Origin of the sequence: Chryseobacterium sp. SIMBA_028 (assembly GCF_046535285.1) — a bacterium.
Lineage (GTDB): Bacteria > Bacteroidota > Bacteroidia > Flavobacteriales > Weeksellaceae > Chryseobacterium.
Genome location: NZ_JAWRWZ010000014.1, coordinates 1 through 57,671, shown reverse-complemented (window position 1 = coordinate 57,671; position 57,671 = coordinate 1). Strand labels below are relative to the sequence as shown.

The following is a 57,671-nucleotide window of genomic DNA, read 5'->3' as shown; positions in this document are numbered from 1 at the left end:
TTTAAATAATGATGATGTACTCATAATTTAAAATTGTATTTTATAATTGTTACACAAAGTAACTAATAATAGTTCGTTTTTGTATCTTTCATTGAAAAAATAGTGGTAACTTCGCAGTAACTTACATTAGTAACATTAAAGTAACGTATGAGATTTCGGTTTTATATGACTAAAAAAAAAATGTATTCCTATGAAAAAGAATGAATTAATGCAGTACAGCTGTCCTCTGGGCAAGGCAATGGCCGCGCTGGGAAGCAAATGGAAACCCATCATTGTTCTGGTTATTAAGGACAGAAAATTACGTTTTGGAGAGCTTGCTGTGCGCATTAACGTAATCTCCAGAAAGGTATTGACGGATCAATTAAGGGAAATGGAAAGTGACGGATTGATTATCCGTGAAGAATTTAAGGAACTTCCTCCAAGAGTTGAATATTCTCTTACCGAAAAAGGATTGGCATTGCTTCCAATCTTATATCTTTTGGAAGAATGGGAGGCAAAATATCAAGTGAAAGGATTATATGATAAGGATTGTAGTCTGGTAGAGAAAAAAACGAAAAAGGCTGTCAATGTTTGACAGCCTTTTTATTAGTTCAAATTCAAGTATTTATAAGATAATTTACATCAATTCTTAGGCTTACTTTTTAAACATAATGATATTCATTTTTAGTCTTTCCTTATAATCAGCATATTGGCAAAAGGAGTAATCTTTTTATTCTCTGTTATTTTCAATCCGGAGGGTGCGATGGCATTTTTCCATTGTTTCCAGCTTAAAAAATGAAATGCTCCGATATTAAAGAAGATAAAGTTAGTGGTATCTCTACATTGCTCTGAAACAACAATCAGTCCTCCTTTCTTCAAAACTCTTTTAGCCTCCTTAAAGAATAAAACTCTTTTCTGATGGTCTAAAACCTCATGAAGAGCGGTCACGGCAAGAATCACATCCTGAGATTCGTCTTCAAATGGTAATGTTTCTACAGCAATTTTTATTTCTTTAGGATTTGGAGGAAATGTTTTTTTAGAAACTTCAATACCGCTTTCATGTTCATGCCTGTTTCCATAAATATCACAAACCGTCAATCTCAAATTGGGATATTTCTCTTCCAATCGTCTGGATAAAGGATCGAAACTAGCATGAATAAGGACTGCGTTTTCAATTTTGTTCCAATGGATGGTCTCTTCCAAATTGTGCAGTTCATACAGATCAGAATGATCATAAAGCCAATAAGACGCAGCTAGGGATGCTAAAATATTTAAAATAATAAGACCACTCAATCCCCATAGCAACAAGCTAAAAACACCTGAATAAAGCTGAAATGACAATATCAAAAGTAGAATGGAGACGACCACTCCAAGCAGGATTTTTTTATAGTTGAACAGAATAACTAATTTGGTAATTTTCATGGTAGTCTTTGATATCTCTTGATTTCAAATTTACAAACTTATTCTGCAATAAAATTCACTTTATTTTAAAAAGCACTTTCAAAAAAGTAAGTATAGAACCTAAAAGTAAGTATCTAGTTTTGGGATAATTTATACTGCAACTTTGTGGAAATATTTACATTATGAATTACAAAGAAATTGCTAAAGAAACCATTGGTCACCTATATAAAGCCCACACAAGCATTAGAAAGTCTGGTATTGATGAAAAACTTGTTGCCTTGACAGAACTTCGGGTGTCTCAAATCAACGGGTGTGCTTATTGCTGTAGCTATCATGCAAAAGAATTGTCCAATTTTGGTTTTGAGCAGGACATTATTAACAGGCTTCCGGGTTGGAAACACACCAAAGTATTCAATGATCAACAAAAGCTTGTTTTAAGCTGGGCTGAGGCTTTAACCAACAATACTGATGATTGGCATGAGGTCAAGGAAAAGCTTATAAAACATTTTTCTGAACAGGAAATTGTAGAACTAACAGCTAGTATTACCTTAATGAATACTTTGAATAAACTGAGGATTACTTTAGCCAAAGAGGATTAACAAACAAAAGCTGTCATGTTTTGACGGCTTTATTATTTGTTAACTAGTAATTTATTAAGTTTGATGTGAACACTTTCAGGATAGGCACCATTAATATAATTTACTGAACCATCCTTTATCAAGGCTTTTGAGCCTGCTTTTGGAATGGAATCCCTATATTTAAAATAAAGAGTGTCATTATTTAATTCATAACTTCCTTTGTAAATATCTTTATCCATCAGCATCCCTTGAGAAATAAATTCAAAGCTTTTATCATCATACATTTTCAAGTAAATCCAACCTAAAGGAGCTTCTCTATCTGCTAATAAAACTTCTTTTTTATCGTCTTTACAGCTGATAATGATTAATATTAAATATAAAATTCTTAGTTTCATGGTTGATCGTTAAATAATTTTAATAAATATAAATTAAAAACCGCTTCCCAAAGAAAGCGGTTCAAAATTTATATGTAATCCTAATTAGAATATCGCAGGATATTTCTGAGGATTTGTTTCATTAAACATTGCGTAGATCTTTTCTACCATATCGTCTGTAGATGGCTTACTGAAATAATCACCATCACTTGCATAGGCAGGTCTGTGATCATTCGCAGAGATTGTCAACGGATCTGAATCCAGGTATCTGAAAGCTTTTTGCTTTTCAAGAATCTGCTGTAGGATAAATCCTGTTGTTCCTCCTTCTACATCTTCGTCAATCACTACTAATCTGTTTGTTTTCTTAACGCTTTCAGCAATTTCGTGAGATAAATCGAAAGGAATTAATGACTGGATATCGATAACTTCTGCAGAAATCCCTAGTTTTTCTAGTTCATTAGCAGCTTCAGTTACCACTCTCCATGTAGAACCGTAAGTTACCAGGGTCACATCTTTTCCTTCTTTTGTAACTTCAATTTTACCTACAGGAACAGTGAATTCACCTAGGTTATCTGGTTGTTTTTCCTTTAATCTGTAACCGTTTAGGCATTCTACAATGATTGCCGGTTCGTCAGCCTGAAGCATTGTGTTGTAGAAACCAGCTGCTTTAGTTAAACTTCTTGGAACCAATACTAAAATACCTTTTGAAAGGTTAAGAATTCCTGCCATTGGAGATCCAGAGTGCCAGATTCCTTCCAATCTGTGACCTCTTGTTCTGATAATCAACGGAGCTTTCTGCCCTCCTTTAGTTCTGTAATGTACAGTTGCCAGATCATCACTCATCCCCTGTAAACAATAAAGAACGTAGTCCAGATATTGGATTTCAGCGATTGGCTTTAATCCTCTCATTGCCATACCAATCCCTTGTCCAAGAATCGTAGCTTCACGAATTCCTGTGTCAGCGATACGCAAAGCACCATATTTTTCCTGCATTCCTTCTAATCCTTGGTTTACGTCGCCGATGTTTCCGGTATCTTCACCAAAGATTAATGTTTCAGGATATTTTTCAAAGATTTTATCAAAGTTATTTCTGATGACTACTCTTCCGTCTACATCTTCAGAATTGTCTGAGTAAACCGGCTTGATTTCCTTGATGTTTTCAGCTTTCCACTCAGATTGAGAATATAAGTGAGATGAGTAGTTGTCTTTTTCAACTTCTGCTACTTCATGGTACTTCTGCATCAATTGGTTTCTCTCTGCAGAGTTTGTTCCTCTTGTAGCCAGTAAAGCTTTTCTTGCCAAATGGAATACATCTTTCTTAGCTTTTGAAACTAATTTATTGAAATGAGTAATATAAGTTTCTACTTCGGCATTCTGTCCTTTAAGGTTTTCTACTAAAGGTAAAACTGACTGAATTAAATCCTTAATCGCGTTCTGGTAATTATCCCAAGCTGCTTTCTGTCCTGTCTTAGCTTTCTTTTTTGCTTCTTCATCAATTGCATCTAATTCTTCAACAGTAGCAATAACTTCTTCCTTTCCTTCAATTTCGATAGAATAGTTAAGAATCCATTCTCTGAATTTTACTAATCCGTCAAACTCAGCTTCCCAAGCAAGACGTGCTTCATTTTTATATCTTTCGTGTGATCCTGATGTAGAGTGTCCTTGAGGTTGAGTAACATCTATCACATGAACAACTACAGGAACGCTTTCTGTTCTTGCAAAATGTTCTGCTCTTGCATAGGCATCTAATAATGCAGGATAATCCCAAGCTTTCACCTGGATAATCTCACATCCTTGGTTTTCTCCTTCTTTTCTCTGGAAACCGCTTAGCATTTCGCTGATATCGGCTTTTGCTCTCTGGTTTTTTGTAGGAACTGAAATTCCATATCCATCATCCCAGATCGATACGATCATAGGAACCTGAAGTGCACACGCTGCGTTTAATGTTTCCCAGAAGTGACCTTCTGCTGTAGAAGCATCTCCAATGGTTCCGAAAGCAATTTCGTTACCTTCTTTTGAGAATTTTTCTGAACCGTCAAATTTTACACTTTTATAAATGGTAGATGCCTGAGCTAATCCTAATAACCTTGGCATTTGACCTGCTGTAGGCGAAATATCTGAAGAGATATTCTTCTGTGCTGTAAGATCTTTCCAGCTTCCATCTTCATTTAAACTTCTTGTTGCAAAGTGTCCGTTCATCTGTCTTCCAGCTGAAGCAGGTTCTCTTTCCACGCTTGTATCTGCATACATCTGCGCAAAGAAACTTTCTACTGTTAAGGCATCTATTGCTAATGCAAAAGTCTGGTCTCTGTAATACCCTGAACGGAAGTCCCCATTTCTGAAAACTTTCGCCATTGCCAGCTGAGGAAGCTCTTTACCATCCCCAAAAATTCCGAATTTAGCTTTTCCGGTAAGTACTTCTCTCCTTCCGAGATAAGACATTTCACGAGAAATCCTTCCTAACTTGTAATCTTCAAGTATCTGATTTTTAAAATCTTGAAAGGATATTTGCTGTGTTTCAATATAGGTTGTTTGCATAGCTAAGTAAAAAAGTTTTTAAATCTTCAAGTATTTTGCTAATATACACTTTTTAAATTAATTTTAATTTTTAATAATCTTTTTTAAAAATTTGATAATAAAAAAAATTGTGCTTTATTTTGAAAAAAATTGTAAAGATGGAAAAAAAATCGCCTCATATACTGAACGCATCGAGTAATCTTTTAGGGTTTTCACTGATTATTATTACCTCTCTGAAAATCACTAAAATCAGCCGCAGTACATATTTAGACGAATTTGCAGGCATTGCCTGTCTTCTTTTTGCATGTAGCTGCTTTTTTTCGTTCCTGGCTATCAGAACGAGAAATAAAAAGCGGGAATACACGTTTGAGACTATTGCGGATTATTTATTTTTAATCGTTTTATTTTGTATAGTCCTAGCTGTTATTATTGTAACCCTAAAAATTATTTAATTTAAAATTTTCGCTCAATTACATAATCTAGCATACTATGTAAAGACTTTCTTGCTTCAGAATCTGGGAATTCATTAAGAAGATCCTTTGCTTTCTGCTGAAAATCTTTCATAATGGCAATCGCATACTCCAGACCACCGGAATTTTTAACAAATTCTATCAGTTCCTTTACTCTTTTGGGATTGTTATTATAACGCTTGATGGTATCAAAATAGTATTTTCTATCTTTTTCGCCGGCTATTTTCAAGGTATGAATTAGAGGCAGTGTCATTTTCTGTTCCTTAATATCAATTCCTACAGGTTTTCCGATCACGTTTGAACTTAAATAATCGAAAAGGTCATCCTTAATCTGGAAAGCCATTCCTGTATAGGTTCCGAAATCCAGCATTTTTTTGGCAAGAACTTCATCTGTACTGTTGGAAAGAACTCCAATTTCACAGCACGCAGCAATTAAGGTCGCTGTTTTCTGACGAATAATTTCATAGTAAACATCTTCCGTTATGTCCAGTTTTCTGGCTTTCTCCAATTGAAGAAGTTCTCCCTCGGACATTTCACGGATCGTTCTTGAAATGACTCCAAGCAAGTCATAATCTTTATGGTCTGTTGATAATAAAACAGATTTTGATAAAAGATAATCTCCTACCAAAACGGCAATCTTATTCTTCCATAATGCATTAATAGAGAAAAAATTACGACGCTTAAAACTTTCATCTACCACATCATCATGTACTAATGTAGCGGTATGAATTAATTCTATCATGGAAGCTCCACGATAAGTCTTTTCAGTAACATCCCCTACCAGCTTAGCACAAAGAAATACAAACATAGGACGCATCTGTTTTCCTTTGGTGGTAACTATAAAACGAGTTACCTTGTCTAGCAAAGGGACTTTACTCTGCATCGATTCATAAAACTTTTGCTCGAAAAGCTTCATTTCCTCATTGATCGGTTGCTTGATTTCTTCTACGATATTTGCCACAATCTGCGAATGCTGGGTGAATAATTATTAATTCTCACAAAGATAATTTTTTTCGCTCAATTTTAAGAAAAATTAATCCCTGAGTTGTTCTTTTGGAACAAAATAAAGTGCCGGCTTTGTACTACCCAATGGAGATTTGAACTTTTCTCCGGATAGATATATTCCGGTTTGGTCTACAGCAACTCCCTCAATCTGACCAATTGATAAGGAACTTCCCAAGTAATAATGCTTTGGTCTTTCTTTAAAGAATATTCCAGGTTCTGTTTCAGTAAAAACATCTAAAAAGACTTCAGTCTTCTTGGTATATCCTACCAAATAAAGCTTTTTCTCAAAAAAGGCAGCATCGGTCACCATAAAATTCGTTTTATAGGTTTCTGCTTTTACAGCATCCTGTTTTTCATTTAATTCAGGATCTATTACATAATGCGCTGTTGCTTTTGAAGCCCATTCTTTTGTAAAGAGATGAAGTTTTCCGTTGGTGTAAACCATGGCCTCAGCATCATAATCTGTATTAAAATAAGTGGATTTATAATCAGTCTGTTCCGGATAATGAAATTTAATTTCTTTTAGCTGCCCGTTTTGTAGACTATCTCCCTGAAAAGGGACCTTATAAACGGTAAGATGTCTTCTGCTTCCGTCATTGTTTCCAAAGTCACCAATGTAAAAATGGGTACCGTCATTCGTCAAAGCTTCCCAATCAGTATTTCTTGCGTTCACTTTTAAGGTCTTTATGACTTCTCCTGAGGCTTTATTGATTTCAAACAGCTCGGGAGCATTTCCACTATCATTAAAGGTGTATAATTTTCCATTAAAGAAATTCAATCCGGAAGTTTCCTGAATTTTATTATCCAAATGGTTGATTCTATATTTTTTTATTTTCAGGAAATCTGTCTGTTGAGAAAATGCAGTTTGAAAGGCAAGAAAAGCCAATAGCAGAAATGTTCTTTTCATAGAGCAAAAATAAGATTTTATGTTTAAACACGGAGAATTCTGTTGGAAGTTTCAAGGTAAATTGTGTTTGGAGACATTAGATTTGGATCAAAGCAGATGTACAATTTTTACAATTTCACTCGATTATGTTCTGGGCTTTATTGCTTTCTATCACTCTACATTCCCTTACAACAGAAAAACGAGCTAAAAAGCCCGTCTCTCCTAATATAGATTTTTATTGAATTTACTTTTCGATTAAGCAGTCTTTTGCTTTTTCTGATTTTTTTCTTCTTCTTTTCTTGCCTGTTTTGCAAAGTATTCTTTCTGGTATTGCCTCACTGTTTTTCCGGTTCCGTCATGTCTCCATCCCGGAGAATTGAAAATATAGTTAATTCTATCCGTAAATTTTAATCCCGGCTGCTTAATATCTTTCCAGATTTTTCTCCATTCGTAAAAGAGCACTGTATCAGGTCTATTATCAGGCATTTTTGGATAGATCCCATATTTCACAGGAATATTGGGGTCTTCTTTTTGGAAAGTTCCAAATATCTTATCCCAGATAATCAAACACATCCCCATATTTTTATCCAAATACTTAATGTTGCAAGCATGATGTACACGGTGGTGAGAGGGTGTTACTAAAACATATTCTAAAAATCCCATGCTCTTCACAGTTTGCGTATGCACCCATGTTCCATATACCTGCCCTATGGCATAAGCAACCATAATATGCCAAGGACTAAATCCTAAAAATGCCAATGGAGAAAAGTAGAGATATCTGTAAAGCGGCTGTAGTACCGGACTTCTGAATCCTGTTGTAATGTTAAAGTATTCTGAGCTATGGTGGGTAATATGAACCGCCCAAAATGCTCTGGAACGGTGATCAACATAATGCAAAACATAGTAGGCAAAATCTGTAATAACAAAACAAGCCAGCAGGTACCAAATACTAAGATCCCATGAAAAAAGTTTGTGATTGTAAAAGAAAAACATCACCCCCATGGCAAACGTCTTCATGATAAGGTCAAGACCAAAGTTCATCAACGCCAGATAAACGTTTGTTGCAAGATCTTTTCCACTATATAATTTCGCCTCTGAAACGTGGCTGTAAATCATTTCAGCTAAAATAACAGCAGCAAATAATGGAACTGACCATGCATATACATGTTCTAAACCATTCTCGCTCATTAAACTCTCCATCATCACAAAAAAATTTGTACAAAGGTAGGTTTTTCGGCTATGTCCTAAGGAAAGCCTAAGGTCTTTTTAAGGAAATTTTAATCTGTGGCTTTGTTTGCTAATTGCCCGCAAGCAGCATCAATATCTCCTCCTCGGCTTCTTCTTACCATTACTGTAATTCCTGCATTTTCAAGCTGTCGGATATAATTCTCTTCTGCCTGTTTGTTGCATTGGTCATACTTTCCATCCCCAATCGGGTTGTATTGAATAAGGTTTACCTTGGAAGGAACCTGTTTGCAGTATTTTATTAAAGCCTTGATATCTTCATCCCCATCATTAATTCCTTTCCATACACAGTATTCAAAAGTAATCACTGAACCGGTTTTCTGATACCAGTACTGAAGTGATTCCATGATATCCGTTAACGGGAATTTATCTGAGAAAGGCATGATTTCATTACGCTTAACTTCGATGGCAGAGTGAAGGGACAATGCCAGTTTTACACGCAGTTCATCATCAGCAAGCATTTTAATCATTTTTGGAATTCCGGATGTAGAAACGGTAATTCTTCTTGGAGACATTCCCAAGCCCTCAGGTTGGGTAATTTTCCTAATCGCTTCCACTACATTTTTGTAGTTCATCATGGGTTCTCCCATTCCCATGAATACGATATTGGAAAGCGGTCTGTCAAAATACATTCTGCTCTGGCTGTCAATAAGGGCTACCTGGTCTACAATTTCAGCAACCTCAAGGTTTCTCATCCTTTTCAGTCTTGCTGTAGCACAGAATTCGCAGTTTAATGAGCAGCCTACCTGTGAAGATACACAAGCAGTAGTTCTTGTTTCTGTTGGGATAAGAACTGATTCTACTAGCAGTCCGTCGTGAAGCTTCACCCCATTTTTAATGGTTCCGTCAGAACTTTTTTGAAGAAGATCTACAGAAACGGGGTTAATGGTATACTCTTCAGCAATTCTTTCACGAAGAGTTTTCGAAAGATTCGTCATTTCATCAATCGAATGGAGGTTTTTACTCCATAGCCAGTCATAGACCTGTTTCGCACGAAACGGCTTTTCTCCTAAAGATACAAAGTATTCTTTAAGCTGATCTAGAGATAATATACGGATATCTTTCATTTCAGGTGTTAGGTTGCAGGCTGCAGAAATTCATTATCTGCAGCCTATTACCTACTATCTTTTTTTATAGAATTAACATTGCGTCACCGTAAGAATAGAATTTATACTTTTCTTTTACGGCTTCTTCATAAGCTTGCATGATAAAGTCTCTTCCTGCAAATGCAGCAATCATCATGATTAATGTAGACTTCGGTGTATGGAAGTTTGTGATCATTGTGTTTGCCACTCCGAAATCGTGAGGTGGATAAATAAATTTATTTGTCCAGCCATTGAAAGCAGAGATTTTTTTGTTTGAAGAAACAGAAGTTTCCAAAGCTCTCATTGTTGTAGTACCTACAGCACAAACTCTTCTGTGAGATTCTACTGCATTGTTGATGATAGCAGCATTTTTCTCATCAATGATGATTTCTTCCGATTCCATTTTGTGCTTAGAAAGATCTTCTACCTCAATTGGATTGAAAGTTCCTAATCCTACATGAAGTGTAACCTCAGCAAAATCGATTCCTTTTATCTCTAATTTCTTCATTAAGTGTCTAGAGAAGTGAAGACCTGCTGTAGGTGCAGCAACTGCTCCTTCTACTTTAGCATAGATCGTCTGGTATCTTTCTGCATCTTCCGGTTCTACTGCTCTTTTAATATATTTTGGAAGTGGAGTTTCTCCCAGTTCCTTTAATTTCGTTCTGAATTCATCATAAGAACCGTCGAATAAGAATCTTAACGTTCTTCCTCTTGAAGTTGTATTATCAATAACCTCAGCTACCAAAGATTCATCTTCAGTGAAGAATAATTTGTTACCAATTCTGATTTTTCTTGCCGGATCTACCAAAACATCCCAAACTCTGGTTTCCTTATCAAGCTCTCTTAAAAGGAAAACCTCAATTTTAGCACCTGTTTTTTCTTTATTTCCATAAAGACGTGCAGGGAAAACCTTAGTATTGTTGAAGATAAACAAATCTTTCTCATCAAAATAGTCTACTACATCCTTGAATAATTTGTGCTCAATAGTTTGTGTCTTTCTATCAAGAACCATTAATCTAGCTTCGTCTCTGTGCTCTGATGGATGTTCTGCTAATAATTCCGCAGGAAGATCAAAATTAAAATCTGATGTTTTCATTTTTTAAATTACGGTTTAAAAATTATTGTAATTACATGGTGTAATTTTCGGAGTGCAAATATACGACATTGAATACCCCTTTGTCAAGTATTATTTACAATCAAATCTAAAACACTGACTACGCGGGAGTTTTTTAGACAAAAAAAGATTATTTTAGTCCCAAATTAAAAATAGGTTGGTTGAATCTGTAAAGAAAATTTACTTTATAGATCATCTCCACACCAACAGATATAAAATTATAACTATGAGCAAATATTCAATTGAAGCATTTATTAACGAGACAAAAGAGAATCCACAGCAAAGAGATTATTTTGAACTGGAAACGAAACATCTTTTAGAAATCAACCTGAATAATCAGTCTGTATGGACCAAAAGAGGAAGCATGGTAAGCTATGTTGGAAATATTAATTTTGAAAGACAAGGCATGCTGTCTGGTGGTATCGGGAACCTCTTGAAAAAGGCAATCAGTGGAGAAGGAAGTAAGCTGATGAAAGCCGAGGGAACCGGAAAACTATATGTTGCAGACTCTGGGAAGAAAGTACGTATTCTTTACTTGAACAATGAATCTGTCTGCGTAAATGGCAATGATGTTTTAGCCCATGAGCAAAGTGTAAAAAGTGATATCACGATGCTTAAAAGCATTGCAGGAATGATGTCCGGAGGTCTTTTTCAGGTAAAACTTTCGGGAACCGGTCACATCGCCATTACCACTCACGGAGACCCTCTAACCTTGCTGGTAACTCCAGACACTCCCGTTTTTACAGATCCTAATGCCACTGTTGCGTGGTCCGGAAACCTCAGCCCAGAACTTAAAACCAACGTTTCCTTTAAAAGCCTGATCGGAAGAGGAAGTGGTGAAGAGTTTCAAATGAAGTTTTCAGGACACGGATGGGTTCTGATCCAGCCTTATGAAGAAGTTTATCTTATGGAGAAATAAGGGTAAATAGCTACAATATAAAAATGGCTGTCTTGGATTATTCTGAGACAGCTTTTTTTCTAAGAACTTAGAGAATATAAGGTCTAAAAATTACCACATCCAAAGCACAATGACTCTTCAACACCCTCTTCCTCTATAAATCTCTCCCACTCAACAGCTCCCATTCCATCGTTGTTTGCAAAAGTTTTAATATATTTAGAAAAAAAATAGATGGACAATAGCACTTCGCGCAGAAACTTTCTTAAGACAGCAGCTTTAGCAAGTTTTGGGGCATTAGTTTTACCTAATTCTTTATTTGCCTATTCAAATGATTTTAAAACAGATAAAAAGGTCCGTGTTGGCTTCATTGGAGTAGGTCTTCGCGGGCAGGAGCATGTCAAATTACTAGCAAAACGTAATGATGTAGAGATTGTAGCGTTTGCAGATCCAGAGAAAAGAATGCTTGCTGCTTCTCAAAAAATATTAAAGGACAATAATAAACCGGCTGCTCAGGAGTTTTCCAACGGGGAATATGACTATCGGAATCTTTTAAAATTAAAAACAATAGATGCTGTGGTCATTGCTACTCCATGGGAGTGGCACCTTACCCAAGGGGTGGAAGCTATGCGTGCTAAAAAGATAGTGGGTATGGAGGTTTCCGGAGCTATAAAGCTTGAGGACTGCTGGGAATTTGTAAAGGTATATGAAGAAACTAAGGTTCCTATTTTCATGATGGAAAATGTGTGCTATCGAAGAGATATCATGGCTATTCTGAATATGGTTCGTAAAGGAATGTTTGGAGAATTGGTTCATGGAAGAGGCGGTTACCAGCATGATTTGAGAGGAGTACTTTTCAATGACGGGGTAAACCCTTACAATTCCGGAGCTGAATTTGGTGAAAAAGGATTCAGTGAAGCTAAGTGGAGAACCGATCATTATGTAAAACGCAATGGTGAACTTTATCCTACTCACGGGCTGGGTCCGGTTGCCATGATGATGGATATCAACCGTGGAAACCGTTTAACAAGGCTTTCCTCGTTCTCGTCCAAGTCTGTAGGATTGCATAAATATGTTGTAGAACATGCTAAGGGTGGAGAAAATCATCCGAGTGCCAAAGTAAAATTCAATCAGGGAGACATTGTTACCACACAAATTGCCTGTGAAAATGGCGAAACCATACTTTTAACGCATGACACCAGCTTGCAGAGACCTTATGATTTAGGATTCCGTGTGCAGGGAACTGAGGGATTATGGCAGGATTTCGGTTGGGGCGATTTCAACCAGGGGAATATTTACTTCGAAAAAACAATGAATCACAGCCATCGTTGGGATAATACGGAAAAATGGATGAAAGAATATGACCATCCTATGTGGAAGAGATTTGAAAGTACGGCTGCCGGAGCAGGACATGGCGGAATGGATTTCTTTGTGATGAATACCTTTATTGAATGTATCAAGCGAAATATAGAATTCCCGATGGATGTTTATGATCTTGCCTTATGGTACTCCATTACTCCACTAAGTGAAGAGTCTATTGCCAAGGGAGGACAGGTTGTTGATATTCCTGATTTTACCAACGGAAAATGGAAAACCCGTAAACCTGTATTTGGAATGACCGATGAATTCTAAAAAAACATTACTCATATTAGCAGGTGGATTGGGAAGCCGCTACAAAGGTCTTAAGCAAGTGGATGGAATACTCGATAATGGTTCGCCCATTTTGGAGTATTCTATCTATGATGCACTGGAGGCCGGTTTCTCTAAAGTGGTTATTATTGTCAATCAATTAATTCCTAAAAGTTATATTAATCGGCTCAATGCAATATCCGAAGCAAAAGGTTTCGAGCTCCATTGGGTTTATCAGGAAATGAACAGCATTCCGATACAGGATTTTGATTACTCAGAACGCCGGAAACCCTGGGGTACAGGACACGCTGTTCTTTGTGCTAAAGAAATGGTACAAGAGCCTTTTGTAATGATTAATGCGGATGATTTTTATGGTAAAGAGGCTTATGAACTGGCTTCACAAGAAATAGATCTTCAGCATATTTCAGACTCTCAATTGGGGATGGCAGCTTATCCGGTAAGTACTACTTTGAGTGGTAACGGAACTGTGGCAAGAGGAATATGCACACGGGATGCCGAAAATTATCTGGTCAAAGTAGAGGAGCAAACTTCTATTCAAAGAATCAATAATTCTATCATTTATATTGAAAATGGAGAAAATATAAAACTGGATCCTGAGACATTGGTATCTATGAACTTTTTTATTTTCCATCCTCATATTTTCTGTTATCTGGAAGCCTATTTCTATGATTTCATCGAATCTGACCCACTGGCGAATCAGGAGTTTTATATTCCTTCTGCTGTACAAAGAATGATGAACGAAAACAGAGTAAAAGTAAAGGTAAAGACCTCTCCCTCCCGATGGATGGGAGTTACCTATGCTGATGACAAAAAGGAAATTATAGATTTTCTTACTTCAGAAATTAAAAATAACAGATACCCGGCAGATTTATGGAGCTAAATGATATTGTTTTTGAATTTATCGGTACAGATCATTATGACCTCACACCTATTACTGATGGGTTGATCAATACAACTTATCTTTTGGAAGATAAGAATCAGGGAAAAAAGTTTATCCTGCAAAAAATTAACAATCATGTTTTCAAACAGCCGGAGGTGATTGTCAATAATCATTTAATGATTAATGGAATTCTTAGATCCAATAACTATCAGCTTCAAATTATCGAACCTATCCCATCCCTTACCCATAAACTTCTGGTAGAGGATGCAAATGGCCAGCCGTGGCGTATGCTGAGCTTCATAGAAAACAGTACGACCTTTCTTACAACTCCGTCTTTACAAACTGCATTTGAAGCAGCCAAGGCCTTCAGTTACTTTCTAAGTACGATAAATACTGAAAAGCTGCCTGCTATTGAAGATGGCATTCCCAATTTCCTCAATTTTGAGAAAAGAGTTGCTGATTATAAAAACTCAGTAAAAAATGCTGATCCTCATTTGATAGAAAATGCAAAAGTGGAAATAGAACTCACCAATCATCTTCTATCCTTGCCTGATCTGTGGATTGAAATGGAGAAAAACAGTCGGATTCCCAAAAGAATTATTCATGCAGATGTAAAAATCAGTAATATTCTATTTGATCACAATCATCAACCATTGGCTGTGATTGATCTGGATACCATGATGATTTCTACTCTTTTGTATGATTTTGGAACAATGATACAATCTTATACCAATATGACAAAGGAAGATGATGGAAGTGCCAGAAAGAATTTCAATCCAGAAATGTATAAGGTTGTAAAAGAAGGGTTTTTATTTTATTTAAAGGATAAACTTACACCGAAAGAATCTGAGAATCTTGATTATGCAGCACAAGTCGCCATTTATATACAAGAACTTCGTTTTTTAACGGATTACCTGAATGGAAGTGTCTATTATTCTACAAAATATCCTGAACATAATTTAGACAGAACAAAAAATCAGCTGGAGTTATTGAAAGGATTAAGAGAATATCTAGGATGTAAATAATTTACTAAGTTACATACGATATTTAGATTCCTACGGAATGACAAAGTGTGCGAATAGAATAAAACCCCTATTTGTCATTCTGTAGAAATCTAGCTTTATCCTCTCACTCTCAAACCCTAGAACTCTCAAACCCCATACACTCCAACTCAATATTTCAACCTAGAAACTCCAGAATCCGTTTCCATTCTTCCAGTTTCTTTTCAAAAGAGACCGTATGAAGCGGGCTTGTAGAAGGCAATAAAAAAATGGGCAGTTTATAATTTTTCCCAAGCAGCTTTTGTAAATTTTTGTAAGACTTTCCACCGTTACAAAAAATAGCTTTAACATTTGGATGTTCTTCCAGCAGCTCAGCAATCTGATTGGCTTCTTCATTCTTTATTTCGGAATCCAGGCTTCCTTTTCTCTCACAGGAATCGATCACATCCCAAAGGGCAATGTGATGTTTCTTTACTATTTCAAGCCTTTTGTTATAATCTTCGGTAAATTCTTCATTCAGTAACTCTAAGATGATTTTCCAGAATTTGTTTTGCGGATGGGCATAATATTGTTGTTTTTCCAATGATTTCACTCCGGGAATGGAGCCTAAAATTAAAATTTCAGACTGATCATCAATATGCGGAGGAAATGAAGAAATACGATTTTGCATATTCAAATATATTGATTTTATTTCTCGTTGATTATGCAGATTAAACAGATTTCAAAATATATTGCTGTTTGGATTTGGCTAAAGCCATTGGAACTTTTGTAATAAAAAAGCGGGCTAAAGCCCGCTTCTATTGATATTTAGAATTAAAACCTATTATTTAATTCCTATAAAGTTTCTTTCAACCAGTCGAAGAATTCTCTTTGCCATACCAATCCGTTTTGTGGATGAAGTACCCAGTGATTTTCATTCGGGAAGTAAACCAACTTAGATTTTAATCCTCTTAGTTTCGCTGCCTGGAAAGCTTCTTGTCCTTGCTCGTAAGGTACACGGAAATCTATTCCTCCCTGAACAATCATGATAGGCTTATTCCACTTTTCTACGAAGTTGCTTGGGTTAAATTCTGTGTAAGCTTTTGGTTGTGGCTTTTCCCATGGTGAACCAATATCCCAATTAGCAAACCAAAGCTCTTCAGTAGTCAGATACCAGGATTTCATATCAAACAATCCATCATGTGCAATGAATGTTTTGAATCTGTTTTCGTGGATTCCGGCTAGCATAAATACGCTGTATCCTCCGTAGCTTGCTCCCACAGCCGCTACTCTATCTCCGTCTACATAAGGTAATGTCTTTGCATAATCTGTTGCTGCAAGATAGTCTCTCATGGGTTGTCCGCCCCAGTCTTTTGAAATCTCCTCATTCCATTTTGTACCCCATCCCGGCATACCTCTTCTGTTTGGAGCCACTACGATATAATCGTTTGCAGTCATTAGGGCAAAATTCCATCTTACGCTGAAATATTGTGTTAATGCAGACTGTGGGCCTCCCTGGCAGTATACCAATGTTGGATATTTTTTATTCGGATCAAAGTTGGGTGGATAATGGAACCATACTCCCATTTCTTTACCATCCGAAGTTTTTACCATTTTAAGTTCAGATTTTCCTTGAGCCAGCTTAGCATAAGCATCTTTATTGGCTTCGGTAACCTGTTTCATTTCTCCATTTTTAAGGTTTACAGAGAAAAGTTCCGTAGCATGGTTTACATCTGTTCGTCCTACTAAAAGTGAAGTTTTATTATCTGTAAAGATCTCATTAACATCAAAGTCACCTTTTGTGATTTGCTGTACTTTTGCAGATTTAGAATCTAATGAGAAAAGCTGTTTTGTTCCTCTATATGCTGCTGTAAAATAGATCGTTTTGGAATCTGCTCCCCAAAGCACATCTCCTGAAACGCTGTCATCCCAAGCTGCCGTAAGATTAGTAGTCTTTCCAGACTTCCAGTCCATAATCTTCACATCATTTTTGTCAGCTTCATAACCATCTCTGGCCATACTTTGCCAAATCAATGATTTACCATCCGGACTGAACTTAGGATTAACGTCGTAACCTTTGTTAGCTTCCGTTAGATTTTTAGTGGTACCCGTTGCCATATCATAGGCAAAAATATCAGTATTGGTACTTGTAGCATATTCCTTACCGCTTTTAGGTTTTGTAACATATAAAAGCTGTGCAGAATCCGGACTCCAGATAAAATCCTCAGCACCTCCGAAAGGTCTTTGTGGGGAATCCCATGTTTTCCCCTCTAACAGGTCTTTAGCTGCATCTACTTTATCAGAAGTATTCACTACAAATACGTGGTTGTATTTTCCTTCATTAAAATAATCCCAGTGTCTGTGGTTCAGGTCTGTATATACCTGAGCTGTAGTTTTAGGAGTATCACTGTATTTGTCCTTACCCATTAGCTTCTCTACCAAAACCTGCTTACTGAAAGCTATTCTCTTCCCGTCAGGAGAAATAACTACATTGTCAGCTTCACCAATGGTGTAGAATTCAGTCCACGTTTTTCCGGCATCTTTTGAAAGATAGATTTTATCTCCTTCCTGTGCATAGATTCCGTTTTTATCCCACTGAATAAGCGCTTTTTTACCAAAATCAATTTTGGAAGACTGATTATTAAGAACATTCAAAAAGTAGTTCTCGTTTTTTGTTTTTTCTGTTTTCAGATCTACTTGTCCTACTTTATAGATAAGAGAAGCCTGATCCGGAGAAACTGCCTGCACTCCTACTTTTTTCAAAGTCCAAAGAATTTCAGGCGTCATTACTTGTTGTGCATTCATTAAAAGCGGAGCTGCCAGAGCCAGCAGACTGTACTTGAGTTTCATATGTTGATATTCATTTTTTAGCGGAATTATGAATTCTACAGATTTCAACAATTCCTTTTATTAAATTCAAAGATTGCCAAAGTTAATATTTAAAATAAAAATTACCGAAAGAATTAACACTAAAGTTGATATTGTAAGGTAAAATAGTAAAGAAGACAAATAAAGTGGAGAAAATTGATATGAGAAATTGAAAAAAAGCACATAAAGTAAACTTGTAAATTTATCTGTACTTAAACTAACCTCTTCTAGTCTCACAAATTTCAATATATTTTATACTTTCCTCAAACTTTCTTGTTTTGCAACAAAAAAGCCCGTCAGTACAATACCAACGGGCTTTTTATTTTTATTTTCAAATCAATTACTCTCCATCTGAGAACATTGAGTTCGCCAGAGAGGTAACAATTGACAGAAGAATACTAAAGATAAATGCCCACCAAAAGCCGTCTACTACCATACTATCTATGAAATAATCGGCAATCAGAATAATCCCTGCGTTAATTACCAAAGCAAAGAATCCTAATGTGATAATGGTAAGCGGAAGCCCGAACAAACTTAGGATAGGTTTTACAAATATGTTTAAAACTCCAAGTACAATAGCAAAGATAATTGCTGTTGAAAATCCTTCAAAATGTACTCCCGGTAAAATTTTAGTTAAAAGATAGGCAACTATTGCAGTTACAAACAATCGGATAATTAAATTCATTTCTTTATTTTTTTAATAGTTATGGGGTGTATGGAGCAAAAGCCATTCCATTTCGTATAAAAATATTTCATTAAAATTCTTTATTTTAAAGAATATTTTACTAAGTCTCTTTGGTTATCTTATTTTCATCATGGTCACCAATGATGTTGCCACATGGCTCTCCGAATCTGAATTTTCATTCCGAACATAGATCTCTGTTCTTATTACACTGATTTTCGTTCCCCCTTTGATGACATAGGACTTTGAAACCAGGGCGTCTCCCATCGCGGGACGCAGATAGTTTACCTTTAGCTCTACAGTTACCACATAACAATCCTCTGCATAATGGCTTACGGCTGCATATCCTGAGGAAACGTCTACCAGAGAAGCAATCATTGCTCCATTAAACATTCCCGCCTTTCTGGTCATCATTTCCATCTTAGGAATTTTGATGGACACGAAATCAGTTTCTATTTCTAATAGTTCTGCCTTGTAGAATTTCAGAGTTTCTGAACGGTTGAAGCTGTCTGTAACGAGTTTTCTTTTCTCTGGGGTCATGAATTTTATTTTTAAACAAAGGTAAGCGCTACGGTTTTTTATCTCAATTATATTTAGAAATTTAAGCAAAATATTTCAAAAAGCGCCGTTGACAACTGGTGAAAACGGCACTTTATCTGCGTTTTTACACGCTCTCTCAAACTAACGATAACTTTTCAGGTATATTTGAAGTTTTCAGATGATGATCTTCCTTGATCATATCAGCCGCTTTTTCACCAATCATAATTGCGGGTGCATTGGTATTCCCGGAAACTACATCCGGCATAATGGAAGCATCAGCTACGCGAAGTCCTTTCACACCATATACTTTCAACCTCGGATCAACAACTGAACGGCTGTCTATTCCCATTTTACAGGTTCCGGTCATGTGATGATAAGTAGAACATGATTTTTTGATATAATCGATCACTTCTTCTTTGGTTTTACCTTCTCCAGGGTAGATTTCACCATCATTCCACTCTTTCATCGCTTCTGTTCTTCCCATTTCACGACAGATTTCGACACAACGGTAAAGAGCTTCCAGATCAGATTCCTCAGAAAGATACATCGGATTGATTTCCGGTGATGAAGCCGGATCAGAAGATGTTAATTTAATATACCCTTTACTTGCAGGTCTGATAAATCCTGCGCAGAATGTGAATGCATTTTCCGGCCCTGCAAACCCAGGACTGTAGTAAGGAAGTCCCATAAATAAAGGTTGCAGATCAGGGAAAACCATTTCTTCTTTACTCTTCCAGAAGAGCTGGGCTTCCAGTAAATTGGCTTCCGGAGAAGGAATTTCTTTTTTAGCTTTAAAAATAACACTCGTCAAAAGATGGTCCTGAAGGTTTTTACCAACTCCTTTCAAGTCTTTTATTACTGAAATTCCTACCGATTCCAGTTCTTCTTTATCCCCAATTCCGGAAATCATCAAAAGTTTTGCAGATTCTATGGTTCCACAGGATACAATGACTTCTCTCTCTGCTCTTGCTTCCAGTACTTCTCCATTTTTGATGTACTGAACTCCTACACATTGGTCGCCCTCAAAAATTAATTTTTGGGCCATAGCACTTGTTTGAATATTCAAATTCGTTCGGGATTTCACAGGATCTAAAAATGCTTTTGCCGTAGAGCATCTTTTACCGTCTTTTCCTACACTAAGGTGATTAAGTCCTGCTCCCCAGATGTCTTTATTAAAATCATCGGTTAAGGGATATCCTAATTCTTTGCACGCATCAATTGCACTTATTGAGATTGTATTTGGACGCTTAATCCTGCTTACAAAAAGAGGTCCTTCTCCTCCATGAATGTTGTCTTCACCATCTTCGTGAGTTTCTGATTTTTTAAAATAAGGCAAAACACTTTCCCAGTCCCAGCCCACGCATCCATTATAGGCCCAGTGGTCATAATCCTGCTGATGTCCTCTGATGTAGATCATTCCGTTGATGGAGCTTGAACCACCCAATGTTTTACCACGGGGCCAATATCTGGTATTTCCTCCTGCATTTTCCTGAGCAACGGTATGATATGCCCAATCTCTTTCTGTATTCCATAGGGCAGGCCAACCCGACTGCTCCTGAACTTCAGAAACCTGATCATCCGGCCCTGCTTCTAGCAGTAGTACATTTATATTTTCATTTTCACTTAATCTATTGGCTACTACAGCGCCTGCCGAACCGGATCCGACAACTATAAAATCGTATTTCATGAGTTTTAATTTGATTTGTTACTTTTTGATACTGATCACTTTAGGAACTGTTACGGCTTTCAACCCTTCAATTCCGAATTCTACGCCGTAACCGGACTGTTTTGCTCCTCCAAATGGTACAAAAGGGTGAATGGCACCATGCTGATTGATCCAAACGGTTCCCGCTTCCAGTTGTTCGGCAACTTTCTGAGCCTGCTCAGGATCATCGCTCCATACCGATGCTCCCAATCCGTTTTCCGAATCATTGGCTTTGATGATGGCTTCTTCCAAGGTTTTGTATTTAATGATAGGCAGAACCGGCCCAAATTGCTCTTCATCTACAATTCTATCTCCATTATCCACATTTCCAACAAGGGTTATCGGAATAAAATATCCTTCCAGATCTGGTTTTTGCCCTTTGTATCTAAAGTCTGCACCAATATTTTCAGAATCACGGATGAGATCCTGAATTTTATCATACTGCATTTTATTCTGTATCGGTCCCAAAACATTGGTTTCCTCGGCTCCATTCCCCATCGGAATATGAGAAGAATACTCAGCCAGAGCATTCATTACTTTTTCGTAATCGTCCTCATGTACGTACAGTCTTTTTAAGCAGGCACAGGTCTGGCCCATATTCAAAAAAGCACCCCAGAAAAGATTCTCCACATGTTTTACCACATCAAGTTCTGGTACAATAATCCCGGCATCATTACCACCACACTCTAGTGTCAGGCGTGCCATATTTTTAACGGAAGCTTCAATGACTTTTTTCCCTGTAGCAATAGAGCCTGTAAACATAATTTTACCAATTTCCGGATGTCCCGTAAGATAAGCCCCTACTTCACCTCTGCCTGTAACCACCTGCAAAATATCTTCAGGAAGTACGGTATTGATTACTTTTATCATCTCCAGACTGCAAAACGTTGTGTATTCTGAAGGTTTTATAATAACCGCATTTCCCATTCTGAGGGAGGGAATAATCTGCCAGATCGCAATCATCAATGGCCAGTTCCAAGGGGCTATTGCAGCAACAATTCCAATTGGATTTCTATATAAAATATCTTTTCGGGTTTCATCTTCAAAAACAATTTCTTCAGGTAAATCAAGGGATGCCGGAACCTGAGTCCAGCCTACACAGGCTTGCATTTCAAAGTTGGCTCCTGGACCACTAAGAGGTTTCCCCTGCTCTCGTGTAATCCATTCTGCCAGATATTTTGAATTGTTTTGCAGAGCTTCTGCTACTTTTAATAAAATCTCTTTTCTTTCTTCATCCGGTCTTGCTGACCATAGCTTTTGGGCTTTTTTTGCTTTTTCAATTTTAGCCTCTATTTCTTCAACTGAAGTATTGGTTACTTTACCAATAACCTCTAAAGTAGATGGGTTTAATGATAAAAAAGCAGTATCTACAGTATGGGATTTTTCTACGAATGATGTATTTTCCATTGTTCTAAATTATTTTGTATTTTACATAGCTCGAAAATGACAAAAACATGATATAAATCATTTGCTTATTCTCTATATTTTTTAACCTAAACTCTATGCTATAATGGAAAAGATCGAAGAAAGAACTGTTTTCAGTATTCCTTTCGGAGAATTGAATGTATTCGAAACGAATGTAGTATGCCATGATTTCCCTTTCTTTTTTGAAAAGCCTGTCATCACTCTTATGCTGAGTGGCAATAAGATTATTCGGAGTGAGGAAGAAACTTTTGAGTTTAACGAAAGAAGTGTATTCATTCCCCCTTGTAATAAAGAACTGAGTATAGACATTCATCCAGCTTTCCGCGAGCCTACAAAATGTCTGGTATTAAATATAGAGCAAGAATATATTGATAGTGTTTTTTCCGAAGTTATCGAGAACTGGCATCCTGATTGGGACAGAACAGGTATTATGATGAAAGAGAATGCCGTAAAAAAATTTGTAAGCTCTGATGAGTCTTTATGGAGAAGTCTTACGAATCTTTATAACAGAAGAATAGACAACAGCATGTACGGAACATCGGATTTTTTGTTGAGTCTAAGTCTTAAAGAGCTGATTTATGAACTGATGAAAACCAATGCAAAACAGATCCTGCTGCATACCCATAAAGCAGAGCATATGCAGAATGGCCTTCAGGAAGTGGTTTACTTTATCAAACAAAATTACAGGGAACCGATAACTATAAAAAAACTGGCACTAATAGCAGGCATGAGTGAAGCAAATCTGTTCAAAAAATTTAAACATTCTTACAACTGTACCCCGGTAGAATATATCATTCAACTCAGGATAGAACATGCTAAACAGCTACTGATCACCAATCCGGAAATTGGTATTAAAAATATATGCTTTGAATCCGGATTCAATACTTTGGAATATTTTTACAGAAAATTCACTCAGATCACCGGAAAATCTCCGAAGAAATTTAAAATAAATTAAAGGAATCCTCTATGAACTTAAAAAAAGTTGTCACGATTGTAAGCTTTCTGATCTGTTCTATCTTTCAGGCACAGACCCTGCATTTGTATGGAGTACAAATCAGGATCAATATCTTGGATGTTTAAACTGTGATACTTTTGATAAAAACTCGATTTGGAACAGGTATAGTGACTATGGAAATGTATACAGTTCAAAATCGATATGGAATACCTATGGAAATTATGGAAGTTCATACAGTACCTATTCTCCCTGGAACAGCTATGCATCCTATCCCCCGGTTATTATTGACCAAGATGGAAATTTTTTTGGATTTCTTACCCTAAATACCTATAAATCCGAAAGGTCAGAACTGGAACTGGCACAAATTTTATGCAAATATCATGAAGATATTAAAGCAGATATCAATGGCTGGTATGAAAAGTTGTTTAGATAAGTACATTTTTTCATTCAAGAATCTTAATTTTTCAAATAAACCTGCAAAATTGGTGGTGAAATGGAGCTAATTTTTAAATAGAAAAAATATAATTAACTCATTTATCATTTATTCTAAACAATTCTTGCCGATCTTATTTCTTTCATGTAACAAACTGTAAATGATAAATTTGAAATAATTTAACATAATTTAAAAAATAAGTAACAATGCCGGTTCGCATTCTTCATGAAATCCCTTAATGAAGATTTAATACGCTATTAAGAAATAAATATCCATCTTTGCAGCCTTAAAATCAAACACGCTAGTTTATTTCATGAGCATTATTTTTAAAAAGCGACTACTTATAGCGCTTGTATTACCTACTGCCGCATTATATTACGGCCAGAGTACAAAGGATTCTTTAGAAAAATCCAAATCTATTGATGAGGTGATGTTGGTGGGTAGAAACCTTTCCCAAACAGCCAAAGAAAGAAAGACACCTGTTGCAGTTTCTACTATTAAGGCAGCTGAAATTCAGGAGAAATTAGGGAATAGAGAATTTCCTGAAATTATGAAGTCTACCCCATCTGTATACGTTACCAAAGTAGGTGGTGGATTTGGAGACAGTAGAATTAACATGAGAGGCTTTGATGGCGCCAACATTGCGGTAATCATCAACGGGCAACCTGTTAACGATATGCAAGGAGGTACTGTTTACTGGTCTAACTGGACCGGATTAGCAGACATTGCAAGTACTATTCAGATTCAAAGAGGTCTGGGAGCTTCTAAATTTGTAGTTCCATCTGTGGGAGGAACCATCAATATTGTAACCAAGGCTACCGATTCTGAGCAAAAAGCAATGATAAAGGGAGAAGTGGGTAATGATAACTATTCCAGATTATCAGCAATGTACTCTTCGGGTTTAAAAAATAAATGGGCAACAACGGTATTGCTTTCTCGTTGGCAAGGTGATGGTTACATCAACGGAACGAAAGGAGAAGGGTACTCTTGGTTTTTCTCTACTGGATTTAAGCCGAATGAAAAACATGCATTCAATTTAATTGCAACCGGAGCACCACAGGTACACGACACGAGAAGATCTTCTGCAACGGGAGCCAATGTGGCAACGCTACAACAGTTTGAAACGTACGGAAGAAGGTACAATCCACAAACAGGAATGCTGAATGGTTCTCAATTCAATTTAGCACCTAACTTCTACCATAAGCCGATTGCATCTCTTAACTGGGACTGGAATATTAATGATGCCTTGAAATTATCTACCGTAGTGTATGGTTCTTGGGGACGTGGCGGAGGTGGTACCGGACTTAACGGTTCCATTAAAAATGCCGGCGGACAAACCATGAACTTTATGAATTACGGTCCTGCTGGAGATGGTACCATCAACTGGGATATGATTTACCGTTATAACCAAGGAGGTCTGGTAACAGATTATAATGGAAATAATTTCCAGAAAGAAACTTTTACAGCTCCTGCAGGTTCTCCAGCTGATTATAACGGACGATATGTAAGTACATTAAACGGAACCAGCGGTATTGTAAGAAAGCAGAGTATTAATTCTCATGACTGGTATGGTGTAATTGCAGATCTTAATTACAAAAAAAATAACTGGACCTTTAACGGAGGTCTTGACCTTAAAACTTACAAGGGATCCCTTTATGACATTGTTACCGATATGTTGGGATCAGATGCCTTATTTGTTCCTAATACAGCGAATGCTCCAAAAGGATATTATATTAACCAAACAGTAAAACCGGAACCGCTTTCAAAGCTAAATAATGCTCAGAAGATCTCAATCTACAACGAAGGTTTGGTAAAATGGGCTGGTGTATATGGAATGGTTGAATATAGCTCTGAGAAGCTAAGTGCATCTATTCAGGGGTCAGTTTCTGAACAGTACTACAAGAGAAAAGATTATATGCTGTATACTCCCGGAAATCAGGAAACAAAATGGTATCACAAAACGGGTTATATTGTAAAAGGAGGTGCCAACTATAACATAGATCAGCATCATAACGTATTTTTCAATACAGGAGTTATTTCAAGACAGCCATTATTCAATGCCTTATTCCCATCCAATCAAAACATATACAACGACGCAAAGAATGAAAGAATCTTCTCTATAGAATTAGGCTATGGTTTCAAATCGCGTTATATCGATGTTAATATCAATGCGTACAGAACGCAATGGGATGACAGATTCATTTCAAGAACATTCAATGCAGGTGCTGCAGATGTTGCCAACTTCTCTCAATTAAAGCTCGGAAACGCTTATTTCTACAATGCCCTGAATGTTGGACAAGTTCACCAGGGAATTGAATTGGAAACGAAGGCAAGACCTTTTGCTAACCTTAGGCTTAGAGGAATGTTATCATTAGGTAACTGGAAGTACAAAGGAAATGCAAACTTCAACATCATTGATGTACAAAACAATCAGGAGGTAGCAGGCGCAACAGGAATGATCAACATCAAGGATCTTAAAGTTGGAGACGCTGCGCAAACAACAGCAAGCATCGGGGCTGACTATAATATTACCAAAGCTTTCAGTATTGATGCCAACTGGGAATATTATGACAAGTTATATGCACAGTTCAACCCTATCAACTTCCTTACTGAAGCAGCAAGAGAGAAAGGAGTGGTAAAATTACCAAGCTATCATTTATTTGATGTAGGGGCTACGTACAAATTCATCATTGATCAGAAGAAGTCTTTAACGTTACGCGCTAATGTATACAACTTATTCAATAAATATTATATTTCTGAATTAAGCTCCAATATTTTTGCAGGTGATAAAATTGCCAATGGTCCGGATGCAGGAAAAACGTATCAGGAAGCTGGTAGAGTGTATCAGGGTGTTGCTGATGGAAATACAGGATTCCTAGGTTTCGGAAGAACCTGGTCTGTTGCAGCCACTTTCAAATTCTAATACCATATCATCTCAATATGATTCTATTAAACCCGCCATAGTTGGCGGGTTTTCTGATATTTATATAAATTATTTTTGTATAATAAATGTAGTCTCTGTAGACAGACAGATCATGCAGATTTTTATAACTCAGACGATTTAAGAAAGTCCAACCTGAAAATCGTCTGTTAAAGTAAGAATTCCCTCTGTCAATCCTTCAGAATGCGTACTAAAGCCTTTTAACTTTGAAGTTTTCCCCTTTAAAACAAGATCCAAGAGTTGTTTATCTGAAAGTTTTTTTCCGAAAATATCAAAGGTAATTTTAAACCCACAATTTTTGAAATCTGAGCATCCAACAGCTGTTTTACCCTTGATCAGATTGTGTTCCTTACATTTCGGACATTTCATTTCTTCCCAGGTCTGAAGTTCTTTTTTCTGAGCCGGTTCCCTTTTTTTCTTTTCCTTAACCACTTCTTTTTCTTCTTCCTGCAGGGTAATTACTTTACCCTTGCCATCCACTACTTTCTTGGTAAGCTCTGTCACCATCTGGATCAGTTCTTCCTTAAAAAGATTGGCTTCATATTCACCTTTTTCAATTTTACGAAGTTTTGATTCCCATTCACCCGTTAATTCCGGACTTTTTAAAAGTTCATCTTCAATGGTATCAATCAATTGAATTCCCGTTTGGGTAGCAATCAGATTTTTCCTTTTCTTTTCGATATACTTTCTTTTGAAAAGGGTTTCAATGATGTTTGCACGGGTAGATGGTCTTCCGATACCGTTATTCTTTAATAATTCACGCAGTTCCTCATCTTCTACCTGTTTTCCAGCGGTTTCCATTGCTCTAAGCAGTGTTGCTTCCGTATAAGGCTTTGGTGGTGAAGTTTTTCCCTGGTGAATCATCGGATCGTGTGGTCCTGACTCCCCTACAATGAATTCAGGAATAGTCTGTTCTTCTTCTTTATCTTTTTCCTTATCGGTAGGCTCTTCTTTAGGTTCTTTCGCATAAACGGCTCTCCATCCCGGTTCCAGGATCTGCTTACCGCTTGTTTTAAAAGGAATGATTCCTACCTTGGCTTCTACCAATGTATTGGAAATCTTACATTCCGGATAAAACACAGAAATAAAACGCTTAGCAATCAAATCGTAGATCAGTTTTTCTTCTCTGCTCAGGTTTTGAGAGGGTGGAACTTCTGTTGGGATAATAGCATGGTGATCGGTCACTTTTGCATCATCAAAAACTGCTTTTGATTTAGGAATTGGTGCTGCCAGTAATGGAGAAATCAGGTCCTGATAGAAATTCATTTTTCTAAGAATCCCCTCAATCTTCGGATAAAGGCTTTCTGATAAGTAAGTGGTATCAACACGTGGATAGGTTACGTGCTTTTTTTCGTAAAGACTTTGGATATAATTCAACGTGTTTTCTGCCGAATATCCGTATTTTTTGTTGGCCTCTACCTGAAGTCCCGTTAAGTCAAAAAGTCTAGGATTTTTCTCTTTTCCTTCTTTAATTTCAAAGGAAACAATCTCAAAAATATTTTCTTTAAGATATTCCAGTCCTTTTTCTGCCCGTTCCAATGTTTTCAGCCTGTCAATAGCAGCATTGAAAATAACGTCACGGTATTTCGTTTTAAGTTCCCAATATTCTTCTGTGGTAAAGGCATCAATTTCTTTCTGACGCTGCACCAACATTGCCAAGGTTGGGGTTTGTACCCTTCCAATGGAAAGAACGGCTTTATTTCCTCCAAATTTCTTTGTAAAAAGCCTTGTTGCATTAATTCCCAATAGCCAATCTCCTATTGCTCTTGCATTTCCTGCCAGATAAAGGTTCTTATAATCTTCTGCAGGCTTTAAACTTGCAAAACCTTCTTTGATCGCCTCTTCCGTTAATGAGGAAATCCATAGGCGCTGAATAGGCTTATTGCATTTTGCCTTTTGCAAAACCCAACGCTGGATAAGCTCTCCCTCCTGCCCGGCATCCCCGCAGTTGATGACCTCATCACATTCTTCGACTAGCCTTTCAATCACTTTAAACTGATTTTCAACACCTTTATTCGGGATCAGCTTTATTCCAAAGCTGCTGGGAATAATAGGAAGCAAAAACAGGTTCCAGGATTTGTACTGGGGACCATAGTCATGAGGTTCTTTAAGGGTACAGAGATGTCCAAATGTCCATGTCACACAGTATCCGTTTCCCTCCATATAGCCCTGCTTGGATGTGGTAGCCCCTAATACTTTAGCGATATCTCTGGCAACACTGGGTTTTTCGGCAATACATAATTTCATGAACTCGGGATTATTGAAAGACTGCAAAAATCGGGATTTTTTTTGACTCTGCAAACTTCGTGGTAGGATGAGGACCTACAATTTGAAGACTTACAATCGCATTTCACATAATACAGGAGTTTTATGGCACTTATTTCATTAATAATTGCAATCTGTTTTGTATAAAAACCTCAATATTTAAATTTAATCATCATAAAAATATTGTATTAAATTTAATTCTAAGCTAATTTTTTGAATATTAATAAAAATTAAAACGCATATAAATAATTGAAATACTGATAATTAAACCTATTAAATAAAAAAAATAATAAAAAGTCTATAATTTTAATAGACTAATAAAAATATATGTTTTATATTTGCAACAGAATTTAGGGAAAACAAAAAAAATGAAACCAAATACTAAGAATAATACAATAAAGAAACATACCATCAAAATAATGATGATGTGTACTTGTATGCCTATACATAAAGAACTTCGTGGATGACCTTACTTTTATATGACATATTTTTAAAGGCTCTACCACGTGTAGGGCCTTTTTCATTTCAACAATTTACACATTAAAAAATTACAAAATGAGCAATTCTAAAAACAGATGGCTGATACCACTGGCATTTACAAACATCTATGTAATATGGGGAATTACGTTTTTAGCTATTTCATTTGGCTTAAAAGGTTTTCCGCCATTTATTCTTTCGGGGCTGAGATTTCTGGTAGCAGGAATTTTGATGATGGGGTATCTCCTATCCAAAGGAGAAAGGCCAAACTCGCTCATTAACTGGAAGAAAAACGCAATCACCGGGGTCCTTATCCTTACCGGAGGAACAGGCCTTGTGGCTTGGGGTGAGCAATATGTCACCGCTTCGGAGGCGGCTATTTCTATAGCAACAGGTCCGTTTTGGTTTATTGCCATCGACAGAAAAAACTGGAAATATTATTTTTCAGATAAGTTCATTCCGATTGGACTGGCTATTGGATTTGTAGGGCTAATTCTATTCTTAAAAGGAAGTGTGAATTCAAGTGCAGCACATGCCGTAGCCAACGGTCCAATTCGTATCACAGCGTTTGTGGTATTGGCACTCAGTTCTATTGCATGGGTTTTAGGATCTTTATATTCTAAGAAAAATCCTGCTTCACAATCTACATTTATGAATATTGCACAACAACTTATTGTAGCAGGAGCAGCATCTTTTCTTATTGCCTTATTTAGAAAGGAATGGGCTGGTTTTTCGGTCTCTGCAATCCCATTATCGGCATGGTCGGGTGTTCTGTTTTTGATCTTCTTTGGATCTATAGTCGCTTATTTGTCGTACATTTGGCTCTTGTCCGTGAAGCCCGCTGCCTTGGTAAGCACCCATACCTACATTAACCCTATTGTTACAGTTATTGCTGGATGGATTGTGACCAACCAGAGCATAAATGGCGGCCAGTTCTATGGTTTGGCAGTCATATTGCTGGGAGTACTTCTGACTAATGTCACTAAGTATTTCAAACTTTCAAAACGGTCAAAGGTCAAAATCAGAAGAGTTAAAAGATTATTTAACAGAGCAGGCAAGCGATATCAGCCTATTTAAAAAGATAAACATCAGAATGATAGAAATCAGAAACATATCAAAAACATTCCACCAGAAAAAACAGTCCTTCAAGGCACTGGATCAGGTGAGTCTTACTATAGATAAGGGAGATATCGTAGGAATTATCGGGTTTTCCGGTGCAGGAAAAAGTACCCTGATCCGTACCGTAAACTTATTGGAAAGACCAGATGAAGGACAGGTAATTATTAATGGAAGAGACTTTACCCAATTAAGTTCCAAACAATTGGCTGAGGAACGTAAAAAAATAGGAATGATCTTCCAGCACTTTAATCTTCTTTCTTCAAGAACTGTTTTTGATAATGTAGCCCTTCCTTTGGAACTGGATCGTCTCAGCAAGGATCAAATTAATAAAAAGGTTAATGAATTACTGAAAATCGTAGGTCTTGAAGATAAGGCTCATGATTATCCCAGAAGCCTTTCGGGAGGTCAAAAGCAAAGAGTAGCGATTGCAAGAGCATTAGCCAACGATCCTCACCTTTTACTCTGCGACGAAGCAACGAGTGCACTTGACCCGGTGACTACACAATCTATTTTACAATTGTTAAGGGATATTAATAAAAGGCTGGGCATTACCATCCTTCTGATTACCCATGAAATGGATGTTATAAAGGCTGTTTGTAATCACGTTGCCGTTATAGACCAAGGAAAATTATTAGCAAAAGGAACTTTAAGTGAGATCATTTCGGATAGAAAAAATCCGGTGATCCAACAATTTATAAATTCAGACATCATGACCCTGCCACAGGAACTCAGTAACAGACTGCAGAAAGAGCCAAAGGATGGTTTATTTCCGCTGGTCGAAATAGAACTTAACGAAAACATAAGTGTTGAACAACTTCTTTCAACCTTATATAATGAATACAAAATCCCTTACAAACTTTTGAAAGCGGATGTAGAATATTTTGGAAACTCCAATTTTGGAAAACTATTGCTGCAACTTCAGGGAGAAGCTGAGAAAAACCAGCAAGCCATCTATTATTTTAATCAAAATAAAATTCAAAATACAGTAAAAGGATATGCTTAGTGATACGGTAATTGCCCTTTTGGCAAAAGGAACCTGGGAAACGGTTTATATGACATTTGTGTCCGGTTTTTTTGGTTTTGTTTTAGGTCTTCCGGTGGGAATTCTGTTGTTTCTAACAAGAAAAGGACAACTGCTGGAAAATGTAGCCTATCACAGGGCTTTATCCATTTTGGTTAATATTTTTCGTGCCATTCCATTCATTATCTTAATCGTATGGATGATTCCTTTTACAAGGATTTTGGCAGGAACTTCCATTGGGGTAAATGCGGCATTGGTTCCATTAAGTGTGGGAGCGGCTCCTTTTATTGCAAGATTGGTAGAAAACAGCCTTATTGAGGTTCCTCATGGCCTGATAGAAACAGCCAGAGCCTTGGGTGCTTCACCATTTCAGATTATCAAAAAGGTATTGCTGCCGGAAGCGCTTCCATCATTAATTAATAATGCCACCATCACTTTAATTACATTGGTAGGCTATTCTGCAATGGGTGGGGCTGTAGGAGCCGGCGGATTGGGACAGGTAGGATATCAGTACGGTTATATTGGTTATGACATTGTGATAATGAACACGGTCTTGATATTACTTGTTCTTTTGGTATTTATCATCCAGTTTATGGGAGACAGATTATCTAAAAAGTTTGACCATAGATAAGTTTGAGTGTCGGAGAGTATTAGAGTTTAAGAATTCTTGTGAGAAGAATTTTGAGATCCTGAATGTAAATAAAATAAATTCTACTCATTTACCAATTTACTTTTAGCACTTTTACCTTTAAAATAAAAAATCAGAATGAAAAAAATAAAAATCATAGGATTATTAGCAGCTGGAGCGTTTCTTTTTAGTGCCTGTTCGGGGAAAAAGGATGACCCCAACTTTATTAGAGTGGGAATTACCTACGGACCGGAGCAGGAAGTGGCTGAAGTTGCTAAAAAAGTGGCCAAGGAAAAGTATAACCTTGAAGTGGAACTTATTCCTTTCAATGATTATGTAGTTCCCAATGAAGCCTTAACCAATGGTGATATTGATGCCAATGCCTTCCAACATCTTCCCTATTTGACTGAGCAGTCCAAGCAAAGAGGATATCATCTTGCTGTTGTAGGCAATACATTTGTTTATCCTATTGTTGCCTATTCCAAAAAAATTCAAAATATCAGCCAATTGCAGAATGAAAGTACCATTGTTATTCCCAACGATCCTACCAATGGCGGACGTTCACTACTTCTATTGCAGAAAAATGGTTTACTGAAATTAAAAAACGGCATCGGATTGCTTCCAAAGGTTACTGATATTACAGAAAATCCAAAGCAATTGAAAATCATGGAAATTGAAGGCGCACAAATTCCAAGAGTTTTGGAGGACAGAGATGTTGTAGTGGGTATTATCAATAACAATTTCGCAGCCCAAGCCGGTCTGGATTCTGAAAAGGAGGGAATCTTTAAAGAGGATAAAGATTCTCCCTATGTAAATCTCATTGTAACAAGACAGGATAATAAAAACAGCCAAAAAGTAAAAACCTTTGTAAAAGCCTTTCAGTCTGATGAAGTAGAAAAGAAAGCTAAAGAAATTTTTAAAGGAGGCGCCGTAAAAGGATGGAATTAAAGTTTGAGGGTCTGAGAGTTTTAGAGTTTTAGAGTTTTAGAGTTTTAGAGTTTTAGAATAAAAAACTTGAATATTGAAAAGTAATGGTGATTTTTTAAGTTGATCATTTCAAATTTCGCCTCTGTATATCATACTTTGTACATTCTGCTGAATCTAAATTCACTCCTCTTATTTCTTCACTTTTAATAAAAGCAAACTGTCAACAAATCTGTAGGCAGTTTTTTTATGGTAAAAAATTTATTTTCTCAATTTGAGATAATATAAAAATTTTCTTTATTTTTGCTTTAATCCAATAAAAAGGCAATATGTTAAAGAAAACCGCCATTGTAAGTTTATTCACCTTTATTTCTGTTTCTTATATGGCCCAGAACACTACTTTACCCGTTTATTTAGATGAATCTAAACCGGTAGAACAACGTATCCAAGATGCCCTTTCCAGAATGACGCTGGAAGAAAAAGTGGCTATGCTTCATGCACAATCAAAGTTCAGTTCACCAGGGGTACCAAGATTAGGAATTCCTGAATTCTGGACTACAGACGGACCTCATGGGGTACGCCCTGAAGTAATGTGGGACGAATGGGACCAAGCAGGATGGACCAATGACTCTATTATCGCCTACCCTGCCCTAACCGCTCTATCTGCTACATGGAATAAGAACATGTCATGGAACTATGGTAAGGCATTAGGAGAAGAAGCCCGTTATAGAAAAAAAGACATTCTTTTAGGACCTGGAGTTAACATCTACAGAACTCCTTTAAACGGAAGAAACTTTGAATACATGGGTGAGGATCCTTATTTAACCTCAAAAATGGTAGTTCCTTACATCAAAGGGGTACAATCTAACGGGGTAGCAACATCTGTAAAGCATTTTGCATTAAATAATCAGGAAATGTTCCGCCATACCAGCAATGTAAATGTGGATGACAGAACGCTTTATGAAATTTATCTTCCGCCTTTCAAAGCAGCTGTAACTGAGGGGGATTCCTGGACGATCATGGGAGCCTATGATCTTTATAAAGGGCAATATGCCAGCCAGAACCAATATCTTTTGAATGATATCTTAAAAAAAGAATGGAATTATAAAGGAGTAGTAGTTTCTGACTGGGGTGCTGTAAACAATACAGAACAAGCCATTCATAACGGACTGGATCTTGAATTCGGAAGCTGGACAAACGGTCTTTCTGCCGGAACAAAAAATGCCTACGATAATTATTATCTGGCAAAACCCTATCTCGATTTAATTAAAGCAGGAAAAGTAGGAACTACTGAGCTGGATGATAAAGTAACCCGACTACTCCGTCTTGCCTACAAAACCACAATGAACAGAAACAAACCTTTCGGAAATGTTGCTTCTGAAGAACATAAGGCAGTAGCAAAGGAAATTGGAGAAGAAGGAATTGTTTTGCTTAAAAATCAAGGAAATGTACTTCCTATAGACCTCAACAAGGCTAAAAAAATTGCCGTTATTGGAGAAAATGCCATTAAAATAATGACTGTAGGTGGTGGTTCATCATCATTAAAGGTAAAATATGAAACGCTTCCTTTAGACGGGATTAAGTCCAGATTCGGAAAGCAAAATGATGTACAATATGCAAGAGGTTATGTAGGAGATATTGGCGGAGAATATAATGGGGTAAAATCCGGACAGGATCTAAAAGATACCCGTTCTGAAACTGAGCTACTGAACGAAGCTGTAGAGTTAGCAAAAAAATCTGACTATGTAATTTTTGTTGGAGGATTAAATAAGGCAGACTTTCAGGACAGCGAAGGGAATGACAGAAAAAGCTATGGGCTACCTTACAATCAGGACAACGTTATTGCAGCTCTTGCAAAAGCAAATAAGAACCTTGCGGTAGTTTTAGTCTCAGGAAATGCGGTAGCCATGCCTTGGATCAAAGAAGTTCCCACTGTTTTACAATCGTGGTACCTTGGTTCTGAAGCAGGAAATTCCATCGCTTCTATTTTAGCAGGAGATGCCAATCCATCAGGAAAGCTTCCGTTTACATTTCCGGTAAAACTTGAAGACAACTCTGCGCATCAACTTGGAGAATATCCTGGAAATAAAGAAGAATTGGCTGCCGGAAAAGGAAAAGATCAGAAAAACCCCATCAATATTACTTATAATGAAGGTGTTTTTGTAGGATACCGTTGGCATGATACCAAAAACATTAAACCGCTTTTCAGCTTCGGGCACGGATTGAGCTATACAACCTTTGAATTTGGTAAAGCAAAAGCGAATAAAACAACATTGTCACAAAATGATACCATCACCTTCACAGTGACGGTTAAAAATACAGGAAAGAAAGCCGGTGCTGAAGTTGCTCAACTATACATCAGCGATCTAAAATCATCCGTTCCCCGTCCTGCAAAGGAATTAAAAGGTTTCGAAAAAGTATATTTAAACCCGGGTGAACAAAAGGAAGTGACTTTTACAATTGATAAGACCGCATTAAGTTATTTTGATGCCGGTAAACACGATTGGGTTGCAGAATCTGGAGATTTTGAGGCATTAATCGGAAATTCTTCAGATGCCATTAAAACAAAAGTGAAGTTTACGTTGAAATAATCTAAACAAGAAGTGGATAGAATGAAGACGGAAATTAATTTGTAGAAATGTTTGTAAAGCAGGTTTCAGATTGAAACCTGCTTTTATATTTAATTTATCTAATATTTATTCTATTTCGCTCCCCCAGCATTTTTCTCTACATCTGTTTTGGTGTTTTCTTTTACTTTCTGGTTTCCGAAACGCTTTACAAAGGTAATATTCACTCCGTACCAGTCCCATAATTCATATCTTCTTACTGTCCCTCCCTGATTGTAAGTGATATCATCAGAATAAGGTCGTTTGAAAATATTCATCAACTGTATACTGGCCTCCATTTGCGTTTTAGGAAATATTTTAGTGATGGAGATATTATGGAATACGTTGGTGTTATTAGCCTGGGTATTTCCATTGTTTTGATTGGAAATTTCCATCCACGCGCTCAGATTGATGTTCTTATTGAAAAGGTTGGTATAAGAAAGGTTGGCAGAACCACCCCAATAATTAATATAAGCTTTTCCATCAATATCATTCTTCAAATTGAAATCATGATTATCGATATAATACCATCCAAATCCGACATTTAGATTCAGCTTATTTTTAAGAAAATTCTGATTGGTATTAGCAAAAATGTAATATTTCTCAACTCTTCCATTGAAGTTTCCGGGATAAGACACATTTCTTACGCCTTCACTGGCATAAGTGGTCCAGTAATCCTGATTGGTATACATATATCTTGCAGAAATAAAATACTTTTTCAGGATTCCAAACTTCAGGTAAAGCCTGTCATTAGGGTTAGGATTCAAGTCCATATTTCCTCTGGAATACGTCCCGTCAATGGATGGTGTTAAAAAAGGATTGAATTCCGAATACCAGGGTCTCCAGATTTTGCGGTCGTAAGTAAGACTCAAATCATATTTATCTGAGAAGCTGTATTTCAGCAATAAATTAGGAAGAAAAGTGCCATAGCGATCTTTTCTTTCAGTTCCTGCTACATCTTGTCTTGTCTTAAAATCAATATATTCATATCGAAGTCCAATTCTGGTTTCCAACTTCTTGAAAAATGTTTTACTATAATTAGCATATACAGAAGTGATATTATCTTCATAATGGAACTTGTCCCCTGTAGAAAGCCCTGCATACTCAGAAGTTCCAAGACTGTATCCATAAAGGTTATTAGGAATAACATGGTTGTTGAATTCTGTTTTTGCTCCTACTTCAAAAGTTCCCCAAGATTTCCCTAAAGGTTGGGTATAATCCACTTTCAGGTAATAATTACGCATCTGGGCATTGTTTATGGATCCTATTTCTTTAACCTTAGGATCGTTCATTATTGTTTTATTGATGAGATCATTATTATCATTTCCGGAATAATTGGTCCCCAGATTTACATCCAGAATTCTGTTTTTCTCCTTATCATAATACTTATAAAAAGCATTGGTACCCAGGTTACGATAAAAACCGTTAGCCGTTTGATCCTGATGATAATTTACAAAGTCTTTTTTATCATAATCATACTCTCTTCCGTCAGTATTGGACCATGACAAGTTTCTGCTCTGATTATATTCAAGAACAAGCCCTATATTATTTTTATCATTCAATGCAAATTCAGAAGTTGAGGAAAGTGATGGGGTTTCACTTTTTGAAATGGTTTCATAGCTTAAATCTCTGTTCAAAGTATTGTCTGCATAAAACACAAGGTTACTGGAGCCTTTTTGTACGTAATTGTTATGGGCATAACTTCCAATCAGAGTCTGAGTAAATTTCTTCTTATGATAATTCAGGTTAAAGTTAGAATACTGTGTATTTTTCGTACTTTGCCTGTTACTTAGTGAAATACTTCCTTTTAGTCCTTCATCATCACGTTTCTTCAAAACAATATTAATAACGGAACCAGTAGCTTCATATCGTGAAGACGGGCTAGTGATCACTTCAATCTTCAATAGATTATCTGCGGGAATAGTTTTAAGATATTCCTTTAGTTCTTTTCCTGTAAAAACTGATTTTCTGTCATTAATATACACCGTTACCGACTGTCCTTCCGCCTTTATAGCATCGCTGTTATCAATGCTTACCAGAGGAGTCATTCTCAGGACATCCCATGTTGTATTTCCGGCTACAATGGCACTGTTGGCCACATTAAAGACAGTTCGGTCTACTTTAGACTCTACCGTAGGTTTTCTGGCAACCAGCGTAACAGCTTCTATTTCTTTTGCCTCAGCCTTTACTGTATCCTTCACAGCCTGAGTTTGAGCCAATGCCAGAGAACCCGTTAATACTGCGATAGGAAATAATATTACTTTCATGAGAGATTTTAGTTTATCTATAAGACCACTATACCCTCACATTTGTTACATCGAAAAATGCAAAAAATTGAAATAAATATCTAATCTTTAACAATTTACAAATTTTATATTTAGGAATAAATCAAAGAAATAACAATTATTAAGATAAAATAAACAACCAAACACTGCTATATCAAAAACATAGACAAAAAATCAATAAGAACAATAATTTTCATTGGTCAAACTTTAACATATTTCTTTTCATTTTACCCATAAAAAAGCCCGGATCTCACCCGGGCCGCTAGCAATAGCAAATTTACAAGGATTAAAAATTAAAAAATATGCTAGTTTAAACTTTCAAAATATTGGATAATACCTACTTCCGGCAAATGAAGCTTATCTTTATTAAAATCAGGCTCCTGACTTTTGCTGCTTTCCAAAAAGGAATTACTGAATAATGCATAGGACGGCTGTTCTGCCCAACCATTTTTCAAAAGCTGATGAGCTTCCACAATTGGTTTCCCATATAATTTTCTGAAATTCCCAATATTATACTGTGAAAATGCACCATAATGAACAATAAATTTCAGAGACAAATCTATTGTTGTACTTAAGCTTTTACTCAGTTCCTTTATTTTTTTGTTGAATGCATTTCTCATTTTCAAAAGCATCTTTGAAATACTCTGGAACGATGGATTTTCATCGTAGCGATAAAATAAAATAGCATCTCCTTCAATTTCTGAGATTTCAAAATACTGATCATTCATGTCGATCAGCGTAGAAAGTAGTTGTCTTACAATATATTCTCCTGTATACAATTTTGTATTGAACACAAACTCGGTAAATCCGCTGAAGTCCGGAATTAAAATGATCCCCTCTTGTATATTTGTATTCTTCATAATGATTATGGATTAAAAACCTGCTGCATCCTTACAGACGAAGCAGGTTTAATTTTACTTTATTGCCATCCGCCCCCTACAGAACGATAAAGAGCTGTTATGGCATTCAATCGCTGAGCTTTCAAAGAAGCCAGTTCCAATTCAATCTGAAGCTTATTGCTTTGAGCCATGATCACCTCCACGTATGTCGCTGAGTTGTACTTGAATAACAAATCAGCTTTCTTTACAGCATCATTAGACTTTACAACCAATCCTTCAGCAATTTTCTGCTGTTCTTCCAGCTTTTGAATTTGCACTAAAGCATCGGAAACTTCTCCTACAGCTTTTAAGACAGACTGCTTAAAGCCTATTTCAGCCTGATCAGCCATTACCTTGGATTGCTCGTACTGAGTCTTCAGCTGTTTTCCATTTAATATAGGTTGGGCAATTGCTCCGGCCACCATTCCGAAAAGAGAACCGGGAACGCTAAACCATTTACTAATCTGAAATGCATTCACCCCACCCTGAGCCGTAATATTCAATGACGGATACATATTCACTTTTGCAACATGAATGGCGGCTGCACTTTTTCTTACCTCAAGCTCTGCAGTTTTCACATCCGGTCTGTAGCTTAGCAATTCTAAAGGAACCCCTGCTGAAATATGGTCCGGAGACTGAACGGTATTCAGGCTGGCACTCCTTTCAATCTTACCAGGCATAGATCCGGTCAGCAGACTCAAAGCATTTTCCTGTGTTGCAACAGAGCTTTCAATCGCGGGAATAGATTTTAGGATCTGATCTTTTACAATTTCCTGTTGTTGTACCGCTAAGGCATTTGTTAACCCCAGTTCCTGCTGTTTCACCAAAAATTTCAATGTATTATCAGCATAGGTTAGGTTAGATTTTGTAATTTCTAATTGAGTATCCAGCATCAACAGGTTATAATACCCCTGTACCACAGCTGCTACCACTTGTGTTTTTACCGCTTTTGCAGCTTCCTGGGTTTTAAGATATTCAGCTAATGCCTGTTCCTTTCTTCCTTTAATTTTCCCCCAGATATCTGCTTCCCATGAAAAATTGAGTGCTGCGGTATAATCTTCCATATACCTTTTACCCATAAATTGTCCTGCCATCATCCCGTTCATACTATTATCCGAAGGACGGTTGATATTTCCGTTTGCAGAAGCATTGATGGTAGGTACATTTCCCCACTTGCTTTGAGTATAGGCCAATGAGGCAAATTCGATCTGCTTTAACGCCACCTGCAGATCATTATTCTGTACCATCGCCTTATCAATCAAACCAACCAAAACCGGATCCTTGAAAAAATCCTTGTAACTGATCTTGGCTATATTTTCGTTTTGCTCTACAACAACACTGTCGCTTCTAAAAGCTTCAGGCATCTTCACATCAGGTTGTTCATACTTCTGAACTTTGCAGGAAATGACCGTCCCTGAAATGAATGCGATATATGCTATATTTTTAATTTTCATTTTTAAAATCATTTGAATTAATATTCCCAGTCCGCATCTGTTACTACTCTACCATTTATTTTTTCATGCAAAGCCTGGAATACTACGAAAAGAACCGGAACAACAAAAATCCCCAATAGGGTTCCAAAAAGCATCCCTGAAATGGCAGCATATCCAATGGAGTGATTACCCATAGCGGACGGACCTACTACAAATAGTAACGGTAATAATCCGGTAATAAACGCCAGAGATGTCATAAGGATAGGACGCAGACGGGCTTTGGCACCCTCAACTGCAGAAGCAATAAGGCTTTTTCCTGCTCTACGTCTCTGAATCGCAAATTCTACGATCAAAATACCGTTCTTCGCCAAAAGTCCGATCAACATGACCAAGGCTATCTGAACGTAGATGTTATTGGATAGCTCTGCGAAAGTAATCCCTACAAACACCCCTGATAACCCTACCGGAATAGCAATCAATACAGCGAATGGAAGAATATAACTTTCATACTGAGCTGATAAAAGGAAGAATACGAATACGATACACAATCCGAAAATCATTACCGACTGTGAGCTGGAACCTGCTTCTTCACGGCTCATTCCTTTATAATCGTAAGTATATCCCGGAGGAAGTACCTGCTTGCTTACTTCTTCAACTGCTGCCATAGCCTGACCTGTACTATAACCGGGAGCAGCCATTACCGTTAAGTTAGATGAGTTGAAAAGGTTGAAACGGTCTACCACTTCGGCTCCTGTTACCTGCTTTAAGCTTACCAAGGTGTTGACAGGCACCATCTGACCTAAATTATTCTTAACGAAAATTCCGTTCAGGGATTCCTTATCCTGTCTTGTTTCCGGAGTAGACTGTACCAATACTCTGTAGTATTTCCCGAATCTGTTGAAATCCGAAGCCTGAATACTTCCGTAATACCCTTGCATTACTCCCAAAACATCAGAAACATTGACTCCAAGCTGTGCAGATTTTACTTCATCTACCAGCACTTCGAACTGAGGATAGGTAACATCGAAAGTGGTAAAAGCCACTGCCACTTCGGGTCTCTGCATCAATGCTCCCATCATTCCGTAGGAAATATTCCCAAGGTTCTGAAGTTCACCGTTGGTACGATCCTGAAGCACAAGCTCCATACCGCTGGTATTTCCGAAACCATCCACTGTTGGCGTATTGATGACCAGGAAGTTTGCTCTTTTATCCTGAGAAAGCATTCCCTGCGTTTGTCCGATAATGTCATTAATATTGTTAACGGCTCCTCTGGCTCCTGATTTTTTAAGTTTAACGAAAATAGAAGCTGCTGAAGATGACATAGAACCACTGAATAAGTTCAGTCCGTCTACCGAAATTACTTTATCCACTGCGGGATTTTTCATCAAAAGATCTTCTGTATCAGAAACCACTTTTGAAGTTCTATCCTTGGATGCTCCGGGAGCAAGGTTTGCTGTAACAATAATAAAGCTCTGATCCTCATCTGGAATAAATCCTTTTGGGGTTGTCATAGACATCCATGCAAACAATCCTCCGAAAGCTACAATTATAGCCAATGCAATCCATTTTTTCTTTAAAAGGAACAGTACTGCTTTCCCGTAACGGAACGTCAACTTATTGAAGCTCGCATTGAATCCGGCAAAGAAACGATCCTTAAAGTTCATCTTTTCATGAGTATCACCGTGGTTTTGCTTTAAGAACAAGGCACACAAAGCAGGGCTTAGTGTCAATGCATTGATGGCTGAAATCACAATGGCAATTGCCAATGTTAACGCAAACTGTTGATAGAACAATCCCGTAGAGCCACTCATAAAGGCTACCGGCACGAATACTGCAGACATAATCAAAGTAATGGAAACAATAGCTCCTGTAATCTCACTCATGGCAGACATGGTTGCAGCCCTTGCATTCAGTTTCTTGTGCTCCATCTTGGCATGAACTGCTTCTACCACTACAATGGCATCATCTACCACAATACCAATGGCCAGGACCAATGCAAACAATGTCAAAATATTGATCGAGAATCCGAAAACTTTCATAAAGAAGAATGTTCCTACAATAGATACGGGAACCGCAATCGCCGGAATTAATGTTGAACGGAAATCCTGAAGGAAAATATACACTACAATGAATACAAGAATAAATGCTTCTATCAAGGTATGAATTACCTGCTCTATGGATTGATCCAATGCTTCTTTCGTTGCATACGGAATTTCATAGCTCATTCCTTCCGGAAATGATTTTTCAAGCTCTTTCATTCTTTCCTGAAGAGCGACCTGCACTTCATTAGCGTTTGACCCTGCCATCTGGAAGATCGCCATCGTTACTGAAGCTTTCTTATTGAAATTGGAAGAAACCGTATAACTGTAAGCTCCAAATTCTACCTTGGCAACATCCTTTAATTTTAAAACAGAACCATCACTCAGTGCTTTAATGGTAATATTTTCATACTGTTCAGGTTCGGTAAATTTTCCTTTGTATCGAAGAACGTATTCCATCACCTCCTTACTTCTCTCTCCTAATCTTCCGGGTGCCGCTTCAAGGTTTTGGGTCTGAATTGCACGAGAAACATCGGATGGCGTAAGATTATAGGAAGTCAGTTTATTGGGATCCAGCCATATACGCATTGAATAGTCTTTGTTTCCGTAAACCATGGCATCTCCTACTCCTTTCACCCTTTTCAGCTCCGGTACAATATTGATCTTTGCATAGTTTTCAAGGAAAAGATCATTCATTGAACCATCTTTACTGGTCAGAGAAACCATTGCAATCATACTGTTTTGTCTCTTCACCGTGGTAATCCCCGCCTGAATAACTTCAGCTGGAAGCTGATTAGTCACCTGTGCCACCCTGTTCTGAACATTAATGGCTGCCTGATCGGGATCTGTTCCCAGCTTAAAGATCACGGTGATGCTTAATGTACCATCATTACTTGCTGTAGAAGTAATATAATCCATATTTTCCACTCCATTAATGGCGTTTTCCAATGGCGGAGCCACAGATCTTGCAATTGTTTCCGCATTGGCACCCGGATACGCAGCGGTTACCATAACGGTAGGTGGTGCAATGTCCGGAAATTTTGTAATCGGCAGGCTGACCATGCCGACAATCCCGAGAATAACCAGCAACACGGAAATAACCGTTGCCAGTACGGGTCTTTTTATAATTTTCTTTAACATGATTTCTTCTTACGATTTTTTCTGTTGAGCATTTTTCTTTTGTGCCACTACAGGTGTACCCGGCTGTAATCTGTCGAAACCGGAAACAATGTATTGATCACCAGCCTTAAGCCCCTTGGATACGATGAAGTTATCTCCTGACTTTCCATTAACTTCTACAGGTAGCATTGCTGCTTTTCCATCTTTGATGGTGAATACAAAAACCTTATCCTGAATGGTTCTGGTAGAAGCAATCGGAAGAAGAACAACATTGCTGTAGAACTGATCCAGTAGGATTTTCCCTGTATTTCCACTTCTCAAAAGATTGTTCGGATTATTGAATTTTGCTCTTAGGGTAATGGAACCCGTCGTTTTATTGAACTGCCCTTCCACGGCATCAATTCTTCCTGTTTCAGCATATTTTTCACCTCCGGAAAGCAATAGGGATACTGCGGGTGTATTTTTAATCACCTCATCAATACTGCTTCCTACATATTGCTTCTGAAAATTATTAAAGTCGTTTTCACTTAAGCTGAAATAGGTATACACCTGATGAATATCTGACAGTAAAGTAATCGCCTCCTGATTCCCGGGAGTCATCAAGCTTCCCAAACGATAATTAAATCTTCCGATAAATCCGCTTACCGGAGCTTTAATTGTTGAGAAATTAAGATTAATCCTCGCAGATTCAATGGCAGATGATGACTGGCTTACGGCTCCTCTTGCTGCATTATATGCTGCCTCAGCCTCTTTTACCTGAATATCGGAAACCATTTTATTTCTAAAGAGTTCTTTTTTTCTGTCTAAATCAATTTTAGAAGTCGAAAGATTAGCCTGTGCGGTAATCAAGGCTGCCTGAGCGCTTTTCAACTGTTCCCCGAATATCTGGTCTTCAATTTTAAACAGTGGCTGCCCAGCTCTTACATAATCACCTTCATCCACAAAAATTTTGCTTAGATATCCGGTTACCTGAGGTCTTATTTCCACATTGGAGATCCCTTCAACAGATGCGGCATATTCTCTGGAAACAGAAGCGTCTCCCTGTTTTACTATTTCTACAGGAAGTTCCGGTGCCTGCTGTTGATAAGATTGGTTTTGGTTGTTTTTCCCACATCCCGCCAAGACGATGAGCGAGAGGAAAAATATGGTTGATTTCTGAATAAAAAATCTTTGCATAACAATAGTCCTTTTAAATTTCCGCACAAAATTCGAACGAAAAAAATTCAATAGAATTATTCAAAAAACCCCTTGTTTTGTCAAAAAGACTCCTTATTTTTAAAAACATGAGAAATATCACTTATAGACAAAATGAATAAGATATTTTCATATTTTAAATCAAAATTAAGCGGAAATTTTATCAAAAAGACGTCTAAAACACAACCTTCTCATTTTCAATACAAATCATCTTTTCTGTATTCTAGAGGGGATCTTCCGGTATGCTTTTTAAAAAACTTGCTGAAAGATGCCTGATCTGAGAACTTAAGCTGTGCAGCAACTTCATTGACGTTGAGATTGGGATTCCTAAGCAATAACCTGGCTTCTACAGCCAACACCTGATGAATAATATCACGGGGACTTTTAAGCATTGTTTTATTAATGACTTTGGTAAGATACTTTCGGCTGATAAACAACCTGTCAGCATAGAACTGTACATTATGTTCTTCCTTGAAGTGTACCTGAACCAGCTTAAAGAAACTTGTAGTAAGCTCATCTTCCCGATGGGTAACGATATGCGGCTTTTCAATCTTCTTAAAGTAATTGTCTATTTCATAAATAACCAGAGAGAAGTGATGCCAGATCATCTCATTAAAGTAATAGTTATCCTTTTCCTTGTTATTTAGAACCTTCAATTCATCAAGATGAAAATCAAGCTTTCTATACAGTTCGGGTTCATTCCTGATAATATGGGTAGGATCTGATGACAGGCTTTTCAGGACATTATTGGATTTATAATTAAACCCTGCCTGGGAAATAAAGTCCACTGAAAAGAAGATATATTTAGCATCATAATCATCTGCAATATTTTCCACCCAAAAGGTTTCAGCCATCGGGCAAAAAACAAAATCACCTTTGGAAACCTCATAGCTTTTATCATCAAGCCTAAAGCCTACACTCCCTTTCTGTACAAGAAAAATACAGAAATAATCTGACCGGTAAGGCATATTGGGTTTAATGATATAATTGGTTCTGTCAATTTCCATCACAACAAATTCTTTGATCCTAAGATCAAATTCTACCTGCTCCAATACTTCATCAAAAGCCAATTGTGAAACAAATCCGGGTTCTTTTTGAGATTTTTTCGCCACTGAAAATGGGTTATGTACGCGAAGGTAATAAAAAAGGGGTAAAAGTAAAATTGCAGGTGAATATCTTAATTTACAGTTTAGTTATTTTATCTATTTACACTTCAATGAGTAACTCTTTATCGTAGCCATTGTATTTTTCATCAATATAACCGTGAGGATTGCAAATAACTTCTGTATTTCCTATACTATACCTGCATGGTGTATGAACATGTCCATGAATCCAGTATAGAGGCTGGTACTCAGCAATCATCTCTTCAAGATTGGAAGCATAAGCGGAAGTGAGTGGGTCATTTTTATAATGCTCTGGTACCGATTGAATGCTAGGTGCATGATGGGTAACCACTATATTTTTAAGTTCCCTTGAATTTTCAAGACTTTCTTTTAACCATACTTTTGAAAACTGATGGATCTTAAAAGTATCCAGTGTTCTCATTTTTGAATAAGAGGGATCTCGTCTGATTTTTTTATAGTCATTCATTTTGGGCTGGCAAAGCATTCCGTATTTTACAGGATTCCCAAAGATGGAAAAATCGGTCCACAAGGTAGCACCATGAAAACGAACACCATCAAGGTCTACAGAGGAATTTTCAAGTACAAAAATATTTGAATTCTGAGCTGCCTCTTTAATTTTGTCTAATGTTTTAGGATATGAACCTTTATAGTATTCGTGATTTCCAAGAACATAGATTACGGGTTTATTAGCTATTTTAGCTTTAATCCACTCAACACCCTTGGTTCCCAAATTAATATCACCAGCTAAAATAACTACATCAGCATGATCAAAACATAATTCCGTCTGCCCAAACTCCTGATGAAGATCGCTAATGATTTGTATTTTCATGATGTAAAAATAGTAAAGGAATAGTAAAAAGACTAGGGAGAAAAGCTAAGTGGCAAATAAACATCTTATTTCTTTGCAGCTTCCTGATTTTATAATTTAATCCTAAAAAAGGAACCGATACCTAAGCATCGATTCCTCATCATATAGTTTGTATCATTTTAAGGCTGCTTATTATGAAACGGCAATTTCTGTCTGCTTCACTTTTAAGCTTTTCAATATAAAATAGAATAACATTCCGAGTGCTAAAAGAGCGTAACTTATCAAAATAATGAGATTCAAGCTTCCAACTGAAAATTCCGAAGGAAAAACCTGACTCATTAATGTCATGAAAGACAGCCCAATCCCTGCACCCAGGAAGTAACTTGTAGAGCTCAAACTTGATGCTAATCCGTAGCTGGAAGGTTCAACATCCTGAATTCCCATTACTGAAAGGGCTGTAAAGCAAAATGTCATTCCAACTCCTGATATACATGCAGCTCCCAGTAAAACAACAGTCAATGGATGTCCTGTATACACTGAGATTAATAGCAACAATCCCCCCATCAACATAAAAGACCACCCGAAGACTCCCATTTGGGATGAGTTTAGTCGTTTTGAAACGTGAGGTAAAATAAACTTAGCCGTTAAAGCGGATATAATACTGAAAGGAACAAGCATTAATCCTGCGGAGGCAGCACTATACCCCATATCTTTCTGAAGCATTAATGAAATCAGGAATAAAAACCCGATGAAAAATGCCCCCAGCATAAAAAATACGGCATTGGAAACCACCAATGAACCATGCTTAAATAATTTCAGGTCAAATAATGGCTCAGCAACAGATTTTAATCTATAGAACACCATTACTAAAAGCAATACAGCAGCTACCAATGAACCAATCACCAGAAAAGGCTGTTCTTTAATATGTACCAATTCATGAGTTCCATAGGTGAGGCTCAATAATCCAACTACCATTAATATCCCTGAAATAAGATCTGTTTTCTGAGCAGTCTCATTTTTCTCATCGGTTGGCAGGTAATAGTAGGATAATATCAATGTGATTAAAAGGATGGGTACGTTAATAAGGAAAACCCAGTGCCAGCTTAAATAAGTACTGATAATTCCTCCTACAGAAAGACCACTTCCTGACCCAATGGCCGCAAATGAACTGAAGACTCCTATCGCACGGTTTCTTTCCTGCTCTTCTCTGAATGTATTGGTTACAATAGACAATGCTGATGGCATTACCAATGCAGCGCCCAATCCTTGCAAGGCTCTAAATAAGGCCAACATTTCAAAGCTTGAAGACAACCCTGCTCCTAACGAGGTCAGCATAAAGATTAATGCTCCCCATAAAAACATTTTTTTTCTTCCTATCTGATCGGAAAGCTTTCCACCAATAATTAAAAAGCCTCCAAAAAACAGTACATAAAGGGTCTGTAGCCATTGTACCGTACCTGCATCAATATTAAACTGCTCCTGAATAGAAGGAATTGTTAAATTAATAATGGCAATATCCAAAGCTTCCACAAAAGTTCCTACTGATGCTAAAATTAATATTATATTCTTCCTTGTATTCATGTATTCAAATTTCCTGCAAAATTAAAATTAACAGAACATATGTGAAAATTTTATATTAAATTTGGGACAATATTTAAAATACAATTTATTAAAAAGAACAAAATACCTGAAATAGCAAAATAAATCATCTAAAACAGAACAAATGGCAACAGAAAATTATATTCCAGACGAAAAAGATCTCTCTATTCTTCGAATTCTTCAGAAAGATGCCAAGATGAGTGTTCGTGACATTTCAGCAAGAATCAACCTGAGCCCCACTCCTACCCACGAGCGTATTAAGCGTATGGAAAAACTGGGGATCATTAAGGAATATACGGCTGTAGTAGACCGCAAAAAAGTAAACAAGGGAATGATGGTTATCTGTATGATTGCCCTGAATGTTCACAATAAAAAAACTGCTGGAAAGTTTATAGAAGAAGTAGGGAAGCTGAAAGAGGTGGTTGAGTTTTACAACATCAGTGGGGATTTTGATTTTATGCTAAAAATTCTGGCTCCCAACATGGATGAATTCCATGAGTTTTTCATCAATAAGCTATCGGAAATAGAAGGAATTGGCCAGACAAAAAGTATTTTTGTAATGAACAGCATTAAGGAAAGTGCCCAGATTGTATAAGCTTTTATATTAACTTTTTCTGGATTTCAATTTCAACATCCCATCGTTTAAGTCCTACATTCACCACTTTACTGACTGCACTTTCAAATAAAAACAAACAACTAATAATCAAATAATTAAAACCAAAGCAGCATACATGATGTAGCTATGTAGTAGGTTGTTTTTTGGCACTATCCATCATTATTAAATAGTTTTGCGGCATCAGAAATACAAAATCGGAAATAGTATGGAGCAGCATCAAACTCCTATTTTAAAATCCGGAAATGATTTCTAAGAATACCCCCTTTACACCACTTGAATTTTAATCAAATAATAATGAAATCAGAAGGTGGGAATTTTTTAATACATTAAACAAATAGCACCCAAAAGACACAAACTGAAAAAAAGAGGCCTATATCAACACAAGACTTCACGATGAACCAATATCCGCAGACTGGTTAAGCCAAGGATATTGCATCTAATTATTTGTTTAATCATAGGAGATTACACTTTCTAAGTTGTGATCTCTTATTTTTTTAGTATAACCAAAGTGTAATACCCCAGCTTCATTCATAAAAAAGCAGCGGTATAAATACCACTGCTTCAATACTCATTATAAACTTATATAAACCGGAATTTCCGGGATATTTTACATTGGGTTATTTCCAGTAATTCCAAACTGCACCATCAAATATAGCCAGTGTCTTACTGGTTGTATCATAACACATCATTCCGGGGTATGGATTTTTTACATTGACATGAGGTGTTGCAATCTGGGGAAGGATCATTGCCTTATCTGTAGATTCCAATACCAAAACCCCATCTGCAGGAGTAGATGAAGCTCCAATAATCACACCTTTCCCCACCTCTGCAGAAGCATTAGCAACTACCGCCGATGAGTTTCCCGCATCAGACAAAGGCTTCCAAACGTCATTTTCGTATACCTTAACCTTATTATCTGCCACATCAAACACAAATGTTCCATTCACAAGAGTTCCGGTAGGAAGTCCGGAGGTAGCAGGAAGAATTAATCCTTTTGTGTTTCCGGATGCATTATTAAAATCCAGAACCGTACTGGCTCCGTCTACTACTTGTTTTCCTATCGCTACTTGGGCAATTGATACATTAAAAATAACAAGAGCAGCTGCTATGCTTATATTTTTTATATTTTTCATACGATCTTATTGGTTTAGGTTAATCATTACAGCTTCTTTCTACACATTTCCATTGGCTGCCGTTATAAAGCTTCACACATTTATCCTGAATATCATATAACAACATTCCTTCTTTCGGATCAGCAATAGCATCCCCAATTTGTGGTGTCTGGCTTACGTGCTGAACTCTGGTAATTACGAACCCTTTATTTTTCGCCTCCATAGCAAGAAAACCATTAGGAATATTTTCAGGCCACGTATTTGCTTTCTGCTGTACCGTAATTCCGAATTTAGTAAAACCATCAGGCGTTCCGGTAGCCCCTAGTTTTGTACAGAATGAATCTAGTTCATTAATAATCGCGGGAGCGTTGCCACACTCGTCTTTATCATTTGACAACCCAGTTGGCCATAAAGAAGGACAGGTAGCCGAAGTCGCATTAGGACCACAGAAACTTGACCCTCCGGCACCAAGCCCAATAACCGACGACATAGCAATGGTTACGATCTGACTATCATCACTGATTACTGCCGCATCTCCACCTCCACTTACCTCTGCCTTTGCAATACAATAAGCCTTAGCATTAGGAACACCTACATATTTAACAGATGGATACGTTTTCGACTGCTGAGTAAAGGTTCCGCATATCTCTACAACACTCCAGCTCCCCATTTCAATCATAGAGGTTCCGGGGTAAAGTCCCCCAAAACTCGGATCTCCCTGAATAACGGATCCCGTAAGTGAAAGAAATGATTTTGTCCCTAACTTTACCTTTGAACTTACCTGAGTACCAAATGTCCCAATTGTAATGGAACCATTAGACCGTACACTTGCTCCGTCACTAATTTCCAAGACTCCCATAACCTGAATACCAGAGACCTGAAACTGCCCGGACTGAACAATAAGAGTAGCTCCATTAGGAATATTAACTCCACTTGCAATTGTATAGTTTCCATTAATACAGTATGTATTTCCGCTTGTCATAATCTGCCCGGTATAGGGGATGCATTGGGCATTTACCACACTGTAAAAAGCCACCATCAGCAAGAAAATGACTTTCTTGCTAAATTCGAAAAAATTTAAATTTTTCATAAGTATTTAAGTTAAATTAACAGATTATTATCGATTTAGAACTAATTATATAACATTTCAATATCGACGCAAGCCTAATCAACAATTAGCATACCAAACTTCATTTAATCATACCATATCAATATAATATTAGACAGAAATTGATATTTATTAAATAATATTTTCTTATAACATCTAATTTGAAAAAAAATACTAAAAATTAAAAAACATTATTTCATTTACATAAAATTAACACATATACAAGATATCTTTTTATATTATTTAAAATTTCAATAGTAATACCATTATTTTTAATTTTTCTGTAATCAAAAAAACGAATTCAACTTTATGAATTTTATTAAAAAACAAAACTATAGGCATTTTATTCACATTTATCCAGAATAACAAGTAAGACATTATCCATATAGCATCGATAGTTTTAAACTATATATACTTTTACAATTTTAAAAATGGAAATAATAGATAATCTGCATCATTGTTTCCACTAAAAAATTACATTAAAAAGCGTAAATTTGCAGCATGAATAACGAGACCATTTGTGCACTGGCTACAGCCAATGGAATAGGTGCCCTAGGTATTATCAGAGTATCAGGAGACAATGCTTTACCCATAGTTCAAAAGAGTTTTCCTGGAAAAAAACTGGAAAAACAAAAATCCCACACCATTCACTATGGATATTTTATGGATGGGGAGGAAGCCATTGATGAAATCATGCTTTCTATTTTTCTGGCTCCAAAAAGTTTCACTACAGAAAATTCGGTGGAGATTGCTTTTCATGGTTCACCACACATTGGAAAACGTATTCTTGAAACACTTATTAAAAACGGCGCCAGAATGGCTAAGGCAGGAGAATTTACTCTTCGTGCCTTTATTAATGGAAGAATAGACCTTTCCCAGGCAGAGGCCATTGCTGATGTTATCGCTTCTGAAAATGAAGCTTCCAGAAAGGTAGCAATCAACCAATTAAAGGGGGGAATCACCAATGAAATCTCTTTATTAAGAACCGATCTGCTCAATTTTGTATCTTTAATCGAATTGGAATTAGACTTTGCAGAAGAAGATGTAGAATTTGCAGACAGAACTGCATTGAATGGATTATTAGATAAAATAGAACTCAAATTAAATTCCCTTATCGAAAGCTTCCAGTACGGAAATGCGATCAAAAACGGAACCGCTGTAGCCATCATTGGAAAACCTAATGCCGGTAAGTCTACCCTACTGAACTCTCTTCTAAAGGAAGAAAGAGCGATTGTAAGCAATATTGCAGGAACCACGAGAGATACGATTGAGGAAATTCTTCATATCAAAGGTCATGCTTTCCGATTAATTGATACCGCAGGACTTCGCGAAACGGTAGATGAGATTGAAGCTATCGGCGTAAAGAAAGCTAAAGAAAAGGTAGAAAATGCCAATATTCTTGTTTATCTGGCAGATGCTGCAACGGAAGACTTTTCAGAGGATATTGAAATGATTCAGTCTCTTTTGAGAGAAGATCTGAAGTTGATTATCTGTGCAACAAAAATTGATGAAGTTACCCCTGCCAAATACGAAGCGGTAGAAGACCTCTTTAGAAATGCTATTTCTCACGAGTTTGACTTCATTAAAATTTCAGCGGTTGAAAACCAAAACATCCAGGATTTGAAAAATGAACTTTCATCCTATGTTGAGCATTTAAAATCCGAGGAAAATAACGTTGTGATCACCAATCAACGTCACTTTGAAGCTTTGCATAAGTCTCTGGACGCTGTTAACAAGGTAAAGGAAGCTATTTCTTTCCAAATTTCCACGGAACTTCTAGCTTATGAACTGAGAAATGCATTAGAGCACCTTGGTGAGATTTCCGGAGAAGTTACGAATGATGAAGTTTTGGGGAATATTTTCTCTAAGTTTTGTATCGGGAAATAGGTGATGTTTTAGATTAAAAATGGCCTATATCTAACATACAGAACCACATATTATTGAAAGTAAAATAAATATTGTTGTTTTAACTTTTTCAGATTTTTATCATTATAAAGTCAGTACTAAAATAATGATGGATATTAGAAATAAGATAGATAATCATACAATTATAAAATCTTGGATTTTATAATTAGCTACTATTGAAATAATTAATATAGCTTGAAGCAATAATCCTAAATGAAAAATTAGATTGCCCGCATTATAATTGTCTGGGATTAATGATTTCATAAACTAAACTTAACCCTTGGCTGTATACCAAAGACCCTTTGAGCAATTAGAGTATATTTTATATATATCGACTGTTTGAAAAAAGGAAACCTCACTTTAACTATTTAATTATCATGGGTTTTCTTTTAATATTTAGGGTAATTCCAATTTTCAAAATTTCTTAAAACTTGAATATTATCTTTATCATCCTCATATTTCTTAGCGTAAGTTAACATTTGATGAATAACTTTTTCGTGAGAATCTATATTAATATGTTGTACTTCTACGTCTTCAACTTTTCCATCAGAATAAATAATTTGAAAATCATAACTAAAACCGTCTACCGTAGGATATTTAGGATAAACATCTTTTTTATCTTCTTTTGGAATAGAATTAATTAGCAAATTCAAAGTACTAGCTTCTTCTTGAGTGAGCTTGTATGCAGACGTTTTGGGTTGAAGATAATCCAAATAGTATTGTTGGGTAGCTTTATCAATACTATCTTTTTGATATTTTGAATACCCTGTCTTGGATGGTGGTGGTGGAGGAGGTATTGATATTTTTTTTGAACCAATTCTCTTTAGAATTAACAATTGATTTGAACTATTGTAATCTAACGTAATTCCACCATGCAGAGCATTCTCAAAAGTTGTTGAAAAAATAACACCTTCTTTCTTATTGGAGCAACTGAAAATAATAAAAAATAGTGCAATTATAGTGAGCTTTTTCATTCTTCTTTATATGGTTTGTATTTATATGGACCAAGTACTGGAGGTGGAGGAACTAATTCATATTCTTTTATGGGATAAAAGTATTTTCTTAAATCTCCTTTAGCTATAAGTTCCAAATGATTCAAATCCTTAATTTTGTACATGGCTCCTTTTTGATAATCACTCCCGTTATAAGGATCTAAATGTATAGAAACGTCATTTTGTTTTAATTTATTACCTTTTTTAATTATATTAAATTTAGGATTATAAGGTTTGGTAACAATAATTTTACAGCAATCAGTATAAAAGTACTCAATAAAATTCTTTTCATTATTACTTTGCTGGAGCTGGTGGCATAGGTATTTCATACTCAGAAATTCTATAGAAGTACTTTGTTAGATTACCCTTATCTATTAATTCTAAATGGTTTAAGTCTTTTATTTTATAAATAATTCCTTTCTGAAAATCTTTACCATCATAATAAGGATACCTTCCTTCATATTCTTTTATGGGTACTAGATTATTTTCATTTTTTAAAATTTGAAATGTTGGTTTATACGGCTTAGTGACAATGATTTTATTCTTGTTATATCTAAAGTACCCTTCTTTTTTTATAGTTTGAGTTGGTTGTAATATATCCTCTTGTTCAGAGGACATTATTATTAATGTATCGTGTCTATTAAAAACATAAAAAATGCTGTCATTTTTAGAAATATCTGTCTTAGCAATATCAACCCCTTCTATTATAGCCCTATATACATCATTTGATGAGAAAATACTGTTTTCATTTTGATTGCAGGATAAAAATGATGTTAGTACGATAAAAAGATATGCAATATTTTTCATAATTATTTCCCTAATTTTTTCAGATTGATTGTACTTGTGCCTAAATCCTTTTTGTAGATGTCTTTATTTCTCCAATGATACATCCATAAATTACTTTTCCCTTTATTTGGGGCATAATATAGATAATGAGATGGATAGTCTGTTTTTCCAGTAGTATGATTATAATAATTGTCCCCTCCTCTTGAAACTCCATAATCTCCATTAGTCAGACCATTTATAGGTGAAGGTTCATTAACATCCTTGTGGGAATGAATATTAAATAGTGATTTTGATGGAGATTGATTAAAAAAATTAGGAGGTGTAGAATCATCATCATGTCCCGTAAATACAGTGTAAGAAATCCCTTTTCCCACTTGAAAAGCCTCTAATCCCCATTCTACATTAGAATTCTTGGCTGCAAACATAAATACATTAGCTGCATCAGCTGCGTTGGTTGTTCTTCCAAAATTAATTCCTAAAGGATACTTAGGTTCTGCTAATCCATAATCAGTTGCCAAACTGCTTATAATACTTCCATCACTTGGCTTCGCTTTATCTACTACAACTGGAGCTGTATTTGTAACATTTCCTTTCTTATCTGTTGCAAATAACCTGTCATCACTTCTATTTTCACTTCCATCATTAGGGTCTTTCCTAGTAACATTACCGTCTACTGATAACTTGTAATCTGTAAAAACTTGTCTGCCATCAGGGTCAATATTACTTATAGGGTTATTTAATACCATGTTATAAGGAGACCAACTTGAATACTCCTCACTTAAAGGGTCGGGAGAGAACCATCTACCTGCCGTATCCAAGTACGGTTGTGCATCTGGGTTACTTAAATCTATTTCACTGAATTCAACAATCTCTTTGGTTTTTCTGTTAAACCTTACAGAGCCAATACTTACAATAGAATCCTTGTCATGAAATTCCAAATACTTTCCCTTGCTTAAAGTAGCAACTTTGGGATAGTAGCCATATTTCTTAAATGGATTTCCTGCTTCAATATTTTTTCTTCTCCTTTCAGCTTCCTCTGGAGTTAAAGGGTCTCTAGATTTCAAAACCTCATCCATGTAAGGTCTGTTTCTTTCTTCTTTGGTTAGCTTTACAGGGTTTACAAAAGGTTTCTCTGCCTTTGGTCTAGCCTGGGGCTTACCTTTTACTTGTGCCTGTGTAAATCCTGCAACCAGTATAAAAGTACTCAATAAAATTCTTTTCATAGTCATTTGGTTATTTCGTAAAGTTATTTAATAATTTTTTATTCTCGTATTTTTCTCTTTCTGTTTTTAAGGAAACTAACCAATCCAGATACATTTCCTCAGGCATTTGTCTGTAACCCATCTCATAAATGTGAGTGTATTCTTTAGTCATCAGCTTCATGAGCTCTTTGGCCTTGGGGTCTTGTTGAACTTTTTTTATGTTTTCAGGAGTAGTAGAACTCAAATTCTGTTTATCCATCAGTTTTTCAAACTGTTCTTTGTGAGTTTCAGCTTTTAGAATAAGAGCTTTAGCAAAATTGGGGTAGACTTCTAAGGCTCTACTTATGGTCTTTAATACAAATTCACCATCATTGTCAGGAAAGTTTCTGTTATATGCCTGTGCCAAATCAAAAAGACATAAAGCAAGACTTTCTTTGTTATTAAGGGCTTTCATAAATACCCCATTTTTGATAGCATCTAAATGAATGTATCCAGAAGCCATTAACCACGAATCCCGTGGAAATACACCACTGGTAAGCTCTGTATTATACCATCCATCCGACTTAATTTGATGCTTGATGTAAACATGGTTAGGTGCTAATGCCAGATTAGCATTTACTCCCAATTCTTCTGCCAGTATCTTATACAGATAAGGCATAGAATTACAGTTCCCCTCTTTAGTCATTAACAATTTTGATACAAAAAGGTTTGTTATATCATTATGCCCAAAAACATCTTTAAAATCATAGTTGAAAGGTTTGTACTGGATTACAGTATCTTTAACAGCAATGGGTAAAGACTGGCACATGATGGAATATACTGCTGCATATTTGCTTACTTTGTCTTTATCAGATTGCTTGTAGGTCAACTCCCTATTTGCAATAATAGCCTTTGCAAATCTTGTTAAAAACCTGACTTGATTATTCAGTTGCACTGTATCTAACTTTCCTTGAAAATAAGCACTTTCCACACTAAAAACAGCTTCTTTGAAACTGTATTGCTGTTTGTCATTCAACATATTATCAATAGTCTGGTAAGCATCGTTATAAAATTGGTTGCCTTGTGCCCTAATTGTTCCTGTACCGAACCATAGAAATAGCAGAGTCAAAAGGAACACGGTTTTATATTTTAAATATCTTTTCATTATAAATGTTTTGGGTCTATTGGGAAGTATTGAGCTTTCTCTTTAGACTGTTGAGATTCTTTTTTCTTTTGTTTCTGGGCTTCCTGTTCTTTCTGCTTTTGTTTTTCAGCATTAGCCTGCCTCATTCTTTCAGCCAAAGCCTCACTTTTTTGTCTGTTGTCCTCCCCTTTCATATTACCCAGCCACTGCTCGTAAGCTCCATCGGGCATCATCACAAATCCTAAGTTGTCAATATTATTAAACTGAGCCTTGGTTTCCTGTAGTAAAGCCAGTGCTTTGGGATAAAATCTAATGTTTTGAAGTTCTTCTGGGTTTTCAAGGTTTTTAATTCCTAATTCACCTGCCACATAAGCCAACTTTGCTTGTTGATACATTGATTTAAGCTGATTAGCATAAATATTATTGGGGGAGTATTCAAGTGCTTTATCCAGAGTTTTCCCTACAAATTCATCCATTCCATATTTGTGAGCATATCCATTGGCTAGGTCTGCATAAAACTGAGCTAACAATTCTTTTTTACTCAAGCTTTTCATGTAAATATCATTCTGTAAAGCCTCTGATTTTATATAACCAGACTCCAGTATTAAAGAATTAGCAGTAAAATGTATGTCTTCAAAAGAAAATGGACTTTCTCTTAGGGAGTGTTTGTTAGTTTAAAGTTATAATAAAAGTTGATTTC

General features: G+C 36.6%; 47 protein-coding genes (1 of these 47 running past the window's edge). 15 read left to right on the top strand and 32 right to left on the bottom strand.

Annotated elements, in window-relative coordinates; genetic code table 11:
* Positions 1-24, bottom strand: the 5' portion of a protein-coding gene (locus SCA31_RS18225) for an NADH:flavin oxidoreductase (RefSeq protein ID WP_410698454.1). Its footprint begins 1,038 nt before the window's first position; the window shows 24 of its 1,062 coding nt (coding positions 1-24); its start codon is at positions 22-24; its stop codon lies off the left edge, out of view.
* A gap of 166 nt (positions 25-190) precedes the next feature.
* Here SCA31_RS18225 and SCA31_RS18220 point away from each other — a divergent pair, with 166 nt between their 5' ends.
* Positions 191-574, top strand: coding sequence for a winged helix-turn-helix transcriptional regulator (locus SCA31_RS18220; RefSeq protein ID WP_410698452.1), 384 nt, complete (start codon positions 191-193; stop codon positions 572-574).
* An 89-nt stretch (positions 575-663) separates the two neighbouring features.
* Here SCA31_RS18220 and SCA31_RS18215 read toward each other — a convergent pair whose 3' ends face one another.
* Complete coding sequence (locus tag SCA31_RS18215) at positions 664-1,401, bottom strand: class I SAM-dependent methyltransferase (protein ID WP_410698450.1); 738 nt, start codon at positions 1,399-1,401, stop codon at positions 664-666.
* 161 nt (positions 1,402-1,562) lie between these two features.
* Between SCA31_RS18215 and SCA31_RS18210 the strand changes: the two genes are divergently transcribed.
* Complete coding sequence (locus tag SCA31_RS18210; RefSeq protein WP_410698449.1) at positions 1,563-1,979, top strand: carboxymuconolactone decarboxylase family protein; 417 nt, start codon at positions 1,563-1,565, stop codon at positions 1,977-1,979.
* A gap of 32 nt (positions 1,980-2,011) precedes the next feature.
* Here the strand turns inward: SCA31_RS18210 and SCA31_RS18205 are convergent, their stop codons facing one another.
* The 7 genes from SCA31_RS18205 to queA all read right to left on the bottom strand — a co-directional run bounded on the left by SCA31_RS18205 (position 2,012) and on the right by queA (position 10,636).
* Positions 2,012-2,353: a hypothetical protein gene (locus SCA31_RS18205; RefSeq protein WP_410698447.1), complete on the bottom strand. Its 342-nt coding sequence runs from the start codon at positions 2,351-2,353 to the stop codon at positions 2,012-2,014.
* Between the two features lie 84 nt (positions 2,354-2,437).
* Positions 2,438-4,870 (bottom strand): transketolase C-terminal domain-containing protein, encoded by a 2,433-nt coding sequence (locus tag SCA31_RS18200; RefSeq protein ID WP_410698446.1) that lies wholly within the window; start codon positions 4,868-4,870, stop codon positions 2,438-2,440.
* Between the two features lie 432 nt (positions 4,871-5,302).
* Complete coding sequence (locus SCA31_RS18195) at positions 5,303-6,280, bottom strand: polyprenyl synthetase family protein (protein WP_410698445.1); 978 nt, start codon at positions 6,278-6,280, stop codon at positions 5,303-5,305.
* A gap of 72 nt (positions 6,281-6,352) precedes the next feature.
* Entirely contained in the window at positions 6,353-7,231 is an 879-nt protein-coding gene (locus SCA31_RS18190) for a hypothetical protein (protein ID WP_410698443.1), read from the bottom strand.
* A 234-nt stretch (positions 7,232-7,465) separates the two neighbouring features.
* Positions 7,466-8,410, bottom strand: coding sequence for a sterol desaturase family protein (locus tag SCA31_RS18185; RefSeq protein ID WP_410698514.1), 945 nt, complete (start codon positions 8,408-8,410; stop codon positions 7,466-7,468).
* Between the two features lie 77 nt (positions 8,411-8,487).
* Positions 8,488-9,522 (bottom strand): 23S rRNA (adenine(2503)-C(2))-methyltransferase RlmN, encoded by a 1,035-nt coding sequence (gene rlmN, locus SCA31_RS18180; protein WP_410698442.1) that lies wholly within the window; start codon positions 9,520-9,522, stop codon positions 8,488-8,490.
* 64 nt (positions 9,523-9,586) lie between these two features.
* Positions 9,587-10,636, bottom strand: a complete 1,050-nt coding sequence (queA, locus tag SCA31_RS18175) for a tRNA preQ1(34) S-adenosylmethionine ribosyltransferase-isomerase QueA (RefSeq protein ID WP_076352211.1) — start codon at positions 10,634-10,636, stop codon at positions 9,587-9,589.
* A gap of 244 nt (positions 10,637-10,880) precedes the next feature.
* Here queA and SCA31_RS18170 point away from each other — a divergent pair, with 244 nt between their 5' ends.
* From SCA31_RS18170 to SCA31_RS18155, 4 genes are all read left to right on the top strand, one after another.
* The gene (locus SCA31_RS18170) at positions 10,881-11,573 is read left to right on the top strand and encodes an AIM24 family protein (protein ID WP_410698441.1); all 693 of its coding nucleotides are present in this window, start codon (positions 10,881-10,883) and stop codon (positions 11,571-11,573) included.
* Positions 11,574-11,783: 210 nt separating this feature from the next.
* Positions 11,784-13,181: a Gfo/Idh/MocA family oxidoreductase gene (locus tag SCA31_RS18165; RefSeq protein WP_410698440.1), complete on the top strand. Its 1,398-nt coding sequence runs from the start codon at positions 11,784-11,786 to the stop codon at positions 13,179-13,181.
* Positions 13,171-14,079 (top strand): NDP-sugar synthase, encoded by a 909-nt coding sequence (locus SCA31_RS18160; RefSeq protein ID WP_410698438.1) that lies wholly within the window; start codon positions 13,171-13,173, stop codon positions 14,077-14,079. The genes SCA31_RS18165 and SCA31_RS18160 overlap by 11 nt, the downstream gene beginning before the upstream one ends.
* Entirely contained in the window at positions 14,070-15,104 is a 1,035-nt protein-coding gene (locus tag SCA31_RS18155) for a phosphotransferase enzyme family protein (protein ID WP_410698436.1), read from the top strand. The genes SCA31_RS18160 and SCA31_RS18155 overlap by 10 nt, the downstream gene beginning before the upstream one ends.
* A 154-nt stretch (positions 15,105-15,258) precedes the next feature.
* Here the strand turns inward: SCA31_RS18155 and SCA31_RS18150 are convergent, their stop codons facing one another.
* The 6 genes from SCA31_RS18150 to SCA31_RS18125 all read right to left on the bottom strand — a co-directional run bounded on the left by SCA31_RS18150 (position 15,259) and on the right by SCA31_RS18125 (position 22,261).
* Positions 15,259-15,750, bottom strand: coding sequence for a DNA-deoxyinosine glycosylase (locus SCA31_RS18150; protein WP_410698434.1), 492 nt, complete (start codon positions 15,748-15,750; stop codon positions 15,259-15,261).
* A 164-nt stretch (positions 15,751-15,914) separates the two neighbouring features.
* Positions 15,915-17,909, bottom strand: coding sequence for a prolyl oligopeptidase family serine peptidase (locus SCA31_RS18145; protein WP_410698433.1), 1,995 nt, complete (start codon positions 17,907-17,909; stop codon positions 15,915-15,917).
* A 358-nt stretch (positions 17,910-18,267) separates the two neighbouring features.
* On the bottom strand, positions 18,268-18,612 hold the full coding sequence (locus SCA31_RS18140; RefSeq protein ID WP_410698432.1) for a phage holin family protein: 345 nt from the start codon (positions 18,610-18,612) through the stop codon (positions 18,268-18,270).
* A gap of 114 nt (positions 18,613-18,726) precedes the next feature.
* Positions 18,727-19,149: a PaaI family thioesterase gene (locus SCA31_RS18135; protein WP_410698431.1), complete on the bottom strand. Its 423-nt coding sequence runs from the start codon at positions 19,147-19,149 to the stop codon at positions 18,727-18,729.
* 136 nt (positions 19,150-19,285) lie between these two features.
* Positions 19,286-20,836, bottom strand: a complete 1,551-nt coding sequence (locus tag SCA31_RS18130; protein ID WP_410698429.1) for a GMC family oxidoreductase — start codon at positions 20,834-20,836, stop codon at positions 19,286-19,288.
* Positions 20,837-20,854: 18 nt separating this feature from the next.
* The gene (locus SCA31_RS18125) at positions 20,855-22,261 is read right to left on the bottom strand and encodes an aldehyde dehydrogenase family protein (RefSeq protein WP_410698428.1); all 1,407 of its coding nucleotides are present in this window, start codon (positions 22,259-22,261) and stop codon (positions 20,855-20,857) included.
* A 103-nt stretch (positions 22,262-22,364) separates the two neighbouring features.
* On the opposite strand from SCA31_RS18125, the gene SCA31_RS18120 reads away from it, so the two are divergent.
* Positions 22,365-23,234 carry a helix-turn-helix domain-containing protein gene (locus SCA31_RS18120; RefSeq protein WP_410698427.1) on the top strand — a complete coding sequence of 290 codons (870 nt, stop codon included), beginning with the start codon at positions 22,365-22,367 and terminating at the stop codon, positions 23,232-23,234.
* Positions 23,235-23,980: 746 nt separating this feature from the next.
* Positions 23,981-26,590, top strand: coding sequence for a TonB-dependent receptor (locus SCA31_RS18115; RefSeq protein WP_410698426.1), 2,610 nt, complete (start codon positions 23,981-23,983; stop codon positions 26,588-26,590).
* A gap of 138 nt (positions 26,591-26,728) precedes the next feature.
* Here SCA31_RS18115 and SCA31_RS18110 read toward each other — a convergent pair whose 3' ends face one another.
* Positions 26,729-28,855 carry a DNA topoisomerase 3 gene (locus tag SCA31_RS18110; protein ID WP_410698425.1) on the bottom strand — a complete coding sequence of 709 codons (2,127 nt, stop codon included), beginning with the start codon at positions 28,853-28,855 and terminating at the stop codon, positions 26,729-26,731.
* A gap of 573 nt (positions 28,856-29,428) precedes the next feature.
* Between SCA31_RS18110 and SCA31_RS18105 the strand changes: the two genes are divergently transcribed.
* From SCA31_RS18105 to SCA31_RS18085, 5 genes are all read left to right on the top strand, one after another.
* Positions 29,429-30,427: an EamA family transporter gene (locus tag SCA31_RS18105; protein WP_410698424.1), complete on the top strand. Its 999-nt coding sequence runs from the start codon at positions 29,429-29,431 to the stop codon at positions 30,425-30,427.
* A 16-nt stretch (positions 30,428-30,443) separates the two neighbouring features.
* Positions 30,444-31,472, top strand: coding sequence for a methionine ABC transporter ATP-binding protein (locus tag SCA31_RS18100; RefSeq protein WP_410698423.1), 1,029 nt, complete (start codon positions 30,444-30,446; stop codon positions 31,470-31,472).
* Positions 31,465-32,121 (top strand): methionine ABC transporter permease MetI, encoded by a 657-nt coding sequence (metI, locus tag SCA31_RS18095; protein ID WP_109618410.1) that lies wholly within the window; start codon positions 31,465-31,467, stop codon positions 32,119-32,121. The genes SCA31_RS18100 and metI overlap by 8 nt, the downstream gene beginning before the upstream one ends.
* A gap of 135 nt (positions 32,122-32,256) precedes the next feature.
* Positions 32,257-33,066, top strand: a complete 810-nt coding sequence (gene metQ / locus SCA31_RS18090; protein ID WP_410698422.1) for a methionine ABC transporter substrate-binding lipoprotein MetQ — start codon at positions 32,257-32,259, stop codon at positions 33,064-33,066.
* Between the two features lie 305 nt (positions 33,067-33,371).
* On the top strand, positions 33,372-35,633 hold the full coding sequence (locus SCA31_RS18085) for a glycoside hydrolase family 3 C-terminal domain-containing protein (RefSeq protein ID WP_410698421.1): 2,262 nt from the start codon (positions 33,372-33,374) through the stop codon (positions 35,631-35,633).
* A gap of 110 nt (positions 35,634-35,743) precedes the next feature.
* On the opposite strand, the gene SCA31_RS18080 is transcribed toward SCA31_RS18085, so the two are convergent.
* The 8 genes from SCA31_RS18080 to SCA31_RS18045 form a co-directional block, all read right to left on the bottom strand.
* The gene (locus SCA31_RS18080) at positions 35,744-37,915 is read right to left on the bottom strand and encodes an outer membrane beta-barrel protein (RefSeq protein WP_410698420.1); all 2,172 of its coding nucleotides are present in this window, start codon (positions 37,913-37,915) and stop codon (positions 35,744-35,746) included.
* Between the two features lie 323 nt (positions 37,916-38,238).
* The gene (locus SCA31_RS18075) at positions 38,239-38,793 is read right to left on the bottom strand and encodes a DUF2652 domain-containing protein (RefSeq protein ID WP_410698419.1); all 555 of its coding nucleotides are present in this window, start codon (positions 38,791-38,793) and stop codon (positions 38,239-38,241) included.
* Positions 38,794-38,852: 59 nt separating this feature from the next.
* Positions 38,853-40,265 carry an efflux transporter outer membrane subunit gene (locus SCA31_RS18070; RefSeq protein ID WP_410698418.1) on the bottom strand — a complete coding sequence of 471 codons (1,413 nt, stop codon included), beginning with the start codon at positions 40,263-40,265 and terminating at the stop codon, positions 38,853-38,855.
* A 17-nt stretch (positions 40,266-40,282) separates the two neighbouring features.
* On the bottom strand, positions 40,283-43,423 hold the full coding sequence (locus SCA31_RS18065) for an efflux RND transporter permease subunit (protein WP_410698417.1): 3,141 nt from the start codon (positions 43,421-43,423) through the stop codon (positions 40,283-40,285).
* Positions 43,424-43,432: 9 nt separating this feature from the next.
* Positions 43,433-44,578, bottom strand: a complete 1,146-nt coding sequence (locus tag SCA31_RS18060; RefSeq protein ID WP_410698416.1) for an efflux RND transporter periplasmic adaptor subunit — start codon at positions 44,576-44,578, stop codon at positions 43,433-43,435.
* 215 nt (positions 44,579-44,793) lie between these two features.
* A complete protein-coding gene (locus SCA31_RS18055; protein WP_410698414.1) occupies positions 44,794-45,708 on the bottom strand; it encodes a helix-turn-helix domain-containing protein in 915 nt (304 codons plus the stop codon).
* Between the two features lie 94 nt (positions 45,709-45,802).
* Positions 45,803-46,549: a metallophosphoesterase gene (locus SCA31_RS18050; protein WP_410698413.1), complete on the bottom strand. Its 747-nt coding sequence runs from the start codon at positions 46,547-46,549 to the stop codon at positions 45,803-45,805.
* 171 nt (positions 46,550-46,720) lie between these two features.
* Positions 46,721-48,109 carry an MFS transporter gene (locus SCA31_RS18045; RefSeq protein ID WP_410698412.1) on the bottom strand — a complete coding sequence of 463 codons (1,389 nt, stop codon included), beginning with the start codon at positions 48,107-48,109 and terminating at the stop codon, positions 46,721-46,723.
* 142 nt (positions 48,110-48,251) lie between these two features.
* On the opposite strand from SCA31_RS18045, the gene SCA31_RS18040 reads away from it, so the two are divergent.
* Positions 48,252-48,722 carry an Lrp/AsnC family transcriptional regulator gene (locus tag SCA31_RS18040; RefSeq protein WP_106915249.1) on the top strand — a complete coding sequence of 157 codons (471 nt, stop codon included), beginning with the start codon at positions 48,252-48,254 and terminating at the stop codon, positions 48,720-48,722.
* Between the two features lie 638 nt (positions 48,723-49,360).
* Here the strand turns inward: SCA31_RS18040 and SCA31_RS18035 are convergent.
* On the bottom strand, positions 49,361-49,876 hold the full coding sequence (locus SCA31_RS18035) for a hypothetical protein (RefSeq protein WP_410698411.1): 516 nt from the start codon (positions 49,874-49,876) through the stop codon (positions 49,361-49,363).
* Between the two features lie 19 nt (positions 49,877-49,895).
* A complete protein-coding gene (locus SCA31_RS18030; protein WP_410698410.1) occupies positions 49,896-50,945 on the bottom strand; it encodes a hypothetical protein in 1,050 nt (349 codons plus the stop codon).
* A 519-nt stretch (positions 50,946-51,464) separates the two neighbouring features.
* Here SCA31_RS18030 and mnmE point away from each other — a divergent pair.
* On the top strand, positions 51,465-52,850 hold the full coding sequence (mnmE, locus tag SCA31_RS18025) for a tRNA uridine-5-carboxymethylaminomethyl(34) synthesis GTPase MnmE (RefSeq protein WP_410698409.1): 1,386 nt from the start codon (positions 51,465-51,467) through the stop codon (positions 52,848-52,850).
* A gap of 407 nt (positions 52,851-53,257) precedes the next feature.
* Here the strand turns inward: mnmE and SCA31_RS18020 are convergent, their stop codons facing one another.
* From SCA31_RS18020 to SCA31_RS17995, 6 genes are read right to left on the bottom strand one after another with little or no spacing between them, the layout of a single operon-like run.
* A complete protein-coding gene (locus tag SCA31_RS18020) occupies positions 53,258-53,842 on the bottom strand; it encodes a hypothetical protein (protein WP_410698408.1) in 585 nt (194 codons plus the stop codon).
* Positions 53,839-54,189, bottom strand: coding sequence for a hypothetical protein (locus SCA31_RS18015; protein WP_410698406.1), 351 nt, complete (start codon positions 54,187-54,189; stop codon positions 53,839-53,841). Before SCA31_RS18015 ends, SCA31_RS18020 begins: the two co-directional genes overlap by 4 nt.
* Complete coding sequence (locus SCA31_RS18010) at positions 54,155-54,667, bottom strand: hypothetical protein (RefSeq protein WP_410698405.1); 513 nt, start codon at positions 54,665-54,667, stop codon at positions 54,155-54,157. Before SCA31_RS18010 ends, SCA31_RS18015 begins: the two co-directional genes overlap by 35 nt.
* 2 nt (positions 54,668-54,669) lie before the next feature.
* The gene (locus SCA31_RS18005) at positions 54,670-55,869 is read right to left on the bottom strand and encodes a JAB-like toxin 1 domain-containing protein (protein WP_410698404.1); all 1,200 of its coding nucleotides are present in this window, start codon (positions 55,867-55,869) and stop codon (positions 54,670-54,672) included.
* A 10-nt stretch (positions 55,870-55,879) separates the two neighbouring features.
* Positions 55,880-56,992: a hypothetical protein gene (locus tag SCA31_RS18000; protein ID WP_410698403.1), complete on the bottom strand. Its 1,113-nt coding sequence runs from the start codon at positions 56,990-56,992 to the stop codon at positions 55,880-55,882.
* A complete protein-coding gene (locus tag SCA31_RS17995) occupies positions 56,992-57,525 on the bottom strand; it encodes a hypothetical protein (RefSeq protein ID WP_410698402.1) in 534 nt (177 codons plus the stop codon). Before SCA31_RS17995 ends, SCA31_RS18000 begins: the two co-directional genes overlap by 1 nt.
* Positions 57,526-57,671: the final 146 nt, after the last annotated feature.

Excerpts from the sequence above, each read along its gene's own strand:
- SCA31_RS18075 (WP_410698419.1), bottom strand. The coding sequence starts at position 38,793 with ATGAAGAATACAAATATACAAGAGGGGATCATTTTAATTCCGGACTTC.
- mnmE (WP_410698409.1), top strand. The coding sequence starts at position 51,465 with ATGAATAACGAGACCATTTGTGCACTGGCTACAGCCAATGGAATAGGT.
- SCA31_RS18120 (WP_410698427.1), top strand. The coding sequence starts at position 22,365 with ATGGAAAAGATCGAAGAAAGAACTGTTTTCAGTATTCCTTTCGGAGAA.
- SCA31_RS18130 (WP_410698429.1), bottom strand. The coding sequence starts at position 20,836 with ATGAAATACGATTTTATAGTTGTCGGATCCGGTTCGGCAGGCGCTGTA.
- SCA31_RS18170 (WP_410698441.1), top strand. The coding sequence starts at position 10,881 with ATGAGCAAATATTCAATTGAAGCATTTATTAACGAGACAAAAGAGAAT.
- SCA31_RS18070 (WP_410698418.1), bottom strand. The coding sequence starts at position 40,265 with ATGAAAATTAAAAATATAGCATATATCGCATTCATTTCAGGGACGGTC.
- SCA31_RS18030 (WP_410698410.1), bottom strand. The coding sequence starts at position 50,945 with ATGAAAAATTTAAATTTTTTCGAATTTAGCAAGAAAGTCATTTTCTTG.
- SCA31_RS18065 (WP_410698417.1), bottom strand. The coding sequence starts at position 43,423 with ATGTTAAAGAAAATTATAAAAAGACCCGTACTGGCAACGGTTATTTCC.
- SCA31_RS18105 (WP_410698424.1), top strand. The coding sequence starts at position 29,429 with ATGAGCAATTCTAAAAACAGATGGCTGATACCACTGGCATTTACAAAC.
- SCA31_RS18135 (WP_410698431.1), bottom strand. The coding sequence starts at position 19,149 with ATGACCCCAGAGAAAAGAAAACTCGTTACAGACAGCTTCAACCGTTCA.
- SCA31_RS18145 (WP_410698433.1), bottom strand. The coding sequence starts at position 17,909 with ATGAAACTCAAGTACAGTCTGCTGGCTCTGGCAGCTCCGCTTTTAATG.
- SCA31_RS18060 (WP_410698416.1), bottom strand. The coding sequence starts at position 44,578 with ATGCAAAGATTTTTTATTCAGAAATCAACCATATTTTTCCTCTCGCTC.
- metQ (WP_410698422.1), top strand. The coding sequence starts at position 32,257 with ATGAAAAAAATAAAAATCATAGGATTATTAGCAGCTGGAGCGTTTCTT.
- SCA31_RS18035 (WP_410698411.1), bottom strand. The coding sequence starts at position 49,876 with ATGAAAAATATAAAAAATATAAGCATAGCAGCTGCTCTTGTTATTTTT.
- SCA31_RS18125 (WP_410698428.1), bottom strand. The coding sequence starts at position 22,261 with ATGGAAAATACATCATTCGTAGAAAAATCCCATACTGTAGATACTGCT.
- queA (WP_076352211.1), bottom strand. The coding sequence starts at position 10,636 with ATGAAAACATCAGATTTTAATTTTGATCTTCCTGCGGAATTATTAGCA.
- SCA31_RS18190 (WP_410698443.1), bottom strand. The coding sequence starts at position 7,231 with ATGAAAAGAACATTTCTGCTATTGGCTTTTCTTGCCTTTCAAACTGCA.
- SCA31_RS18020 (WP_410698408.1), bottom strand. The coding sequence starts at position 53,842 with ATGAAAAAGCTCACTATAATTGCACTATTTTTTATTATTTTCAGTTGC.
- SCA31_RS18205 (WP_410698447.1), bottom strand. The coding sequence starts at position 2,353 with ATGAAACTAAGAATTTTATATTTAATATTAATCATTATCAGCTGTAAA.
- SCA31_RS18005 (WP_410698404.1), bottom strand. The coding sequence starts at position 55,869 with ATGAAAAGAATTTTATTGAGTACTTTTATACTGGTTGCAGGATTTACA.
- rlmN (WP_410698442.1), bottom strand. The coding sequence starts at position 9,522 with ATGAAAGATATCCGTATATTATCTCTAGATCAGCTTAAAGAATACTTT.
- SCA31_RS18220 (WP_410698452.1), top strand. The coding sequence starts at position 191 with ATGAAAAAGAATGAATTAATGCAGTACAGCTGTCCTCTGGGCAAGGCA.
- SCA31_RS18200 (WP_410698446.1), bottom strand. The coding sequence starts at position 4,870 with ATGCAAACAACCTATATTGAAACACAGCAAATATCCTTTCAAGATTTT.
- SCA31_RS18010 (WP_410698405.1), bottom strand. The coding sequence starts at position 54,667 with ATGAAAAATATTGCATATCTTTTTATCGTACTAACATCATTTTTATCC.
- SCA31_RS18100 (WP_410698423.1), top strand. The coding sequence starts at position 30,444 with ATGATAGAAATCAGAAACATATCAAAAACATTCCACCAGAAAAAACAG.
- SCA31_RS18050 (WP_410698413.1), bottom strand. The coding sequence starts at position 46,549 with ATGAAAATACAAATCATTAGCGATCTTCATCAGGAGTTTGGGCAGACG.
- SCA31_RS18115 (WP_410698426.1), top strand. The coding sequence starts at position 23,981 with ATGAGCATTATTTTTAAAAAGCGACTACTTATAGCGCTTGTATTACCT.
- SCA31_RS17995 (WP_410698402.1), bottom strand. The coding sequence starts at position 57,525 with ATGAAAAGCTTGAGTAAAAAAGAATTGTTAGCTCAGTTTTATGCAGAC.
- SCA31_RS18160 (WP_410698438.1), top strand. The coding sequence starts at position 13,171 with ATGAATTCTAAAAAAACATTACTCATATTAGCAGGTGGATTGGGAAGC.
- SCA31_RS18155 (WP_410698436.1), top strand. The coding sequence starts at position 14,070 with ATGGAGCTAAATGATATTGTTTTTGAATTTATCGGTACAGATCATTAT.
- SCA31_RS18085 (WP_410698421.1), top strand. The coding sequence starts at position 33,372 with ATGTTAAAGAAAACCGCCATTGTAAGTTTATTCACCTTTATTTCTGTT.
- SCA31_RS18140 (WP_410698432.1), bottom strand. The coding sequence starts at position 18,612 with ATGAATTTAATTATCCGATTGTTTGTAACTGCAATAGTTGCCTATCTT.
- SCA31_RS18150 (WP_410698434.1), bottom strand. The coding sequence starts at position 15,750 with ATGCAAAATCGTATTTCTTCATTTCCTCCGCATATTGATGATCAGTCT.
- SCA31_RS18110 (WP_410698425.1), bottom strand. The coding sequence starts at position 28,855 with ATGAAATTATGTATTGCCGAAAAACCCAGTGTTGCCAGAGATATCGCT.
- SCA31_RS18000 (WP_410698403.1), bottom strand. The coding sequence starts at position 56,992 with ATGAAAAGATATTTAAAATATAAAACCGTGTTCCTTTTGACTCTGCTA.
- SCA31_RS18165 (WP_410698440.1), top strand. The coding sequence starts at position 11,784 with ATGGACAATAGCACTTCGCGCAGAAACTTTCTTAAGACAGCAGCTTTA.
- metI (WP_109618410.1), top strand. The coding sequence starts at position 31,465 with ATGCTTAGTGATACGGTAATTGCCCTTTTGGCAAAAGGAACCTGGGAA.
- SCA31_RS18080 (WP_410698420.1), bottom strand. The coding sequence starts at position 37,915 with ATGAAAGTAATATTATTTCCTATCGCAGTATTAACGGGTTCTCTGGCA.
- SCA31_RS18040 (WP_106915249.1), top strand. The coding sequence starts at position 48,252 with ATGGCAACAGAAAATTATATTCCAGACGAAAAAGATCTCTCTATTCTT.
- SCA31_RS18185 (WP_410698514.1), bottom strand. The coding sequence starts at position 8,410 with ATGGAGAGTTTAATGAGCGAGAATGGTTTAGAACATGTATATGCATGG.
- SCA31_RS18015 (WP_410698406.1), bottom strand. The coding sequence starts at position 54,189 with ATGAAATACCTATGCCACCAGCTCCAGCAAAGTAATAATGAAAAGAAT.
- SCA31_RS18215 (WP_410698450.1), bottom strand. The coding sequence starts at position 1,401 with ATGAAAATTACCAAATTAGTTATTCTGTTCAACTATAAAAAAATCCTG.
- SCA31_RS18045 (WP_410698412.1), bottom strand. The coding sequence starts at position 48,109 with ATGAATACAAGGAAGAATATAATATTAATTTTAGCATCAGTAGGAACT.
- SCA31_RS18210 (WP_410698449.1), top strand. The coding sequence starts at position 1,563 with ATGAATTACAAAGAAATTGCTAAAGAAACCATTGGTCACCTATATAAA.